Raw genomic sequence first — 57,671 nt, forward strand, 5'->3', positions numbered from 1 at the left:
CAGACTCGCCGACGAATCATCACCGCGGCGATGCGCTGCGTGGGCGAGGTCGGCTATTCGCAAGCGACGATCCGCGAAATCGCCCGCGCGGCCGACATGACCAGCGGCAGCCTGTATCACTACTTTCCCAACAAGTCGGAACTGATCAAGGCAACGATCTCGGCCCGGGCCGACGCGTCCATGCCCCGCCTGCGGCAGGCCGCGCAACGCCCGGGCAATGTCATCGACCGAATCGAAGCGGTGCTCGACGAGTGCGGACAACTGATGCGCGAGTACCCGGACCTCGCCGCGTTCGAATGGGCGATCCGGGCGGAAAACGTCATGGCTTCGGGTGAGCGGGAAGCGCAAAATACCGGCTTCGAGACGTTCCGCGAGATTATCCGGGGCATGGTCGACGAGGCAGACCGGCGCGGCGAGCTCGCCGACAGCCCCGACCCGCGAGCCACCGTCGAGGCGATTTATGCGCTCGTCTACGGACTGACGGAGCTGGCCGCCACCCTTTCGGCCGAGGAGTACCAGGCCGCCCTGAGTTCGGCCAAGGTGCTGGTCAGGGGCGCGCTGTTTGGTCGGTCGTAGCGATCTGCTTGATATGATCAAGCGATTGATTATAGAGTCGGGCTCACCTAGAGCGGAGCCGAGACCTTGACCGAGACCGTGGGGTGCGCGTTCGACGTCGATGCCCTGCGGCAGAAATACGCCGCGGAGCGGGCCCGGCGGCTCCGGCCCGACGGGATTGCCCAGTATGTGGAGATCGCCGGCGAGTTCGCCCGGTTCGGCGACGACCCCTGGGTGGACGGCACGTTCGCGCGCGAGCCGCTGCGCGACCAGGTGGATGTGGCGATCATCGGTGCGGGTTTCGGAGGGCTGCTGACCGGCGTGCGGCTGCGTCAACTCGGCGTGCAAAGTATCCGGTTGATCGACAGGGCGGCCGACGTGGGCGGCACCTGGTATTGGAACCGCTATCCGGGCATCGCCTGCGACGTCGAGTCCTACGTGTACATGCCGCTGCTGGAGGAGCTCGGCTACGTCCCCACCGAAAAATACGCCAAGGGGCCCGAGATCTTCGCGCACTGCCAGCGCATCGCCGAGCGCTACGACCTGTACCGCGATGCCTGCCTACAGACGGATGTGCACGAGATCCGTTGGGACGCAGCAAGTTCGCGGTGGATCATCCGCACCGACCGGGGCGACGAGATGCGGGCCCGGTTCGTATCGATGGCCAACGGGTATCAGGCGAAACCCAAGCTGCCCGGCATCCCGGGGATCGGCGCCTTCAACGGGAAGGCGTTTCACACCAGCAGGTGGGACTACGACTACACCGGCGCGAAGCTGGAGAACCTGGCCGGTAAGCGTGTCGGGATCATCGGTACGGGCGCGACGGCGATCCAGTGTGTGCCGCACTTGGCCGCGGCCGCGCAGCGGCTCTACGTCTTCCAGCGCACACCCTCGTCGGTGGACGTGCGGGCCAACCGGCCCACGGATCCGCAGTGGGCCAGCACATTACAGCCGGGCTGGCAGCGCGAGCGGATTCAGAACTTCCAGATCCTGACGGCCGGCGGGCAGGCACCTGAAGACCTCGTCGCCGATGCCTGGACGAGCATCACCCGCAAACTTCCGGTAATGCGCCATGACGGCAGTGACCTGCAAGGGGCGGCCGACCCCGAACAGCGGACCCGTGACATCGAGATCGCCGACTTCGCCAAGATGGAGGAGATCCGGGCGCGCGTCGATGACATCGTCGTCGACCGCGTCACCGCTGAGTCGCTCAAACCTTGGTACGGGTACTTCTGCAAACGGCCCTGCTTTCACGACGAATATCTGCAAGCGTTCAACCGCGACAACGTCGCATTGGTGGACACCCGGGGCCGCGGAGTGGAACGCATCACCGAGTCCGGCGTCGTCGTCGACGGGGTTTCGTACGACCTCGACTGTCTCATCTTCGCAACGGGTTTCGAGGTGGGCACCGACTACTGCCGCCGCACCGGGTTCGAGCTAATCGGCCGCGACGGCGTCACGCTGACCCAACGGTGGGACGACGGCGTCCGCACGTTTCAGGGGCTGTGCGCCAACGGTTTTCCGAACTGCTTCATCGAAAGCATCGCCCAGGCGGGCCTCACGGTGAACTTTCCCTACCTGCTCGACGTGCAGGCGACCCACGTTGCATGGATCATCGCGTGGGCCCTGGAACACGATGCCATCGAAGTCGAGGCGTCACCCGGCGCCGAGGCCGCCTGGGTGGACACGGTCGTCGCCCGGTCGGTCGCAAGCGCCGAGCGCGCCAGGACGTGCACGCCCGGCTACTACAACCGCGAGGGAAAAGCGGACGCCAAGACCCGGCAGGGCAGCTTCTTCTTCGGCGCACCCACGGAGTACGCCGACATCTTGGAGAAGTGGCGCGCCGCAGGGGATTTGGACGGCCTCGAGATTCGCGGTCCGGGGGACGCGCGGTGACGCGTCGCAGACGCTACGTCGTCGGGCGGATCAGAGCGGCGACTCGGCGTCGACGCTCTCCGAAGGTCGCGATCATCGGCGCGGGTTTCGGCGGCCTCGCCACGGCGGTGGCATTGCGCCGTGCCGGCATCGACGACCTGGTGATCATCGAGGCCGACGACGGCATCGGTGGGACCTGGCGCCGTAACACCTACCCCGGCGCCGCCTGCGATATCCAGAGCCACTTGTATTCTTTTTCGTTCGCGCCCAACAAATCCTGGAGCCGCACCTACGCCCGGCAGCCGGAGATTCTGGCCTACCTGGAGTCGGTCGCCGACGACTTCGACCTCCGGCGCCACCTGATGCTCGGCACCAGGGTGCGCACCGTGCGCTGGAATGCCGACACCTGGCGGTGGGACTGCCAGGTGAACCGCGCCGGGCAGACCGCAACTCTGTCGGCCGACGCCGTGGTTTGCGCGGTCGGCCTGTTCGGCTGCATCAAGCTTCCCGACATCGAAGGCGTCGCCGACTTCAACGGTGCGCTCATGCACACCGCACGATGGGATCACGGCGTCGAGTTGGCGGGCAAGCAGGTCGCGGTGATCGGCACCGGCGCCAGCGGAGTGCAGGTCGTTCCCGAACTGGCCAAGATCGCCGACCGCCTCGTCGTGTTTCAGCGCACGCCGCCGTGGATGGTGCCCAAGGACGACCGTCCCTACAGCGCAAGCGAATTGGCGCGATTTCGGCGCAACCCGGTGGCGATGCGTCGCACCCGGTGGCAGATCTGGAAATTCCAGCACGACAACACCGCCACGTTTGCCGACGACCCGATCGTGGCGGCCCGCTCACACGTCGCGACATCGTTCCTGGAGCGCACCGTGGACGACGTGCGCTTGCGCCGCGCGCTGACACCGGATTATCCCTTCCGCTGTAAGCGGGTCCTGTTGGGCGACGACTATTACCGCGCGTTGCAGCAGCCCAACGTCGAGCTCGTCACCGACCCCATCGAGCGCATCACCGAGACGTCGGTGCTCACCGCGGCCGGAGACGCCGTCGACGTCGATGCGATCGTGCTGGCCACCGGGTTCGAGACGTCGAGTTACCTCGCGGGCATCGACGTGATCGGGGTCGGCGGGCAGAGTCTGCACGAACGGTGGGGACCCGACCCCAGCGCCTACTTGGGTGTGGCCGTCGGTGGATTCCCGAACTTCTTCATGCTCTATGGCCCCAACACCAACCAGGGCGGCAACTCGATCGTCTACATCCTGGAGGCGGCAGCGCGCCTAGTGGCGAGCGCGGTGAGCAGGGTGGCGCGCCGAGGCGGATACGTCGATGTGCACCCGGAGGCCGAAAAGCGCTACAACGACCGGCTTTCCGCGGACCTCGAGCGCACCATCTGGACGCAGTGCGACAGCTACTTTCGTTCGCCCACGGGACGCATCGTCACCCAATGGCCGTACACCGAGCTGGAGTACGCCCGGCGCACCTGGCGGCTGCGGCCGCGGGACTGGGTGCACCGCACCGGGCCGGCCCCGGGTCGCCGGCCGCAGGCGGACGCGGGACAGCGCGCGTTTGCCGGCGCGGCCGACTGAGATCGGTGACTTCCTAGCTGGCGCTGCCCGCTTTGATTGCGGCGATGACCCCGCCGTCGACGAGCAGGTCGGTGCCGGTGATGAACGAGGCGTCCGGCCCCAGCAAAAATGCGGTGGCGGCGGCGATGTCCTCCGGAGTTCCCAGGCGACCGGTCGCTGACATGGCCACCATCGCTCGCATGCCGTCACCGACGGGAGAGGCCAGCTCCTGCTGGCCCATGGGTGTGGAAATGACGCCGGGACTGATCGAGTTGATGCGGGCGCCCCGCCGTCCCCAGTGGGCGCTGGCGGCGCGGACGCGAATGTGGTTGGCCTGCTTGGCTATTGGATAAGCAAGGTTCGGGTCCGTGATGCCGCTGATGAAGTCCAGCTGCAGCAACTCGCTGGGCGGGTTGTGGGCGAGCGCACGCTCTTGGTCGGCGCCCATCGGCGGGAACATGTGGCCGGCCATGCTGGCGATCACGACGCCCGCGCCGCCCGGTGCGATGACTTCACCGAACTCGTCGAGAACCAGCGCGACGCCGAGCAGGTCGACGGCCAGGATCGCTTCGGCGGGGGCCTGCGACGGGGACAGCCCGGCGGTGTGAGCCACTTGCGTGACGCTGCCGAGCGACGCCGCGTACTCGGCGAGCCCGTGCACGGATTGCGCCGACGCGACATCGACGCTGCGGCTTTCGACGTGATGGCCGTCCGCGGTCAGCGATTCGGCCACCGCCACCAGCGTTTCGTCGCTGTAGTCGGCGAGCAGCACGGTCTTGCCGGCACCCAGGCGCCGTGCAATCGCTTGGCCCATGCCGCCCACGCCGATGACGGTCAACACTTCTCGAGCCACGGCCGCTCCATCCGAGTCGTTGCTAGTCAGGCGCGATGGTATCCAAGAGATCGCGCCTCCTAGGTCGCGGCTCCGGAACCCTCCAACGAAGGGTGACCGCCGTGGCGGATGGCCTTCCCGATGAACGGCGCCCGAATGGTGGCGGCCAGGTGGTGGCGATTGATGATCAGCCCCGCGATGGCCACCACCGTGTAGACAACGCAAAGCAACAACCGGCCCTGGGTCGAGGCGATCGGGAACTGGACGGCGAACAACCCCAGCAGCGCCCAGGCCGCCGCCCGGTGGAAGCGCAGCGCCAGGATGAGGGCGACGCCCATCAGGGTTTGGGTGGCGGTGAGGAGCACCTCTTCGATCTGGCGGGAGTCGAGCTCCAGGGAGAATCCGCCGCCCCCCAGCAGGTGCGACACCGGCAAGGATCCAATCAACAGCGTCCATTGGTTGACCTTGGACGAGATCAGCGTGGCGATGGCCGCCGTGCCCTTGCCGCGGGCGGCGAAGATGGTCGCGATGATGAACTCGGGCGCTTCGGAGGCCAAGGGGGCGAGCCACTGAACCAGCAGGAATCGGTCGACGCCCAACTCTGTGCCCGCCGCGACGAGATTGTCGGCGAATGGTTTGGCGCACAGCAGAATTACCGCGCCGGACGCCGCGAAGAGGCCGACGACGGTGATCCGCCGACGGCGGTCGGGCAGCCCACCGAGCGCGGCGGCGGTACCGATCAGGTCCGGCTCTTCCACCTCGCCGTGGCTGACTTTGTAGAGGTAGAAGCCGAACCAGGCCAACAGCGCCAGCCCGAGAGCCAGGTGGATTTGGCCGATCGCGGGTATCGCGAATGCGATCACACCCGCAATCAGCAGGAAGCCGAGTTCGACGCGATTGGCCGGTGCCAGCCGCAAGGCGGCAGCCTTGGCGACGCCGGCTTTGCGTGCCACCGCAATGCTGACCAGCACCACGACCGGCCAGCCCAGGCCCATCAGCAGCCGGTTGGATCCCGTCATGTTGGCCGCCGCGTACTGGGTGTAGTCCGGATTGTGGCCGGAGACGTACGCGTAGTAGAGGTCGACGGCGTACTCGGGCAGCACCGCGATCAACGCCAGGATCGCGATCGCAAGCCCGCCGGAAACATCGATCTGCGCGGCTTCGGCCGCCCACGCCAGGACGAAACTGGCCGCCACCACCGCGGCCCCGAAAATCAGCAGGGCGGCGACGGGGTCCGGATGCAGGCCGACGATTCGCACCACTACCGCCGGCACGATGAACACCGTGGTGAGGACAGCCGAGCGGGTCAGCGTGCGGCGCGGCGAGCGTGCCGCCGTCGCGGCGCGGGCAGGCGGCCTGCCTGTTGCGAGCATGTCATCCTTCGGTCCGGAGGTGCCGATCACTGGTCTTACTTCGGCTCGCGGGCCGGGCGAACTGCTTTCCAAAACTACCCGACGGTGTCCGCGCCAGCAACGTCGCGGACGAGTGAGGCAACGCGCCGCATCGACAGTCTTTGCTGGCCAGTCGGGTAAATAAAAAGTTCGGACACGCTGATCCGTAATTTTGGCAAACCTGCGCGGGGTGTGTGTGGTGCGGTTTTGCACCACCGATGGTTCGCTATCCGGGTCCCATCGCCGCGGCGGCGGCCTGGGTGAAGAGATCGACGAGCTGGTTGCGGGTCAGCGAGGCCATCATCTGCTGGGCGGCGCGCATGTCTTCGCCCACGATCCAGGTGGGCCCGTTGGTGAGGTTGTCGAACGCCTCGGCGATGACGTCCTGCACGGCGGCCGCGCCGGGCGGGAGTGCGTCGGGTGAGTCGATCTGGCCGCGGCTGTATTCGAGTTGCCGCAATGCCGGCGTGTTGGTCTTGCCCAGGATCAGGCCCAGGACGTCGACACCCTTGTCGTGCAGTTCGGCCCAGAGCGCTTCGGCGAAGACCATGTCGAACGCCTTGGAGGCGCCGTAGACAACCATGTTCGGTCCGCCGGCGAATCCGGCGCCGGACCCGAAGATCACGATTCCGCCGCCGCCTCGCTCGACCATGGCGGGTGCGAAGTGGTGGCAGAGCCGCATCGGCATCATGCAGTTGCGATGCACCATCGCCTCGGCGGCCTCGATCGGATTAGCAAGGAACGGTTGGAAATTCGGGTCGCCACCCGCGCAGTACACGAGGAAGCCGATCTCCAGGTCGGAGGTGGCGGCCGCGATCGCCGCTGCCGCGTCGGGTTCCGCAAGATCGACCGCAAGGGTTCGGGTTTGGACGGATGTTCGCGAGCTGATCTCGGCCGCGACCTGCTCGAGCACCGCCTGGCGTCGCGCCAGCAGCACGACGTTGACGCCGCGCTCGGCAAGGCCCGCGGCGAACGCCGCGCCGACGCCGTCGGAGGCACCGGCGACGAGTGCCCACGGCCCGTACTTGGTTGCGAATGTCATCTAGTTGCTCCCCACCGCGGCGACACGTACGGAGGTGAAGCGGCGCCGCGCGATGCGCCACCCTTCGGCGGTCCGGACGATCTCGTCATCGTAGAAACCCCACGCGTTGACGCCGGATTGGTTGTCGCCGAACATGATTACCGCATCGACGTAGGTGCGGGCCGAGGCCTTGTCGCCGTCGACCGCGATGACCTGGTTCGTCAGGCGATGAAGGGTATGACCCGCCATCGCGTGAGTCGTGTCCATGAACTCCGTGACGGCGTCGACTCCGTTCCATCTGCCGATCTCGCCGTAGTCGAGTTCGCAGTCGTCGGTGAACACGGTACGAAAGAGCGGCCAGTCACGACGGTCGATCCCGGTGGCGTAGCGCACCAGCAGATCCGAAATGTCTTGGCGGTCCTCACGTTCGGTCATGTGATGTCTCCGTTCGGGTGGACCACGATGCGCGGTGGGCCGTCGGACTTGCGGGCCAGGTCGAGCGCGGCCGGCACGTCGTCGAGGCCGATGATCTTGCCGATGCTGGGCATCGGGTCCAGCCGGCCGGACGCGATGGCATCCAGCGTTCCGTACCAGTCCTGCGGGTGGGGGCCGCCGCCGAATTGAATGGTGACGCCCTGACGGGTCGCGGTGGTGATGTCCAGCGTGTCACCGGTGTACCAGCCGCCCGCGCAATAGATGCGGGTCGCCATCTCTGCGGACTCGACGATCGTCTGGATGAGCCCGGCCGCGCCGACGCATTCGAACACGACCGCCGGTCCGGGCAAGCCGTGTTCGGCGCGAACGTCCCTGAACGCGTCGAATGGTGACTTCTCGGCGGGATCGACGACGACGTGCGCACCGAAGCGGTCGCGGGCGAGTTCGCGGCGGTCGGCTTTGTAGTCGGCCACGATGATCGGTGCGATACCGCGACTGGCCAATGCGGCGACGGCCGAGAGCCCGATCGCTCCGGCGCCGATGACGATGGGGACCTCGCCCTCGCGCAGCTGCGCGGACCTGACGTAGAACTCGCCGACGGCGAACGCATCGGTCAGCGCGACGGCATCGCTGGAGACGTCGCCGGTGACCGGCTTGGCTGCCACCTCCGAAACCACCAGCAGCTCACCGAAACTGCCTTGCGCCTCGGGATGCTGGCCGATGATCCGCATGCCGCCGGCCCCGCCGTCCACCAGTCGGACCGGCATCGCCGTCACCCGCGAGCCGACCTCGAACTGGTCGGTGCAGCCGGCCCCGTGCCCGATCACCTCGCCGACGAATTCGTGGCCCAGCACGATATCGCGGTCCGTGTCATACAGCGAGCGGCCAGTCGGGTCGTCGATGGCGAGTTCCGGATGGTCCATGAAATGGACGTCCGACGCGCAGATCGCGGTGCTCAGCGTCCGCAGCAGTAGCTCGCCCGGCCCGGGCCGCGGGTCCGGCGTCTCGCGGACCTCCAATCGCCCGTCTCTGAGCACCGCAGCGCGCAAGGCGAACCCCTCACATTTCTCGAATAATCGATATATAATCTCGAATGTTCGCTACAACTGTAGGAATCCCGTCGCGAAGGAGTCAAGACATTCGCGGGTCGTCGTCGGCACCGACCGCCCGGGTGCTCGACGTTGTCGAGCTCCTGGCCCGGTCCGGCAACGCGCGGCTGCGATTCTCCGACGTCGTGCGCGAGCTCGATCTCACCCAGGCGACGGCACACGCGATCCTCAAGACGCTGTGTGATCGTGGGTGGGCCAGCCGCGATCCGGTCGCAAAGACCTTCACGCTGGGACCCGCGCTGGCGGTGGTGAGCGCGCGGATGGACGCCGCCCGGCCCCTCGCCCATGCCGCGCGTTCCGCGGCGCTACGACTCTCCCGCGAGGTCGGCTACGCCGGCTCCGTGGTCGAACGGTTCGGCGATTCGCTGGTGGTCACGGCCTTCGAGGGGGACCCCGCCACCCAGCCGTCGGGCATACCCGGTGATCGCATCCCGTATGCCCCGCCGTTCGGCGTGGCGCTCGCGGCCTGGGACACCGACGAGGAACAGCGCGCATGGATCCGCCGGGGCGCCGGCAGCAACGCCGATCGCACGCGGCGACTGGAACGCGTGCTGGAGCACACCCGCGACCGCGGATTCGACGTCGACTGGACAACGCCGGCGCTAGCACAGGCCGTCCAGGTGGTGGGCACGTTGGACAGCAACGAAATGCCGATGCCGGTGCGACACATCCTGGATCAGTTGCTCGTGGAGTTCACCACCATCGGCTTTCTCTCCGACGACAACCCCGGCCGCCGCAAACAGCCCGTGGTAACCGTCGCCGCACCGGTTTTCGACCATCGCGGGCGCGCCGCCCTCATGGTGGCCGTGCATCCGTTGTGCCCCCTCACGGCGCGGCAGATCGAAGCGATCGGGAAAAAGCTCACCGCTGAAACGTCGGCCATCAGCGAATCCCAACGGCAGGAGGCAGCGGCAACTCGCGCCGTCTAGCGTAGGGAGGTACCGACGCGCGGAAGGCGAAAGGTCGTGGCACATAACTACGTTCTGGATGACCTTGCCGGCTTTGTCGTCAGCGCCGAGCAGGCGGACCTGAGCGCGCGGCCGCGGGCGCTGCTGAAACAGGGGCCGCGCAGTCGTGCCCGCTTCTGACGCCGCGTGCCCCCTTGCGTGGCTCGCCACCCGCGTTGAATGATCGGCCATGCGCAAAGATCGCGGCATCAATCGGTGGGAGTTGGTTACCTGTGCGCTCGCGGGCCACGTCACGTACGCGCCGGACGAGGAGGACCTCGCCGCCCGGCTGAGCGGTACCACCGGGCTGGGCGAGGTGTGGCGCTGCCTGCGTTGCGGTGAATTCACCGTCGGCGAGCCACACGCACGTGGCCACGCCGAAGATGCGCCGATGATCATGCGCGGCAAGGCTTTACGCCAGGCCATCATCATTCGCACCCTCGCGGTGGAACGCTTGTTCCGCGCGGTCGTGATTGCGTTGGCGGCGTACGCGGTGTGGAAGTTTCGTGGGGCGCGCGGCGCAATCCAGGCCACCCTCGATCGCGACCTGCCCATTTTCCGCGCCGCGGGATTCAAGGTCGATCAGATGACCATCGTGCACGAACTGGAAAAGGCGTTGGCCGCCAAGCCGTCCACCCTGGCCCTACTGACGTTGATGCTGACCGCCTACGCGCTGATCGAGGTCATCGAAGGCGTCGGCCTGTGGTTGCTGAAGCGCTGGGGTGAATACTTCGCGGTGATAGCCACCTCGGTCTTTCTGCCGCTGGAGATCCACGATCTGGCCAAGGGCATCACGATGACTCGCGTGGTGACCTTTACCATCAACATCCTCGCGGTGATCTATCTGCTGATCTCGAAACGGCTGTTCGGTCTGCGGGGTGGGCGCAAAGCCTATGACGAGGAGCGACGCGGTGAACAGCTACTCGACGTCGAACGCGCCGCCATGACGAGCTGACGAGGGCGGTTGCATGGGTACCTACGCGATCACCGGGTCCGCCTCCGGCATGGGCCGCGAGACCGCACACCGGCTTCGGGGCGACGGCCACACGGTGATCGGCGTCGACATCAAAGACGCCGACGTCACCGCGGACCTGTCCACGCCGCACGGGCGGCACGAGGCCGCGCAGGCCGTCCTGGACGCTTCTGCCAGCAGGCTCGACGGTGCGGTGCTGGCCGCCGGCCTGGGCCCCGGCCCGAGCCCGGATCGTCCGCGTCAGATTGCCCAAGTCAACTACCTCGGCGTGATCGAGCTGCTCGCCGCCTGGCGACCGGCGCTGGCCGCCGCGGAACGCGCCAAGGCCGTCGTCGTGGCCAGCAACTCCACGACGACGGTCCCGGCGGTTCCCCGCCGAGCCGTGCGGGCGTTGCTTGCGCACGATGCCGACAAGGCCGTGCGTTCGGTGAAACTGTTCGGCAAGGCCGCGCCCACCATGATGTATGCCGCCTCGAAAATTGCTGTCAGCCGTTGGGTTCGGCGGCATGCGGTATTGCCGGAGTGGGCGGGCTCGGGCGTGCGACTGAACGCCCTTGCGCCCGGGGCCATCATGACGCCGCTGCTGGCCGAGCAGCTGTCGAATCCCACCGAGGCCAAAGCGGTCCGGTCGTTCCCGATTCCGGTCGGCGGGTTCGGCGACGCCCGGCATATGGCCGACTGGATGTGCTTCATGTTGTCGGATGCCGCCGACTTCCTTTGCGGCAGCGTTGTTTTCGTGGACGGCGGCTCGGACGCCTATTTCCGGGCCGACGACTGGCCGAAACCTGTGCCGGCGTATCGACTGTTGGGCTTTCTCCGACGCTTCAGAAGCGGCAACGGCACGCGCGACATGTGACAGACCACGCGCGCTGCTTCGGTTGTGCCCGACACCACAACGATGCTTCTCGTGACGTTTACCGGCGCGCGGCACATTGGTAAAAGAGCCGCGGTCAAATTCGATTAGTCGGCTCACCGGCCGAACAAACAAAGGATCGAGATTGTGGCAACCATGCAGGGCCGGATCGACCGGAGCCCTACCAACCTCGACGTCGTCACCCCCATCAAAGCGCGCGCCTGCGATGCGCTTCAGGCCGTGCTGGGAAGCAGGTCACGCCGGGCGGGCGGCGAGCTGAGGGTGATGCGCAGAGGCGCTGAGCGCTGCTGATCGCCCGTCACCTTTAGCCAACTTTCCCGCGAGCGTGCGGCGAGCCTCACGTTCGACACCGAACGTGCGGCCAGACGCACGTTCGGCGCGAAACCGGGCCGGCCCCCACGTGCGCGCGCAAAGTGTTTGGATTGCCCCATGGCCGACACCGAACCCGAAACCATCGTCAAAGCCACCCGCGCAATCTCCGCCAGCGCGGAGCGAATTTTCGAACTGATCGCCGAGCCGTCCAGCCAGCCGAGCTGGGACGGCAACAACAACTTGGCCTCCTCGGCTCCGGGGCAGCGCGTCCACGGGGTCGGCGACGTGTTCAAGACGACGTTGACCAACGGCGCGGTGCGGGAGAACCACGTCGTTGAATTCATCGAAGGCAGCAAGATCGCCTGGTGCCCAGCGGAACCCGGAAAGCAACCGCCCGGCCATCTGTGGCGCTGGGAACTCGACCAGATCAACGCCACGCTGACCAACGTCACCCACACCTACGACTGGACCGCGCTGACCGACCCGACCCGGCTGGAGAAGGCCCGCTCGACGACACCCGAAATGCTGCGCGAATCGATGGACAAGCTCGCCGCGCTCGCCCAGGCCGGGCAATAATGGCTCTTCCATCGCCGGCCGACGGCCGCGCCGCCATCGTGACCGGCGCCTCCTCGGGCATCGGCGAGCACTTCGCGGAGATCCTTTCGCGGCGCGGCCACCACGTTGTGCTTGTCGCCCGCAGCGCCGGCCGTCTGGAAGAGCTAGCCGGACGCTTGGGCCCGCACGCGCACCCGCTGCCCGCCGACCTGTCCGAGCGCTCCGCACGCGCCGCGCTGCCCGACCGGGTCGCGGCGCTCGGCCTGACGCCGGACATCCTGATCAACAACGCGGGCTTCTCCACGCTCGGGCTGGTCGCGAAATCCGTTCCGGAGCAAGAAGTCAACCTCGTCGAGGTCGACGTGGCCGCCGTGGTCGATCTCTGCAGCCGGTTCCTGCCCGGCATGGTCGAACGCCGCCGGGGCGCCGTGCTGAATGTGGCGTCGATCGCCGGGCTTGGTCCGCTGCCCGGTCAAGCGGCATACGGGGCCGCCAAGGCGTTCGTGTTGTCCTATACCCACAGCCTGCGCGGTGAGCTGCGCGGGACCGGCGTTGGCGCGACCGCGCTGTGCCCGGGACCGGTGGACACCGGGTTCGGTGAGGCGGCCGGTTTCTCCAAAGAAGAAGCCGAAGCGGCGCTGCCCCGGATCATGTGGATTCCCGCCGAGAAGGTGGCGCAGGCCGGCATCGACGGGCTGGCGGCGGGCAAGGCCGTCGTCGTACCCGGTCGCGTCAACCGGGTCGCGTCGGCCGTTTTCCGGGTCACACCGCCCGAGTGGTTGCTGCCGTTGCTCTCCCGCGGTCACCCGGCCATGAAACGCGACTGAGCCTCATCCGTTCTTGCCGCGCACCCACTGCAGCGTGCCGACGGTGTTGACCCGCACGCTGGCGAATCCGTTGTCTTCCAGGATGTCTGCGATTTCGTCATCGTCGAACGCGTGCGCCCCGACGTTGGGCAGCAGCTGCCACAGACGCGCGGCGCGACCCGCGGTGGGGACCATGATGGCCAACCGGCCGCCCGGTCGCAGCACCCGTGCGATCTCGGCGAGGGCGGCCGCCGGGTTCGGAATGAGTTGCAGCACGGCCAGCGAGACCACCGCGTCAACGGTGTTGTCCCGCAAGGGAAGTCGCTGCGCGTCGGCCCGAATGAACCCGACCTGTGGGCCCGCTTCATTGTGGACGGCGCGGGTCAGCATCGGTTCGGAGATGTCGACGCCCAGGGCCAGCCCGTCCGGCCCGGCGGCCGCCGCGAGCGACGAGGTGATGTTGCCGGGGCCGGAGCCCACATCGAGCGCGGTGCCGCCCGACGGGATGTTCAGCCACTCGACCGGGTGCTGCCACGCGCTGATCAGCCGGCGCGCCAGGGCCTGGGCGTTGTCGTAGAGCGCCGACCCGAGCGGTGATGCCCACGCCGCCTGGATCGGACCCGTATTTTTGGGAACGGCCCCGTCGGTGCTCAGTAGATCGAGATAACCCTTGCTCACGTCGGGATCCGCCGGGGGATCGGCAAGTAGATCAAGCGCTCGGCGCAACGCGGGAGGCAGCGAGACGTGCACGTCGGTCATGTGTCTTCCTTCGTTCAAATACCAAGCCGGACACCGAAATCGAGCCGGGAGCCGTCGGCACTTCGAATTTGGCGCAGCCCCTGACTCGCAGCCTACGCCGAGCGGCCGGGTGCTTCGACCCGCTCAAAATGTGACCTTCGTTAACGGTTGACGACGGCGCGCTCGCGCACCAACGCGCACAACTGCCAGTGGCCCGGCACGCCCTTGAGCGCGCTTTCGCCACGGTCGGCGAACCGGTAGCGCGATCCGGTGACGATGTCGCGCACCGTCGAGGACACCAGTACCTCGCTGGCCCCGGCCAGCGCCCCCACCCGCGCCGCGATGTGCACGGCCATGCCGGCGATGTCGTTCTTCAGCGCGCCGCGCACCTCGACCTCGCCGGCGTGCACGCCCACCCGGACCTCGACGCCGAGCACTTGGATGGCGTCGACGATTTCGTCCGCGCAGGCGAGAGCGGCGCTGGGGCTGCTGAAGGTCGCGACGAATCCGTCCCCGGCGGTGTTGACCTCGCGCCCGCCGAACCGCTGAAGTTCGTGACGGATGATGGTGTCGTGGTTGTCCAGCAGGTCGCGCCACCGGTTGTCGCCCAGCTCCGCGGCGCGCTCGGTGGAGCCGACGATGTCGGTGAACACGATCGTGGTGAGCAGGCGCTCGGCGTCCGAGCCGCCGCGCATGCCGGTGATGAACTCCTCGATCTCGTCCAGCATCGGCCCGGTGTTGCCGACCCAGTAGAGGGTGTCTTCGCCCGGTAGCTCGACGAAGCGCGATCCGGCGATGTGTTCGGCCAGATACTGACCGTGCGTGATCGGGGTGAAGTCGGAGTCGCGGCGATGCAGGATCAGCGTCGGCGCGGTGATGCGCGGGAGCGTGTCGCGCACGTCGGAGTGCCGGATGGTGGTGATCATCGCGCGGGCCATGCTCGGCGAGGCGGCGCGGTTGCCGGCCGTGTCCCACCAGGAGCGAAACGCGTCGTCGTCGGCGACGCTCGGCGCGATGATGCGCAGCATGTCGAAGCCCTGCTCGACGGCGTCGGGGTCGGTGAGGATCGTCGTGTAGGGATCGAGGGTGTCGAGTTCTTGGCCCATCGGGTAGTCGGGCGCGTACAAGGTGCGGGCCCCGCCGTTGATGATCACCAGGCTGCTGACCCGGTCGGGGTAATCGGCGGCCAGCACGAGGCCGGTCATCGCGGTGAAGCCCGGCGCCACGACCGTGGCACGCTCGCATCCCACGGCGTTCATCACCGAGACCACGTCTTTCGCCCAGAATTTCGGCCCGATCATGTCGATCGAGGGCACCCGGGACGAGAGCCCGATCCCACGCTGATCGAGCCGGATCACCCGGGCGAAGGACGCCAACCGGCGGTGGAAGCGGTACATCGACGGCTCGGCGTCGACCGAGTCGATCGGAATCGACGGCCCCGGCAGCAGCACCAGGTCGATCGGCCCATCGCCGAACATCTGGTAGGCGATGTCCGTGTCGCCGCAACTGGCGTATCGGGTTCGTGGTGTCCCAGAAAACCCAGGCACGGATACCAGGCTAATTCAGCACACCGACAAGTCGAAGAGCCGTCAGCGGCCGATGATCGGGACCAGGTAGCGGGCGGCGTAGGCGCGGACGGCCGAGTCGTCGGAGATGTCGAGCCGGTCGGTGGGGAAGACGATGATGCCCAGCGCGACGCGCAGCAGGATGTCGCCGATGTCGGCCAGGTCGAGCTCGGGCATCTCGGCCCCGCATCGGCGCAGGGTATGTGCGATCCCGTCGGCGAACTGGCGGATCGGAAACGCGTGCGATCGGGAGAACATGCCGAGCAGTTCCGGTTCGCTGTCGACGATCCGGGAATACAGCGGCGAGTCCTGGACCAGACGCACACCGAGCGCGAACGCCTCGATCACGGCCTGTTGCGGATCGCAGCCGGCGGTGGCGCGGTCCAGGGTGGCGAAGAACAGTTCGGCCTCGCGCCGTACCACCTGTTCCAGCAGGTCGTCCTTGGTGGGAAAGCGCCGATATATGGTGCTGCGGCTGACCCCGGCGCGGGCGGCGACGTCTTCGATGTTCGCGCGACGCACGCCGTAGGTCTCGAAGACCGCTCGCGCGGTATCCAGGATGGTGCGCTCGAGGTCGGTCCTTTCACCGAGGTCAAGGCTGCGCTGCAATCAGGACCCCCAGGGCAGTCTCGGCGCGACGATGCTATCGTGACACAAAAATACTACTTTGTTTCTCTGTATCACAACGGGGAGGAGGTTGTGATGACCGCCGGACAGGATTTCGACTGCGGGGTGCGCGAAGCGGTGGCGATGCCCGTCGAGGATGAAATCGCCGACGCGCTGCCGCGGCTGGGGCCCGATTCCTTGATCTGGAAGTTCTACGGCGATCACCGCACCCAATTCTTCGGGTTCCAGCGCACGGCCGGCGTCGAGAACTGCATCGAGCAGCTCGCCCAGGGAGTGCTCGATCACTCGGTGGTTTTCAGCGACACGCTGGGCCGGGCCAAGCGGACCGCACCTCCGCTGATGAAGACCGTCTACTCCGACGCGCCCCATGAGTGGGGCCGCAGGGTGCGGGATTTCCACAAGCCGATCAAAGGCACCATCAGCGACGGTTCGAGGTACCACGCGCTCAACCCCGAGTTGTTCTACTGGGCCCACGCGACGTTCGTCGACCAGGTCATCTACAACACCGACACCTTCATTCGCCGGCTGTCGCGGGCGGAGAAGGAGCGGATCTTCAACGAGGGCAAGGTCTGGTACGGCCTCTACGGGGTGAGTGCCCGCAACCAGCCGCAGACCTATGACGAGTTCGTCGCCTATTGGGACGACATGCTCGAGCGGTTCGTGCCCCACAAAACCGTGCTGTACGGCACCGGCTACATCCGCAAGGGGATACCGGGGCCACGCTGGATTCCCAAGCCGGTCTGGAAGGCCTTGTCCGCGCCGCTCAACGCCTACACCCGTCTTGTTCTGGTCGGAACCATGCCGCCACAAATGCGCGAGGTGTGCGAACTGGAATGGGATGCCAAGAAGGAGAGGCGATTTCAGCGGTTTGCGGCGTTCGTGCGTGCGCTGAATCCGGTCGTCAACCGGCTGCCGCTCTGGTTCGTCTACACGCCCTGGGCGGCCGCGGCGTGGCGCCGCGCCGGTGTCGACCCGCGCCGGTTGCACAACCGCCCCGCCGCTTAACCGATCCGCAGCAGGCTTTCGGCGTTGCCGTGCAGTTTGACGCTGTCTGGCACCCGCGCCTCGGCGGGGCAGAAACTTGATGGTTAGACGGCGTCGCATTGGGGCATTCGGCAACGTCGGTCGGGTGAGCGGACCGTGACGAAACCCGAAGGAGGAGACCGCGATGCAGATGACGGGCAATACCGTCCTGGTCACCGGCGGGGGCAGTGGGATCGGCCGCGGCCTGGCCGAATCGTTCCACCGGCTGGGCAACCAGGTCATCATTGCGGCTCGGCGCCGCGAGCTGCTGGAGACCGTCGCGCAGGCCAACCCCGGCATGCAGAGTTGGTCGCTGGACCAAAGCGACCCCGCCGGCATCCGGCGATTCGCCATCGAGCTGACCGACCGCTACCCCGACCTGAACGTCGTCATCAACAACGCCGGGATTCAGCGGGTAGAGGACCTCATCAACGGCGAGGTGGGCACCGCCGAGCGGACCATCGCCATCAACCTGTTGGGCCCCATCCGGCTGACCTCGGCCCTGATGCCCTCGCTGCTGAGGAGACCGCACGCCGCGATAGTCAACATCACCTCGGGTCTTGCGTTTGTGCCCAGCGCCCTCACGCCGACGTACTGCGCCACCAAGGCGGCGCTGCACTCCTACACCCAGTCGCTGCGTTTCCAACTGCGCGATACCTCCGTGCAGGTGATCGAAGTCATTCCGCCGCAAGTGCAGACCGCGCTGCAGGGAGAGCGCGGATTCGACCCGAACGCGATGCCGCTGGACGAATACATCACCGAGACGATGTCGCTCCTGCAATCCCAGCCACAGGCCGACGAGATCGTCGTGGAGCGTGTCAAGGAGTTCCGGTTCGCCGAACGCAGCGGGGCTTACGACGACATCTATCCCGCTTTCAACGAGGCCGTCGCGTCCGAACTCGGACGCACCGGCGGTTGAGGAAGGGCATCGGCCGCGCGCCGAAAACCCGCTAGTCGCTTGGATTTTGCCGCGGCGTGGGACAACGTTCAGGGTCCGTATGCCCGGCGGGTAGGACGAGCGTGGCGGGCCGGCCGGTGATGGGACAGGATCGATGCCATGGTCCCGGTTGACCTTTCGCTCTTGGACGTCCCCCGATCGGTGCCCGTGCCGGACCCCGAGGCCTACCTGCGGGCGGCGATCGGCTGGCACTTCGGAAAGGACACCGGTTCACGGTTCTGGTTGCGGGTAGCCCCGACGCTGGACTTCGACCCCCTGACCGACGTCAAGACCTTTGCGGACCTGCGGCTGTTTCCCAACCTCGTCAACGAGCTGCGCAGCGTGCCGGTCGAGGACCTCATCCCGCGCGGCTATGGACGCCAGGTGCCGGTGCCGCAGATATTCGAATCCGGCGGCACCACCGGCGCCCCGAAACGGACTGTGCAGCTGCCGGATTGGATCGCCCAAGTTGTGCAGTGGCAAACCGAGGACTTCGCTTCGGGGGGCTTTCTGGCGGGCCGCGGCTTCCTGTGCCTGATGCCGAGCGGCCCCCACGGTGTGGGTTACTTCTCCCGGCTGGTCTCCGAGCGCCTCGGGTCGGTGTTCCACCCGGTCGACATCGATCCCCGCTGGGTCAAAAAGCTCGCCGCGCGCAATGCGGGCGCCGAGGTCGCGGCCTACATCGACCACGTCATCGAGCAGGCCGTCGACATCCTGCGGACACAGAACGTCGCAAATCTGCACACCACTCCGCCGCTGCTGGAGGCGCTTGCCCGCGACGATCAGGTGGTGGACTTGGTGAACGCCAAGGTCCGCTACCTGTTGCTCAGCGGCGCCCATGTCGACGCCGACACCCTCGATCTGCTGCGCGAGATCTTCCCGGAGACGACGATCACGATGGCCTTCGGCAGCACCATGGTCCTGTCGCAGGCCGTCACCCGCACCGACGGAGATTCGTTCGTCTTCGATCCGCGCACGCCCTACGTGGTGTTCTGGGTGGTCGATCCTGACACCGGAGAACGGGTGCCGTATGGCGGGCTCGGCCAGGTCGTGATGAACCACATCAGCAAGGGAATGTTCATACCCAACAACGTGGAACGCGATATGGCGATTCGGATGCCCGGGCCCGCGGCGGAAATCAGCGATTCGGTCAGCGCCGTGCGCCCCGTCACGACCTTCGAGGGCGAGCCCGTCATCGAGGGCGTCTACTGATGGCCGGCGAAATAACCGGTGTCACAGCCGATTTAGTGCAAATCGACGCGCTCGGACCCAGCGGGGAGTATCGAACCCGCAACCGTGAGGTCGTCACTACCACGGCCGGAGCGCCGGCTGTCGAGCTCAGTATCGTGCCACCGCTTTATGTTTCGCGCACCATCAGCGCGCAACGCAGGGTCCGGCCGCTGCCGCCTGCCCGGCGCGAAGCGGCTCTGGCCGCTGCGGCCGAAATCTTTTCCACCGCCGTCATCGCCGGATTGGACTTCGAGGCGTATGTCGGGCTGGCCAGCCGGATTTCGGGGCTGCCGATCGCGGTCACCCGTTCCGGGGCGCACGGGGTGGCCGCAGCAGTCGCCTCGGCATTCGACGCGGTGCGGCCGAGCCGGCCCCTCGGTGCCGCCATCGACTGGCGCGACGAGCTGGCCCGCAGCGGGGGCGCGGTGTGGGCGCGGCGCGGCGAAGTTTTCGCGGTCCACGCCGCCGGCAACGGCCCGGGCGTGCACGGCCTGTGGCCACAGGCGCTCGCGCTGGGCTACCGGGTCGCGGTGCGTCCGTCGCGTCGCGAGCCACTGACCGCGCACCGGCTGGTGAATGCCCTGCGCCAGGCGGGATTTCGCCCCGCAGACGCGGTGTATCTGCCCACCGACCACGGCGGGGCGGACGAGATCGTCCGGGCGGCCGACCTGGCCATGGTTTACGGGGGCCAAGACGTGGCGGACAAACACGCAAACGATCCGACCGTCATGGTCAACGGGCCGGGTCGGGCCAAGATTCTGATCACGGCCGATCGCGACTGGCGCGAGCACATCGACCTGGTCGTCGACTCGATCGCCGCTCTGGGCGGGATGGCGTGCGTCAACACCACCGCGGTGCTCTACGAGGGCGATCCCGGCCCCCTGGCCCGGCAGATCGCCACGCGGTTGGCGGCGATCGAGCCGCTGCCCAATGACGACGAACGCGCTGTTCTGCCCACCCAACCGATCGACAAGGCGCGGGCCATCGCGGGCTATCTGGCGGCGAAGGCGGCGGGCGCGACGCCGGTGCTCGGCGCCGATCAGGTGGTGGCTGCCCTCGGTGACGGCGCCGCCGCGCTGCGTCCGGCCGTGCATGTGTTGGCCGAGCCCGGCTCGGGAAAGCTAGCTGACACGCTCAATGTCGAGCTGCCCTTCCCCTGTGTCTGGGTATCGCCGTGGTCACGCGGTGCCGGCGTGGAGCCGCTGCGGCATTCGCTGGTGGTCACCGCCATCACGGGCGACGACGAGCTGATCGACGACCTACTCGCCGAACCCACGGTCGCCAACGTGTACCGCGGCCGTTACCCGACCTTCCACTCGGCGCCCGAAATCCCGCACGACGGCTTTTTGGCTGACGTCCTGATGCGCAACAAGGGCTTCATCGGCGACTAAGGCGGTCTGGTAGCTGTAGTTACGAGTCGAGTAACGTGGGGACGACAGCGCGCCACCAGGACTAGTCAGCCATTTCGGTGAATGCGGTGAGGGTGAACGTAATAGCAGAGGCCGTCAAGAGGGCTACCGACCGACTGGCCAATCCGGCGCGGATATCGGATCCCGACAAGCTGCGCGCGGCTGTTTGCGGCAAGACCGTGATGGTGACCGGCGCCTCCTACGGAATCGGCGAGGCGACGGCCCGCAGGCTGGCCGCGGCGGGCGCGACCGTGCTGGTGGTAGCCCGATCCGCGGAACGGCTCGACGACCTCGCGGCCTCGATCAACGCCGGCGGCGGTAAGGCGGTCGCTTACCCAACAGACCTCACCGACGAGGCTGCCGTCAGCGCGCTGACCAAACAGGTGACCGAGGACTACGGGGCGCTCGACATCGTGGTCAGCAACGCCGGTAAGTCGCTGCGCCGCTCCCTGCACCACCAGTACGACCGGCCGCACGACTTCCAGCGCACGATCGACATCAACTACCTCGGGCCGATCTGGCTGCTGCTCGGCCTGCTACCGGCCATGCGCGAAAACGGCGCCGGGCACATCGTGAACGTGTCCAGCGTCGCCGCGCGCGTCGTACCCGGGCCGCAATGGGGCGCCTACCAGGCGTCCAAGGGGGCATTCGATCGCTGGCTGCGCAGCGTGGCGCCGGAACTGCACGCCGACGGCGTGAACGTCACGTCGGTCTACTTCGCGCTGGTCCGCACGCGGATGATCGCGCCCACGCCGATCCTGGGCCGGCTTCCGGGTCTGTCTCCCGATGAGGCCGCCGACGCTATCGCCAAAACCATCATCGAGCGGCCCCGCAGCAACGAACCGCCTTGGCTCTGGCCGGCCGAGCTGGCCTCCGTGCTGCTGGCCGGGCCCGCCGAGCGCGCCGCCCGGCTGTGGCACCGCCGGTTCTTCGCCAACACCGGCGGCAAGGATCGGGCATGACCGACAGTGTGGTCGGCACGACGGCGCGGGCACTGCTGTCATCCGGACTGCTGAGCCCGCCCGCGCCGATCGGGGTGTTCCGCCTGGCCCGCGAGGTATATCGAGGCGGCACGAACCTCTACACCCTGCTGGCCGTCGCGACGGCGCGCTGGCCGGCGCGCACCGCGATGATCGACGACGACGGCGCCATCAGCTACCGCGAGCTCCAGGAAAAGACCGAATCGCTGGCGCGCGGGCTTGCCCTCGACGGTGTCGGGCCGGGCCAGGCGGTGGGGATCATGTGCCGCAATGGACGCAACTTCGCCGCGTCGGCCTTCGCCGCCGCCCTGGTCGGCGCCGACGTCGTGCTGGTGAACACCGAGTTTCGCGTCAACGCGCTGGCCGGCGCGTTGAGCGCACACGAGATTGCAACGGTGTTCTGCGACAACGAATTTGCCGATCAAGTACGCGGCGCGGGCGAATCCATCAGGGTGATCGACCCGGCGACCGTCGAGCCTGCGCCTGGTGAAGCGCGGCCCAAAGTCGCCGAATCGGGCCGGCTCGTTCTACTCACCTCGGGCACCACCGGGGTGCCTCGGGGCGTCCCGCGCGTACCGCGGATGAGTTCGGGAATCGGTGTGGGCATGACAATTCTCGAGCGCACCGGGCTGCGTGTCGGGTCGCGAATCGCGGTGGCGGTGCCGATGTTTCACGGCCTGGGGCTCGGCATGCTGATGCTGACGGTAAGCCTGGGCGGCACCGTGCTGACCCATCGGCGCTTCGACGCCGAGGCCACCGTGGCGCGGGCCTCGCTGCAGCGTGCGGATGCGTTGAGCGTGGTCCCGATCATGCTGGCGCGCATCCTCGACCTGCCCCAACGGGTGCGGGCGCGAAACCCGTTGTCGTCCTTGCGGGTAGTGATATCCAGCGGCGACCGGCTCGATCCCGGCCTGGCCCGTCGATTCATGGATGCCTACGGCGACATCCTCTACAACGGCTACGGTTCCACCGAGGTCGGCATCGGAGCCCTGGCCACACCGATCGAACTGCGACACGCCCCGGAAACGGTGGGTCGACCCGTCGCGGGATGCCCGGTGCGGATTTTCGATCGGAACGGAAGGCCGGTCGGGCCGCGCGTCACCGGTCGCATCTTCGTGGGCGGTGAACTGGGCGCGGAAGGCTACACCGGGGGCGGCGCCAAGGACATCATCGACCGGATGACCAGCACCGGCGACATGGGCTACCTCGACAACTCGGGCCGGCTCTACATCGTCGGCCGCGAAGACGACATGATCGTCTCGGGCGGCGAGAATGTCTATCCGCGCGCACTGGAAAACGCGCTGGCCGACCATCCCGACGTCGCCGAGACCGCGGTCATCGGCGTCCCCGACGAGCAGTTCGGCCGGCGCCTGGCGGCGTTCATCGTCGCGCGGCGCGACATCGACGAGGCGGGGTTGCGGGAGTACTTGAAGGGCAAGGTCTCTCGCTTCGAGCAGCCCCGGGACATCCAGGTCGTGAGCAGCATTCCACGCAATCCCGCCGGCAAGGTCATCCGAAGCAAACTGCTCGAGACATAGCGAGGCTGCGCCGGCGGCGAGTAGCGCAACGTTAGTGCCGGCCATTTGTGGGTAGCCGACATCGCAAGACTTCTGTGCACGTGTGGAGGTGTGCGATGCCGGTTACGGCGGGGCACGTTCCCGGGTTGACGTCGGGGTTGCGTCGGGTTCGCACGGACCCGAAGCGTTTCCGCAACGGGCGCTGGTACCTGTTGGCCGAGGGCGTGCTGGTGAGCGCGTTCGGCATTGCCGGGCTGGTCTCGGCGGCCCTGCATCCGCATGCCGGGCCCACCGGCGCCCCGGTTCTCGGCCTGGCGACGGCTCCGGCGCACAGCGCGATCCTGCTGGCGTTCGGGGTGGCGGCGATTGCGGCGGTCAGCCATCGCCGCGCCGCGGTGGCGGTGACCGCGCTGAGTGCGGTGGCCTACATGGTGTTGTTGTTTTTCAGCGCCGTCGCCACGTCGCGCGACATGCCGACGGCGGTGGGGTTCCACGCCGCGGACGTCGTGCTGCATGGTGTCCTGGCGGTGGTCAACCTCGGGCTGCTGATGTGGTTGATTCCCGACGAGTTGGGGGATGAGGCCTGGGTGCGCCGGCGCGGGCGCCGCCGCGATCCGCGACAGCCTCCGGCTGCGGCAGTGCCCGCGCGGGAGTCGGACGCGCCTGGCAGCACAAGCCAGCCCAGCTCAACCAACCCGCCCAGCTCAACCAACCCGCCCAGGTCAACCAGCCCGCCCGAGTCGACGAAGCCGCCCGAGTCGACGAAGCCGCCGGTCGAGGTGCACCCCACGCGTCGCCGCAGTCCCGACCCACCGGGGACCGCGCGGGCGCCCGAGCCGGTGCGGTTACGCGCCACCGTCGTGCCGGTGGCCCTGGCGGTCCTGGCGGCCGTCGTCGTCATCGTGGTCTGGATCCGCCACCACTGACACCGCCGGATCGTCAACGCTGGAACGGTTGCCAGCCGTCTTCCGGCTGGGCGAGACGGTCGGCGATGACGGACAGCGTTTCCAGGTTGTGGCCGTATCCCAGATGGCTGCAGTGGACCTCAACGTTTTCCGTACGCGGCGCCGGGAGGCTGGTGCAGCACTGCCAGGCGACGATCCCGTCCGTCTTGCTGTAGATACAGGTGGTGGGCGTGGTGAGCGGTTGCTCGCGGCGGCTCCGGGCCGATTCCGCGACGGCGTCGGTGGCGTCGGTGCCGCGATTGAGCAGCCGCCATACCCTCCAGGCGGTGCTGGCCCGATGGTTACCACGGAACGGGGAGCCCAGGGTGATCACCGATCGGACCTCATCGGGGAACGCGCGCGCCAGCTCGCGGGCATAGATTCCGCCGGCGCTCCAGCCGATAATGCTGACCCGGCGCCCGCCCGTCCTTTCGCGGATGTGGCGCAGCCGTTCCGGCAGCGTCTCCTTCATGCTGGCGCGGTAGCCGACGTTGTACCCGAGGCCCCAGTCGTAGACACGATATCCCAAGCGGCGCAAGACATTTCGTAGCAGATCCGTCGAGAGGGGCCCGGCCAGAAACCCGGGGATCACCAGCACGGGATGCCCGTCGCCGCGCGGCCAATCGGCGATGTGCCGCCGCAGTCCGCGGCGGGTGGCCAGGTACTCGAGCCCGGTGCGCCATTCCAGCGCACGCAGCAGAGGTCCCGGTGCGCGCGCTTCAGCGGCATCGGGGACGCCCGCCGGGTCGTGCCGGGGAAAGTGGGCCGGGTCGCTCACGCCTGGCCCTCGTCATCGTCGACCTCGTCATCCAGACCGACGGTTCTGGCCAACCACTTGGGCGCCAGCGCCGAGATCGCGGTGGCGCCGCCGGTCGCACCCAGCACGCCCGTCCAGGCCACGGGTCCCAGCGGCGTGCATCCGAAGAACTGGCTGATGACCGGGGTCTGCACGATGCCGACCAGCACCCCCGCGCTGCCCAGCGCGGTCGCCACCACGAGGGGGCTGTGTCGGCGCGTGAGCAGGGTCTGCGCCAGCTGGGTCGTCACCAGTGCGGTCAATCCCATTGTCGCCGTGCGGCGTTCGCTGCCGGGCGTCCAGCGGCCGATGGCCCAGGCGGCCGTCGCCCCGGCGGCCGTGACGGCGCCCCGGGTGACGATCTGGCGCATCAGCGGAGCGTCCAGGGACGGTGTAGGCCCGGTCAGCACCGCGCGCTGGTGTTCGCGCCGCGCCTCTTCGGCCTCCTCTGCGGTGCCGTAATCGGCTTCGACGGGTTCGACGTATTGCGAGGTGACGGCGACCGCGAGCGCGGGGAACATGTCGGTGAGCAGATTGACCAACAGCAGCTGACGGGTCCCCACCGGAGCCCGGCCGGTGCCCAGGGCCGTTCCGATGATCGTGAACAGCACTTCGCCCACGTTGCCGCCGACCAGGATCGTGACCGCGTCACGAACGCCGGACCACATGCTGCGGCCCTCGACCAGCGCGTCGAGCAGCACGCCCAGATCGTCGTCGGTCAAGACGATGTCCGCGGCGCCGCGGGCGGCCGAGGAACCGCGACCGCTCACCCCGATGCCCACGTCGGCCATCCGGATGGCGGCCGCGTCGTTGGCGCCGTCGCCGACCATCGCGGTCACTCGACCGCAACGCTGCAGCGCGCCGACAATCTGTACTTTCTGTTCCGGGCTGACGCGGGCGAACACCTGAACGTCGGCGACCAGTTTGGCGCACGCGTCCTCGTCCAGGCCGGCGAGCTCGGCACCCGTCACCACCCGTGCGTCCTCGGACATGCCCAGCTGACGGGCGATCGCGCGTGCCGTGACGGGGTGATCGCCGGTGATCAGGACTACGTTGCGGTCAGCGGCGACCAGCTCTTCGATCAGCGGGCGCGAGGACGCCCGCGCGGTGTCCGCCAAACCCACATAGCCGATCAACTCCAGGTCCTGGGCGGCGGCGTCGACGGCGTCGGCGTCGGTCTCCTCGTCGTCGGTGGTGCCGTTTTCCCAGTCGCGTTGCGCCACCGCCAGCACGCGCAAGCCCTGTTCGGCAAGGCTGCGCACCAGCGACTCCGCGTGCTCGTGGTCGGTGTCCGGGTCGGCGAACCGGCACCGCGGCAACACCACCTCGGGGGCGCCCTTGAGCATCAGGAGCGGCGCCGACCCGTTGGTGCTCAGCGTGCCGATCGCGGCGGCGAAACCGCGGCTGGACTCGAACGGCACCTCGGCGAGCATCGCCCACTCCGAATCACCTTGATCGGCAAGCGAATCCGCCGCGGTGACGATGGCTTCGTCGGTGGCGTGCGCATGTCCTTGACCCTCTTGGGGTTTCGTCGACGCCCACGCCGCTGCCCGGAGCACGGCCGCGAACTGCGGATCGGTGGTGGCCGGAAACGGATCCCGCGCGTCGGCCGCCGCCGGTACCGCGCACACGACGCGCAGCCGGTTTTCGGTGAGAGTGCCGGTCTTGTCGAAACAGATGGTGTCGACCCGGCCCAGCGCCTCGATGGTGCGGGGGGCCCGAACCAGTGCCCCGCGCGCCGTCAGCCGCTGGGCGGCGGCGAGCTGGGACAGGGTGGCCACCAGTGGCAGACCCTCGGGGACCGCGGCCACCGCGATGGCGACGCCGTCGGCGACGGCCTGGCGCAGCGACGCGCGCCGTAGCAATGCCAAAGCGCTGACCGCGGCGCCGCCGGTGAGCGTCAGCGGAAGAACCTTGCTGGTGAGCTCCCGCAGCCGGGCCTGCACACCGGCCGACGTTTCGACGTCGGCGACCGCCGAGATCGCGCGGTGCGCGGCGGTGCCGACGCCGGTGGCGACGACGATCGCCCTAGCGTGCCCGGCGACGATCGTGCTGCCCTCGAATAGCATGCTGGCCCGGTCCGGGTCGTTGACGGCGACCGGATCCACCTGCTTGTCCACCGGCAGCGACTCGCCGGTGAGTAGCGACTCGTCGACCTCCAGATCCTCGGCCACCAACAGTCGCGCGTCCGCCGGCACCACTTCCGGTGCGGCCAGGTCGATGACGTCACCGGGGCGCAGCGAATTGGCGGACACCGTGGCCGTGCGCGTGGCGCGCTGGGCCGCCTCCAGCCGGCGTCGCGTGGTCGCGACGGCCGGGACGACCACCCGGCGCACCAGCTGGTCCTGCTCGGCGAACAGTTCGGCGGCGGCAGCCTCGGCCCGTAACCGTTGTACCCCACCGGTTATCGCGTTGACGGTCATCACGCCCGCGACGAGAAGCGCGTCGATATTGCTGCCGACGATCGCGGACGCGGCCGCCCCGACGGCCAGGATCGGGGTCAGCGGATCGGCCAGCTCGGCCCGGGTGGTCGACGCCAGCCGCACCAAGCTGGTCATCGGTCCGCGCAGCGGTGCCAGCGCCGGGGTGTAGGACAGGTCGTCGAGACGGCGTCGCCACGACGGCGTGCCCGGCTCGACGGCCAATGGCCGCGCGCCACCGGCCAGCCGCGAATACACGATCTCCGGGTCCAGCGCGTGCCAGGCGGTCAGCGGCTGCGGGGTGGGATCGGGTAGCCGCAGCACCCTGGTGGCCGAGAACGTTCCCGCCACCAACGCGGTGGCCGCCGCCGCGTTGACGGGATTGAGCCAGCGGCGGAAGCTGACCGGGTTGGTGGTTCGGTCCTGCTCACCGGTGACCAGCAGCAGCCCCGCCAGCGTCGTCCCGCCCTGGGCGAGGTGCACGGCCGATTCGCTGGCCGAACGGGCCACCGGGATCGCCGAAAGGATCCGCACCGCGTCGGCCAGGTCGGTGCCCGTGATGATGTCCGCGGTCCACGCCGTCGCCGCGCGTGGATCATCAAGGGCCACACCGACATCGGCGATCGCCAGGGCTGCCAGCGTGTCGGTGGACGCGAAATCGCGGTGCAGCGCCGTGATCAGCAATACGGGTCCGCGATCCACGCGCAGCTCACGCACCAGGTTCAACAAAGGCGTGCCCGGCGGATGCGTCGCCCCGACGCTCGCGGTCAGCTCCTCGGTGCCGGCGACATGGCGCAAGACCACCCGGGCCCCGGTCCGGTGCGCAGTTTGGAACAACGGAATCGCATAGGGATCGACCTCCCAGCCAACATCGACGCTGCCCACGCATTCGCCGTCGACCACGAGGTCGGCGCTTTCGCGGCCCTGGGCCGGCGTGTCCGACGGGCCTTGCACCGGAAGCCATCTCAACCGCGCGCCGGTGGCGGGCAACTCGTCGGGATCGGGCTCGGGCGCCTCCTCGCCGTGCAGCAGGGCATCGGCGACCTCATATACCCGGTCGTCGTCCCAGCCGGGCGCATCGCCGCGCGAACGCAGCACGGCGCGGTGATCGCCGCGCAGCGCGGCGCCGTCGATCACGACGACCTTGACCCGATCCAGGCGCCGCAGCGCACCCGGATCGAGGACCAACTGTCCGGCGTTGGCCAGGCCGCGACCCAGCACCGCCGCGAACGCCTGCCGGCCCATGTGCGCCGCTCTCGGCACCCCGGCCTCGATCGCCCCGGCCGCGTCCTCGGTACCACCCCCGGCGACCAACGCGCTCGCGGCCGCGATGAGCGATCCGTTCGCAGCCGAGTCGACATAGCTCTCGACCGGGCCCGCCATCGATCCCTTCGCGGTGTCGATCGCCGCGTCGATGGATCCGCCGACCACGACGTGCGAAGCCTCACCCGCCGCCGCGGCCGGCCAGCTGTGCCGCGGCGCGTGCGATGTGGCCCCGGCCGACGAGATGACCGGCACCACCGGGGCCTGCGGCCGTTCGGGCGAGGCCAGCTGGGGCTCCCGGTCGCGCCACACGCGACGGTGAGCCGTCGCCTCGGAGATTTGCAGGGTGCGTTGCGTGAAATCGAGCAGCGGCGTGCCGACCGCTTGGGTCAGCCCATGAGCCGCGGCCGTCGTCGCCGCAAGCGCGACATCGGTGCCCACTCGACCCAGCCGCGACTCCAGCAGTGAAACCATGCGCGGCTGATGATTGATGAGGGCGGCCGCGGCCCGGGTGGTCTTCGGTGCGGCGGGCAGGCGGGTGACCCACCCGGTCACGGCGGCGCTCACGGCAATGAGGTCCATTGCGGCGGCGGTCAGCGGTACCAGAACCGCCAACGGGTTGCCCGGGTCGGCGAATGGCGCGGACAGGGGCGCCGATCCCGGTCCCGACGACGCGACGTCGTCGGCGATCGAAGCCACCGTTTCCCGCACTTCGTCCAGGACGACGTCGTAGTCGGCGTCCTCGGAGAGTTCGATCACCAAACGGCCCAGGGAGCCCTCGACATGGGCCTTGGCCACGCCCGCAATCCGGCGAACCGGTTCCTCCACCACCGCCGCGTACTCATGCCAGCGCGGAAACGGCAGCAGCGGATCCAGGTCCAGGTGCACCCGGTGCCCGCTCTGCCAGCGCACCGGGGCCGCGACGCCATTACGGGAACCGTTGGGGGAGCCGTTCATCCCGAACGCTCGGCCCGTCGAATTGGCTACCGAATGCGCCACGGGCCCGGCAAGCTCCACCACCGGGCTGACCAACATCTGCACTGTGCCCGCGGCGCCGGCCGCGGTGGACACGCCGGCTCGCACTACTTGGGCCGCTCCGCCGGTGACGCCAGCGACGACGCTGGCAACACCCGGAATCTTCATGTGGCCACCCTTCGATTACCGCTACCGTGCCTATCCTCCTGGCGTCTTTAGCGCCTGTCCACATAGGGCCTGGACGGTAGGGCTTCGTGATGACAGGTGGCTTACCTACTTTGCGGTAATCCAAACGCGCTGAACAAAGCCGGGTCGAGGAAAACGGTGATCGCGGCGATCCCGGCGGTGCCGGCTTCGTGACCTGCGGTGAGGACGTGGATGGAATGGGCGCGCAGAACGCCGTCGGCGCTGCGGCGGTACTCGGCCACTGCGGGTTGTGCGTTCGCGGCCGTCCGGACCATCACGATGTCGCCGGCCTTGGTGAAGGCACGGACGGCCAGGAACCGCATCACCGTGTCGCGGCCGGTGAACCACATAGGCAGAGGCGGCATTTCGAGTTTGACGTCGGCTTGCAGTAACTCGGTGAGCGCGGCCATGTCCGCGTTTTCGAATGCGGCGCAATAGCGGTCGAGCAATTCACGCAGTTGCGCGTCGTCGGGCTCGACGGCGTCGTCTTCGGTGGGCGAGATCTCCGCGAGGCGCGCCCGCGCCCGCTGCAGGGAGCTGTTGACCGCGGTCGGTGTGGTTTCCAGGAGTTCGGCGACCTCAGCGGCACTGAACTGCACGACATCGCGCAAGATCAGCACGGCTCGCTGCCTCGCGGGAAGCTCCTGCAGCGCCGTCATCACGGCCAGGCGCACACTTTGCCGTGCCGTGACGGCGCCCTCCGGAGTGCCCGACATCAGGGCATCGGGAATCGGCTCCAGCCACTGATGGGCGCCCGTGTATTCGTCCAGGCTGGCGTCGGGGTCGATCGAGCTGTCGCCCAGCCCGGCCGGCAGCACCCGCCGCGCGCGGTTCTCGAGCGCACGCAGGCACGCCGTCGTCGCGATCCGGTACAGCCAGGTCCGCAACGCCGCCCGTTCCTCGAAGGCCTGATAACCCCGCCAGCCCCGCAGATAGGTTTCCTGGACCAGATCTTCGGCGTCGTGCACCGAACCGAGCATGCGGTAACAGTGCGCGATCAACTCGGCACGAAACGGTGCCGCCCTTTCGATGAAGTCCTCCTGAGCCGGCATGGGCATCTCCCATCTAGGCCTCCGGTCCGGACTGGGCCGAAACGCTACTCCAGTACAGAGACACCCGGACGCCGGAATTCATCGTGCGGCGATGAATCGGTGCGCCTCGCCGTATCGGAATTAGTGCGGACATCGCGCCGCCCCGGCGATGCGCCCGCACCGTCGGGCAGATCAACGAGGAGATCGTCATCATGGTGAGAATCGCCGACACCACAGTTCTGATTACCGGGGGCAATCGCGGCATCGGGCGGGCCTTGGTCGAAGAAGCGTTGAGCAGAGGCGCCAAGCGCGTATACGCCGGTACCCGAGCGCAATTGACCCACCGGGATCACCGCGTCACGCCCCTCACACTGGACGTAACCAACCCGGCGCACATCCAGGCAGCGGTCGATGAAGTCGAATCGCTCGACGTCCTCGTCAACAATGCCGGCCTGGCGCTCTACGACGACTTGAGCGAGCGTGCCGCGCTCGAACGCCATCTCGGCGTCAACCTCTTTGGCACCTACGCGATGATCCAGGCCTTCCTGCCGTTGCTGACTCGTTCCGGCGGAGCCATCGTCAACAACCTGTCGGTGAACGCAATTGCGCCCTTGCCGCTCATTCCCGCGTACTCGATCTCGAAGGCCGCCGCGCTCAACCTCACGCAATCGCTGCGCGCCCTGCTGGCCGGACGGGGCGTCAGCGTTCACGCCGTACTTACCGGGCCCGTCGACACCGAAATGACGCGGGGACTCGAGATACCGAAAAGCTCCCCAGAATCGGTCGCGCGCGCCATCTTCGACGGAGTCGCGAACGGCGAAGACGACATCTTCCCCGATGCCATGTCGAAGTCCGTGGCCGAGAGCTGGAGTACCGGCGCGGCGAAGGCCCTCGAGCGCCAGTACGCGGCGCTGCTGGCGGACGGCACCGATTAATCGCGGCGACGGAACGTATCTGAACTAGGGAGAACCCAAAACACCGGAAGCGAGCACGATCATGACCAACACAATCACCGACCTCGCCGGCACGACGGCGATCGTGACGGGCGCCAGCCGCGGATTCGGCCGCGCCATCGCCACCGCCTTGTCGGCCGCCGGCGCCGATGTCGTCGGCGTCGCGCGCAACCGCGCACTGCTGGACGAGGTCCGCGACCAGCTGGGCGACACCTTCACCCCCGTTGCCGCCGACGCCGCGGATCCGGCCACGGCCGGCCGGCTCATCGACGAATATGGGCCGCGCACACTGGTGCTGTGTGCCGGGGCGGCTCCGCGGATGGGCCCGTTGCAGGATCAGACCTGGGAGACCTTCAGTGAAAACTGGAACGTGGACGTGGCTCAGGCATTTCATTGGACCCGGCACGCGCTGCGGCGTCCCCTTGCTCCGGGCAGCTCGGTGATCGTGATGTCCAGCGGCGCCGCGCTCAACGGGTCGCCGCTGTCCGGCGGCTACGCGGGCGCGAAGTCGACCGTCCGGTTCATCACCAGCTACGCCGCCGCCGAGTCGCAGCGGGCCGGGCTGGGGATCAGCTTCGTGTCCGTGCTGCCGCGCTTGACCCCGGCCACCGATCTGGGCGCCAAGGCCGTCGCCGCCTACGCCGAGCGCCAAGGCGTCGACGTCGACACGTTCGTACAGGCCGCCGGTCCCGCGCTCACCGCGGACCAAGCCGGCCGGTCGGTATTGGAGATCGCCGTCGGCGGCCTACGCGACGGCGATGCCTACCTCCTCACCTCCGCGGGCCTGTCCTCGCTGGCCTGAAGTCACTCAACCGAAAGGCGGACAACCTCATGAACATGAACACCCCCCCGATCGTGTCGGCCCAGGAGTGGGCGGCGGCCCATCAGCGACTGCTGGTCAAGGAGAAGGAGGTGACCCGGGCCCGGGACGCGCTCGCGGCGATGCGCCGGCGGATGCCGTGGACACCCGTCGACAAGCAGTACGAGTTCGAGGGACCGGGCGGCAAGGTCGACCTGCTCGGCCTGTTCGAGGGCAGGCGTCAGCTGATCGTCTACCGCGCGTTCTACGGGCCCGACATCGACGGCTGGCCCGATCACGGCTGCCGGGGCTGCTCGATGATCGCCGACCACATCGGGCACCTCGCCCACCTCAACGCCCGCGACACCACGCTCGTCTTCGCCTCGCGCGCACCGCAACCCGACATCGAGCGCCTCAAGGATCGGATGGGCTGGAAGATGCCGTGGTACACCATCACCGACAGCTTCGACGCCGACTTCGGTGTCGACGAATGGCACGGCACCAACGCTTTCATTCACGACGGCGAGCGCGTGTTCCGCACCTATTTCATCAACAACCGCGGCGACGAGGCGCTGGGCAACACCTGGAGCTTCCTCGACATGACAGCCCTTGGGCGCCAAGAAAACTGGGAGGATTCCCCGGAGGGCTACCCGCAGACCGCGCCCTACGAGTGGTGGGACTGGCACGACGCCTACGGACAGCACGAGCCGTCGCGATGGTTCGGCGAGCCGGACCCCAACGATCCCAACGATCAACGGCCGCCGCGCGCATGACGCGGCGCCGGGGTGTAGTCGCAATCGCCGCCCAGAAAACACAAATGCGCGGTAGCCGTCGACCGGCTACTCGCGCATTGTCGGACGCTGGTCTAGAGAATTCGGTGGTTGGCCCTGCCAACCTGGTACCCGGCCGGGAACGACTTCTCGATGACCTGCAACTGATGGTCCACTCTGGATTCGAGTTCGAGAACGACGCAGCTGTCGCCGACGGCTTTCGATTCGAGAACTATGTACCGCTGACCACAATCGGTGATCGGGTCGCCCGAGTGCAATTTCTCGACCGCCACCGACTCCGGTGTTCCGTCTGCCTCCATCCATGACACGTTAGGTCAATTCAGCGGATGAGGGAATAGTTCACCGGCCGGCCATCAACGCGTGTCGGCCCCAGGCTGCTTGAAGAACACGCTGACGCGAACGATCAGACCGTCGTCTCCCTGCTCGAACAGGATGCATTCCGGCCACGTCGTGGCAACGCCGTCGATCTCGAACGTCTCGGTCAGCTCCGCGAACGACAGCCTGCGGTCCACATGCGACACCCGCTGGACCTGCAACCGATGGCCCGCGATATTGGTGCACACCTTTCGCAGGTAGGCAACGTAGTGCGCCTTCCCGTCGACCCGATCGCAGAACGGCCCCTCCCGGGTCAAACCTTCGTCGGCAATGGTGTCGGCCAGTCCGTCCCAGTCGTGTGCGGCCAGGCACTCCAGGTACCGCTCGACCGCTTGGTCTTCAATCGCGTTGCCCATGTCGCCTCCGCTCACTTGTCGCGAGCGTAACGCCACGGCGAAATATCGCGCCAGAATTCGCCGTGGCGTTACGTACGCGGGTTGCCGCCCGGCCGCCGCGGCGGGCTAGGTTGTCTGCCATGAGCTGGTGGACCGCCCGGGCCGAGCGGACGATGACAGAAGACGTGCCCGCGCCGCCCGACGCGGTTCGCGATTTCTACGTCGACCTGGACAACATCAAGCTGGTGCATCCGCTGATCGTGTCCGTGGAAACGCTGGCCCGCACCGAAGCGCCGGACGGCTACCGCCAGAGCTACCGTGTGGTCGACCGAATTCCGCTGGGGCCGTTCACCATCCGAACGGCCTACCGGGCTCTGCTGCACGTGCCCGAGACCGGCGACGTGCTGACCGAGGCCGACCAGGCCCCCGGTGTGCGCCTGCGCGGAACGGTGAGCTTCCAGCCCGCGGCCGGCGGCACCCGGGTCACCGAGCGAATCACGATCAGGGCGCCCCGTGTGTTGGCCGCGGTGACCATCCGCGAGGCGGTGAAGGCGCATATCGAGATGCTGGCCGGCATACGTCGCCACTTCGAATCCGCTTGATCAGCGGGCTTTCCACTCCGAGGTGAGGGCGAGGTCCGAGAGGTATCTGGTGGAGCTCCAGCCGCCGTCGACGACGATCGTCTGGCCGTTGATGAAGGTACCGCCGGGAGAACACAGGAACGCCACGGTGCTCGCGACGTCCTCGACGGTCCCCAACCGCTGATGCGGAGTCAGCTCGGTGTTGATCCGCCGGAACCGCTCGTCCTGCAGGCGATGCTCGGTCATCGGCGTCTGAATGACCCCGGGAGCCACTGCGTTGCAGCGGATTCCCTGTGCCCCGTATTGGCAGGCGATGTGTGTGGTCAGTGCGGTGAGCCCGCCCTTGGCCGCCGAGTACGCCCCGCCGCGAAGGCCACCGACGACGGCGAAGGTCGAGGTGATGTTGATGATCGCCGAACCGGGCCGCATGTGCGGCAGGACTTCGCGAATGAGGCGAAATGGTGCGCGCAGCATCAAACCGAGGAAACGGTCCAATGTTTCGTCGTCGGTCTCGTGGACTGGCTTGGGACTGCCAATCCCGGCGATATTGATCAGGAAGTCGATGTGCCCCCAGCGCGCAACGGCGAGGTCCGCGAGGCGGCGGGGCGCGTCATCCTCGGTGAGGTCGGTGGCGTGGGTGGCCACCCGATCCGGGTCGTCGGTGATCCTGGCCAGGCCGCGCGACAACTCGGCGAGCTTGTCCTCGTTCCGGCCCGTCGCCAGCACGGCCATGCCCATCCCGGCGAGTTTCGTTGCGCAACCGGAACCGAGCCCACCGCTCGCCCCGGTGACGATCGCTACCTGCATGTCACTGGTCCGCTTTCATCAGTGCCGCCTTGATCTGGTGCTTCAATATTTTTCCCGCGTCGTTTTTCGGCAGGACATCCCAAATAACCACTTGCTCAGGCGCTTTGAACCGCGCCACGCCTTCCTCCTCGAGAAAGGCACCCAAGCCGGCGACGTTTAATCCGGGGTCCGGGCCCGGTGTGGACGCCGGCACCACGACCGCGCACGCGCGCTCTCCGGTGCGGTCGTCGGGAAGGCCGACGACGGCGACCTCGGCGATGCCGGGATGGTTTGTCAAGACGTCCTCGACTTCCTTGGGCGAGATGTTCTCGCCGTTGCGGATGATGATGTCTTTGGCCCGGCCGGTGACGACGAGGTACTCGTCGTCGACCCAGCGCGCAAGGTCCCCGGTGCGGAAGTATCCCTCCGTGTCGAACGATTCGGCTTCGTCTTCGGGGTGCTGGTAGCCCACCAGCATCTGCGGCCCGCGCACGCAGATCTCACCGGCGGTGAGTTTGACGTCGGCGAATCCGACGCGCCCGTCGGTGTCGGCGGCGTGGCCGCGGTGCCGCGGGGCTCCCACCGTCGTGACCGGCACTTCCGTCGAGCCGTACACGCGGGTGACCGCCGTTGAATCGAAATACGCTGCGGCCCTCCGGATCAGTGAGGGGGATGCGGAAGCGCCGCCGCAGACGAACAGCTTCAAGTCGGGCAGGTGCGTGCCCGCCCGCTGCGCGGCGGCCAGCAGCTGCTCCAGGAATGGGGTCGCACCGGCCATGTGAGTGCACCGCTCGGTTTGCATGAGCCGGACCGCCTCGTCACCGTTCCAGCGATCCATCAGCACGGCGGCGGTGCCCAGCAGCAGTGGGCATTCGAACGCGTAGATGGAACCGCCGATATGGGCGATGGGAGATGCCACCAGGAAGCCGTCGCCCGGCTCGACGAGCCAGTGGTCGCCGATCTGGCGGATCAGCGCATGAATCGAATTATGGGTGTGCAGCACACCTTTCGGGCGACCGGTGGTTCCGGAGGTATAGAGGATCATGCGCACCGCGTCGGGGTTCAGCGTGGGCAGGTTCCTCGCGACGGTCTGCGGGGTGAGCAAGGACTCGAACGGGATTTGGTCGTCACCGGGATCCCCACGCACCACCACGACCTCCGGCGGCGATTCCATCTGGGACGTCACCCTGCGCAGCATCGCGGGGTAGTCGTGACGCCCGAATTTCGATGGCGCGAAGAGCATGCGGCTGTCGGCGTCTTCGAGGATGAAACGCAGCTCGCGGTCCCGCATCGACGGCAGGATCGGATTCGCGACCATCCCCGCCAGCGTCGCGGCGAGATAAACCACCGCCGCCTCATGCCAGTTGGGCAGCATGAACGACACGACGCTGCCCGGGGGGATGCGGGCGTGCAACGCCTGCGCCAGCGTCGTCGCCTGCTCATGGAGGCTGCGGCAGTCCACCCGCCGGTCGCCGTCGACAAGCGCCACTCGCTGCGGCGTCCGCTCTGCGGCATCGCGCAGCGCGTCGGCCAGCGTGGCGCGAACCCACCAGCCGCGCGCGTAGGCGTCGGCGGCACGCGCGTCGTCCCATCGAACCCAGCGGTCGCCGATGAGTTTTCGGTCGTGATGCGTGGCGGTGATGCCAGCTAGCCTTTCATGCGCCGCATCGTCATCGAGTGACGGAACCGGGACGCCGGGTGGGTGTTGATGGTGACCTGGGCGACCTGTCCGTCGGAGGTCGTGTAGGTGCGCCGCACCTGCAGCGCCGGGGTTCCGGGCTCGACGTCGAGTCCACCCGCCAGTTCGGCGGGGATGAGTTCTGCCGCGATTTCCTGATGAACCTCGACGATACTCAGGCCGAAGAGGTCTTCGATCAGCGGGAAGATGGGGCCGTCATGGCGCTGCAACAGCCTGCCGACCGCGGCGAACGCGCGGTTGATGTAGTACTCGGCGCGGCACAGCGCGGACTCTGAAGACCCGGCCGGTTCGCCGCCGTCGGCCAGCCGGTAACCGCGAACGGTCAGCCACTGCTCACCGGCGGTCAGCCCGGTCCGCGGCGCCAGCTCGTCGTCGATCGTGACCATGGCGACCGATTCGATCGCGAAATGCGTACCGGCCGCGAAGGCCAGCAGGTCGTTGATCGACATGACGTGCTGAACGTAGGAATCCGACGACGGTCGCGGCACCACGAGGGTTCCGGTTCGCGGCCGTGACGACACCAGGTTGTCTTCGCGCAGTCGCCGCAGCGCCTCGCGAATGGTGTAGCGGCTGACCGCAAACCGCTCGCACAGCTCGTGTTCGGTGGGCAATTGCGACCCGACCGGATACACGCCGTCCACGATCTCCTTGCGCAGGGTTCGCGCGACCTGAAGGTAGCGGTGATCGACGACTTTGGCGTCCGGCACCTCAGCCTCCCGCGTCTCGCAGCGCCAGCACGCTGCCCTCGGCGTCCGCCGAAACGTACAACGTGCCGTCGGGCCCCGCGGCGATGCCGGCGAAGGGGCCCTGCGGCCCGGAGAAGGGCGGCAGCCCGAGTAGCGGCTTGGGGCTCACCCCCGGCGGCGCCCCGACCGGCAAGCCCGACGCGATGGTGCGCCGCGTCCCGGTCGCCGGGTCGAAACTGATCAGCTCCTTGGCGCCGGCGTCGACGACGTAGACCTGCCTGTCGCGCACGAGGATGCCCTGCGGCCGCCGCAAGCCGTCCACCAGGGTGCCGGTGCCGTCCAGCTTGACGACCCGCCCCGCTCCCGCTTCACAGACCAGGCACACCCCGTCGGGGGCGATGGCCACGCCCACCGGCTCGCTCAGCCCGGAGGCGAGCACCTCGACGCGGCCGGCCCTTATGGATACCACGCGCCCGGCACCGAGCTCGGCGGCCACGACGGTGCCGTCGGGAGCGACCGCCACGCCGTAGAGCTGGTCGAAACCCTCTGCCAGCACAGCACTTTCGTTGCTGGCCGGTCGATACCGCGAAACCTGGCCGTTGGACGTGGTGACCACGAACTCGCCCACTGCCGTCGCGGCGACGCCGCGCACGAAGCCGGGGTATCCGGGGCTGAACAACATGCCGGCCGTCCGCAGCGAACGGGACCTGATGGGCGACGACCCGCTTCGCCCGGCTTCGCCGCGCTCGCGATCGTCGCCGTCGGCACCCATGACGTAGAAATACGTGCCGTCGGCGACGTAGAGATTGCCGTCCGCGCCGACCGCCAGATCCAGCGGCCAGTTCAACCCACCCGGCAGCACCGGGCGAGACTCTCCGCCACCGAGGATTTCGGTGATCTCCCCGGTGAAGTTGGACACGAACAACCGCTCGTCCACGAAGGTGAGGTTGTCCAGCCCGGGGTTCAGCGCTGCCAGCACGGTGCGCTCGCCGCTGCGGGGGTCGATGCGCAGCACCTCTCCGGTCTGCACCTGGGTGGACACGATGCGGCCGGTGGAATCGAACTTCACCGCGTCGGGGACGCCGAGGTCACCCGCAACCCGTTCGGGGACACCGCCTTCGGGATCGATGCGCCAGATCTCGTTGGCCCCCATCAGCGGGAAGTACAACAAGCCGTCGGGTCCGACCTCCATCGCGTTGGGCATAGGCGCGTTCTCCAGGAGCACCCGCGGCGCGCCGCCGGTGAGGTCGAGTTCGAGCAGCCGCCCGCCCTCGCGGCACTCACCGATGAACAGCCGGCCGCGGTGAAATGTGATGCCGTTGGCCGACGGGACATCGTCGCGCAGCACCCGCGTGCGCCCGGCGGCGTCGCGTACGCTCACCCGGCCGTCCATCACTTCGGTGGCGTAGAGGTTGCCGTTCGGGTCGAAGGCCACGTCGTCGGGCGCGACGATGTCGCCACCCTTGGCGCTGACCGTGTCCAGCCGACCGGTCGCCGGGTCGAGCGCACTGATCTGGCTGCCGGTCACCTGTGCGATGTAGATACGGCCGTCCGGCCCGGTGCGCAGGCCGTTGGCCCCGAACAGCCGGCTGGGCGGCGTGAGTCGCTGCAGGGTCCAGCCTTCGGCGAGGGTGGGCTGACGCGCGGCCGAGTAGCGGCTCGCGTCCTGCGACAATCCGGTTCCGGCTATCACCGCTCGCACCATAGCAATCGGTCAATAGTCCAGACAATAGCCGAGGCGAAGCCATAATGGGGCCTTGACGTGCTGGCCGTAGTAGGAGAATCATGCTCTCTAATGAGTGCACGTCATTATCTTGTCCGGACAATTACCTGATCCTGCATGGGACACGATCTGTTAGGCCTTGAGGGGCGCGTCGTCGTGGTCGCCGGCGCAGCGGGCGGCGGCATCGGTACCACCATCACGCGCATGGTCGCTCAGGCGGGCGCGACCGTCGTCGCGGTGAGCCGCGATCAGGACAACCTCGACCGGCACGTCGGCCCTCTGCAAGCAGAGGGGCTGCCCGTGGTGCCGCTAGCCGCCGACGCCTCCACCGACGACGGCGTGAGTGCCACGTTGGCGGCGGTGCGGCGCGTCGATGGCGAATTCCACGGGTTGGTCAACGTCGCGGGTGGTGCCGACCCGTCGACGTGGATGCCGTCGACCCGGGTGACGCGCGCCGACTGGCGGGAGTTGTTCGCCCGCAACCTGGAGACGATGTTCTTCATGAGCCAGGCCGTGGCGGCGGAACTGAAGCGGCGCAAGAGCCCGGGCTCGATCGTCTCGATCTCGTCGATCAGCGGGATGAACACCGCGCCCTTCCATATCGCTTACGGCACAGCCAAAGCCGCGATCGTGGCGGTCACCCGAACCATGGCGCTGGAGCTGGCGGCCGGCGAGAACGGCGCCGCGATCCGGGTCAACGCCGTGGCGCCCGGGGTCACCGAGACGCCGGCGTCGACCACGTATGTGGACGCCGACGCCGAACGCGACCGTCGCGCCATTGCGATGGGACGCCGCGGCCGCCCGGAGGAGGTGGCCGGCGCGGTCCTTTTCCTGCTGTCGGACCTGTCCAGCTACATCACCGGGCAGACGTTGCTGGTCGACGGCGGCCTGAACCTCAAATGGGGGCACCTGGCCGCCGACAACACCTCCTTGTTCCTCAAGGACGAAGACTTCCGCGCGTCGATCACACGCTGGGACTAGGGAGAAAGGGAAAAGCGATGACCGATGACGGCGCGGCCGCGGCCGACCAGCTGACCGGGCCGGTCACGATCCCGGTGGAAGCGTATGTCTCCGAGGAATACGTGCGTGCCGAGCGCGACAAGTTGTGGCGAAAGGTGTGGCAGCAAGTCGGGCGCGTCGAGGATCTGCCCAAGGTGGGCAGCTACCTGACCTATGACATCCTCGACGACTCCATAGTCGTGGTGCGTACCGGGCCCGACACCCTGGCTGCGCACCACAACGTGTGCATGCACCGCGGCCGCCGCCTGGTGGACGTCCCGCCCGGGGCGAAAAGCGCTTGCGGCCAAAAGAAGTCGTTCGTGTGCGGATTTCACGGCTGGACCTACGACCGGGACGGCACCTGCATCCACATCCCCGAACGGCAGGACTGGCAGGGGGCGCTGACGCCCGAGAACACGCACCTGGCCAAGGTCAACGTCGATACCTGGGGTGGCTGGATCTGGATCAACATGGATCCCGAGTGCGAGCCGCTGCGCGACTATCTCGAGCCGGCCGCCACCATGCTGGACCCCTTCGGGTTGCAGGACATGCGCTGCAAATGGCGCAAGTGGCTGTATTTCGAATGCAACTGGAAGGTCGCGATGGAGGCCTTCAACGAGACCTACCACGTGGCGACCACGCATCCGCAGTTCAACAAATTCGGCAACTTTCGCGGCTGGGCCATGGCGCAGGGAAAGCACAGCAACATCGGCTACGACGCGCCCGCGGAGCTGGAAGAGACCAAATCGAAGATCCGGCTCGGCACCGGTGCGGACCCGCGCGTCTCGACCGCCGAGATGCAGATCTACACCTTGGAGGAAACCAACGCCACTACCACCAGAACATTGGTGGAGGCGGCCCGCCGGCTGGTCGACGAGCTGCCGGAGGACGCGCCCGCCGGCACGGTGCTCGAGCACTGGCTGTCCTCGGCGCGGCGCGACGATGCCGCGCGCGGCGTGGTCTGGCCGACCATCGATCCCGAGCACCTGGCCCGCAGCGGCACCGCGTGGCAGATCTTTCCGAACTTCCAGATCGGGCAGGGCCTGACCACCGCGCTGTGCTACAGCGCCCGCCCGCACGGCTACGACCCGGACCACTGCATCTTCGAAGCCTCGTGCTACGAGCTGTATCCGAAAGGCGAAGAGCCACAGACGGAATGGGTATACGCGCCACCCGACGACCCGAACTGGCGCAGCGTCCTGCCGCAGGACTTCTCCAACATGGCCGCCGTCCAGCAGGGCATGAAATCGCTCGGCTTCCGCGGCCCCAAGCCCAACCCCTACATGGAGCGCAGCACCGCGAACCTGCACCGCAACCTCGCCGAGTACATGGGCACCGGCGCGCCCCGCAAACTCGCCCCGCAACCAGAAAGAGAGATGGATCGGTGAAAGTCAACCTTGGGTTCGGATCGCACAACTCCCATGACTGGGACCGCGTGCTGGCCGGGAATTTCGGCGAACCGCCCGCGACCCCCGACTGGGAGTGCGTGCAGGCCACGCTCGCGATTGCCGACCTCGCCGAACCGCTCGGCTTCGACGGCATCTGGATGCCGGAGCACTGCGGGACCCCGTATGGCATGACGCCCAACCCGATTCAGGCCCTGAGCTATTTCGCCGGGCGTACCGAACGCGTCAGCCTCGGCACCTTCGTCGTCGTCGCGCCGTGGTGGCACCCGGTGCGGCTCGCGCACCAAATCGCCTACCTCGACATCCTCTCCAACGGCCGGTACACGACTATCGGAATCGGTCGCGGTGTCTCCAAGGGCGAGTTCGACGCCGTCGGCGTGCCCCGCGAGGAAAGCCGGCAACGGTTCAACGAGACGCTCGACATCCTGCAGCTCGCCCTGTCCGGGGAGCGGTTCTCCTATGACGGGGAAATCTTCACCGTGCCGGAGATGTCGCTTCGGCCCGAACCCCAAAGCGGCGACCTGTTTTCGCGCATCTACAGCTCGTCGTCGACCGCCGAATCGCTGGAGATCCTGGCGCGTCGCGGCATGGTGCCACTGTTCGTGGGCAACAAGCCGATCGAGGACGCCGGACGGGAAGTGCAGAAGGTGAACACGTTCCGTAAGGAGGAAGGCCTGGGGCCGTGCCAGCCGAAAAACGTGATGTTCATGTACTGCACGACCGACGACCCTGGCAAATCCGAAGAATGGATCTGGACCGCCAACCGCGACGTCACCGTGCACTACGGGTTCGCCGATGCCTCGAACTTCAAGGGCGTCAAGGGTTATGAAGCCTATGCGGCCCGGGAGGCCAGCGCCACCGCGGTCCTCGCCTCGTCGGTCACGGGCGCCGAGACCGGCGCAGCCAAAGGCCCGTCGAAGACGCCCGGCTACCACGCTTCCAATCTGCTGATCGGCACGCCGGAAGAGATCTTCAACCGGATCCAGGCCGCGCAGCGGGCCTGCTCGTTCTGCGAGCTGACGATCGTTCCGCAGTTCGGCACCATGCCCTACGCCGAGGCGATGGCGAGCACGGAGTTGTTCGCCAAAGAGGTGCTGCCGGCCGTCCAGAAGATGGAGGCCCCGCTGCACCCCGCCGCGCTCCCGGAGAATGCGCTGGCATGACGAACCCGGATTGCCCACCGACGCCGACGCCGGAGGACATCGACGTCGCGGCGTTGCGCGAAAAGTATCGTCAGGAGCGCGAAAAGCGGCTGCGCCCGGAGGGTTCCAAGCAGTACATCGAACTCGTCGACGACTTCGCGGGATTTTACGAGACCGACCCGCACTCGCCGCCGCTGGTCCGCGACGCGATCGCGGAGGACGTCGACGTCGCCGTGCTCGGCGGCGGCTTCGGGGGCCTGCTGTGTGCCGCGTACCTGAAAAAGGCCGGCGTCGATGACGTCCGGATCATCGAGTTGGGCGGCGACTTCGGTGGCGTCTGGTACTGGAACCGGTTTCCCGGGCTGCAGTGCGACAACGAATCGTACTGCTACATACCATTATTGGAAGAGCTCAACTACATACCGAGCAAGAAGTTCGCCGACGGTACCGAGATCTACGAGCATTGCCGACGCATCGGAAAGCATTTCGGCCTCTACGACTCCGCGATCTTCTCTACCCAGGTCCGGGCGCTGCACTGGGACGAGGAGATCAAGCGCTGGCGGGTCAGCACCAATCGCGACGACGACATCCGGGCCCGGTTCGTGGTCATGGCGTCGGGCCCCTTTCACCGGCCCAAGCTGCCCGGCATTCCGGGCATCAACGACTTCAAGGGGCACAGCTTTCACTCGTCACGATGGGACTACGAATACACCGGCGGGGATAGCAACGGCGGGCTGCACAAGCTCGCCGACAAACGCGTCGCGGTGGTGGGTACCGGGGCGACCGCCGTCCAAATCGTGCCGTTCCTGGGCCGGGATGCCAAGCATCTGTACGTGTTTCAGCGCACGCCGTCGTCGGTGGGCGCGCGCAACAACACGCCGACCGATCCCGAGTGGGTGAAATCGCTGCGGCCGGGCTGGCAGAAGGAGCGGCAGCGCAACTTCCACGCCTGGACGTTCGAGGGAATGGCGCTGGGCCAACCCGACTACGTGTGCGACTTCTGGACCGAACTCGGCCGCAACACCGCCGCGCGCGTTCTCACACTCGAAGACCCGGCGTCGATGACCCCCGAGCAGTTCATGGCCATCCGCGAAGAAGAAGACTACAAAGTGATGGAGCGACTGCGCCGCAGGGTCGAGAGCATCGTCGACGACCCCGGCACCGCCGAAGCGCTCAAGCCCTACTACCGGTTTCTGTGCAAGAGGCCATGCACCAACGACGACTACCTCCCAACCTTCAACCGTCCCAACGTAACGCTGGTCGACGTGTCGTCGACGAAAGGCGTGGAGCGGGCGACGGAAAAGGGTTTGATCGCGAATGGCGTCGAGTACGAAGTCGACTGCATCATCTACGCCAGTGGGTTCGAGATCACGACGGAGATCAGCCGCCGCTACTCCATCGACACCATCGCCGGCCGAGGTGGGTTGTCGCTTTTCGACCACTGGCGTAACGGCTACAAGACATTTCACGGGATGACCAGCCGCGAGTTTCCCAACCAGTTCTTCACCGGGTTCACCCAGGTCGGTATCTCGGCGAACATCGCCGCCAACTATGAACTGCAGGGCGAGCACATCGCCTACATCATCGCCGAAGCGCTGGCCCGCGGCGCGGCTACGGTCGAACCCACCCAAGAGGCGCAGGATGAATGGTGCAAAACCATCCGAGACACCGCGATCGACAACAGCCAGTTCGACCTGGAGTGCACGCCGGGCTACTACAACAACGAAGGCGGCGGCATGGGAACCGCGAAGGGCGAAGGGATCCGGTCCCATCTGGGCGAGCCCTACGGGCCCGGCTTTTACGCCTTCGGCGACCTGCTGGCCGAGTGGCGCGCCACCGGTGAGCTGGATGGCCTCGTGTTGGGATCTTGATGGCTGAACTCAGGTTCGACGATCGGGTGGCCGTTGTGACGGGCGCCGGCAGGGGACTGGGCCGCGAGTACGCGCTGCTGCTGGCTTCCAGGGGAGCCAAGGTCGTCGTCAACGACACGGGCGGCGCCCTGACCGGATCCGGCACCGACGAGGGGCCCGCCCGGCAAGTGGTCGCCGACATCACGGCGGCGGGCGGCGAAGCGGTGGCATCAGTCGACTCGGTGGCGACGCCCGAGGGGGGCCAGGCCATCATCCAAGCCGCACTTGAGAACTACGGACGGATCGACATCCTCGTCCACAACGCCGGCAACGTGCGGCGCGCATCGCTGAAGGAGATGAGCTACCAGGACTTCGATGCCGTCATCGACGTCCACCTGCGCGGCGCCTTCCACGTGGTGCGGCCCGCATTCCCGCTCATGTGCGCCGCGCACTACGGCCGTGTCGTCTTGACCTCGTCGATCGGCGGCGTGTACGGCAACCACGCCGTCGCGAACTACGCCGCCGCCAAGGCGGGCCTGATCGGGCTGTCCAACGTCGTCGCGCTCGAAGGTGCCGCCGACGGCGTGCTCTGCAATGTCATCGTCCCGTCGGCGGTCACCAGAATGGCTGAGGGCCTGGACATTTCGGCATATCCACCGATGGGCGCGGAATTGGTGGCGCCGGTGGTCGGCCTGTTGGCACACGAAACCTGCCCGGTCACCGGCGAGATGCTGATCGCCATCGCGGGCCGGGTGGCCAAAGCGGTCGTCGCGGAGACCCCCGGCGTGCACCGTCCATCGTGGTCGATCGAGGACGTTGCCGAACAGATCGACGCCATCCGTTATCTCGCTGCGCCGCTGGTCTTTCCCGTCGTACCCGACGGTCATGCCGGCCACATCCGCTACAGCTTCGACACCGCCGCGCGGGCGACCAGGGAAGGCGCCAGCCATGGCTGACAACGGGGCCGGACCGCTGGCCGGGGTACGCGTCGTCGATCTCACGGCGATGGTGATGGGTCCCTACTGCACCCAGATCATGGCCGACATGGGCGCAGACGTGATCAAGGTCGAACCGCCGCAAGGAGACGACACCCGCTACATCTCGGTCGGTCCGGTACGGGGCATGGGCGGCGTCTTCGTCAACGTCAACCGGGGCAAGCGCGGCGTCACCCTCGACCTGCAGTCCGACTCCGGCAAGATCGCGCTGCGGGCGCTCATTGAACAGGCCGACGTGTTCATCCACTCGATGCGGTCAAAGGCGGTCGCCCGGCTCGGCTTCAGCTACGACGAGGTGGCCGCGATCAATCCCGCCATCGTCTACACCAATTGTTACGGGTACGGCCGGCGTGGGCCGAAGGGGGACTTGCCCGCCTACGACGACACCATCCAGGCCGCGTGCGGGCTGCCCTACGTGCAGGAACAGCTGACCGGCGAACCCAATTACGTGGGAACCATATTGGCCGACAAAGTCGCGGGCCTCACCGCGCTCTACGCCACCATGATGGCGTTGTTCCACCGCGAGCGCACCGGCGAGGGGCAAGAGGTCGAAGTCGGCATGTTCGAGACGATGGCCTCGTTCATGCTCGTCGAACACGCCAACGGCGCCATGTTCGATCCGCCGCTGGGCCCGGCGGTCTATCCCCGCACGGTCGCGCCCAACCGGCGGCCGTACCGCACCAGCGACGGCTACATTGCGGCGTTGATCTACAACGACAAGCACTGGGCCGCGTTCGTGGAAGCCGTGCGGCCACCGTGGGCCAGCGATCTGTACGGCACGCTCGAGCGGCGGGCGCGCCAGATCGACACCGTGTACGCGCTGCTGGCCGAAACGCTGGTGCAGCGAACGACCCAGGAATGGCTTGACCTCTTTCGCGAACTTCAGATACCCGCCGCGGCGCTGTCCAGCCCGGCGACCTTGTTCGACGACGACCACCTGAACGCCGTCGGTTTTTTCGAGACGCTGGACACGGTCCACGGCCCGGTGCGATTCCCCGGCGTGCCGACCTGGTTTTCCCGTACACCGGGCCGCGTCGCGGGGCCCGCTCCGGAGTTGGGCGCGGACACCGCGGCGGTGCTCGAAGAACTCGGACTGGCACCCGCGGACGCGAATCCGGTCGCGCCGGCATAACCCGGAAATGGGGCCGCCGCAACCGGAAACCGTTGCGTGTCTTCGCGTGTCTATCTCCTGAATCCGGTCGCGACGCCACTAGGCTGGCTGCGATCAAGAGGAGGGGCAGCGACGCATCGGCATGGGCCAGGGCGCGTTAACAGCGGACACTGAGCCGGGCGGGAGGCATCCCGCACCGGCGCGTTCTGCTCGGCGCCCTCGGTGGGTTGCTCCGGTGCGACGGGTCGGTCGGCTGGCGATCTGGGATCAACCGGAACGGCGCAGCGGCATTCCCGCGCTGGACGGGCTTCGCGCGATAGCGGTCGCGCTGGTGTTGGTCGGGCATGGCGGCATCCCCGGGGTGAGCGGCGGGTTCATCGGCGTCGACATCTTCTTCGTGCTCAGCGGCTTCCTGATCACCTCGCTGCTGCTCGACGAGCTGAGGCGCAGCGGCCGTATTGAGCTGACCGGCTTCTGGATTCGCCGTGCGCGCCGGCTGCTGCCCGCGCTGGTGTTGATGGTGATCACCGTGGGCGCGGCCCGCGAACTCCTTCCCTACCAGGCCCTGAACGGACTGCGGGACGACGCTGTCGCGGCGTTCCTATGGATGGCGAATTGGCGGTTCGTGGCCCAGAAGACCGACTACTTCACGCAGGGCGCCCCGCCCTCACCGCTGCAGCACACCTGGTCGCTTGGGGTGGAGGAGCAGTACTACTTTGTCTGGCCGGTGCTGCTGATCGCGGTGACCCTGCTGTTGGCGGCACGAGCCAGGCGTTACTTCATGCGGGCGACGGTCGGCGGGGTCCGCTTCGCCATCTTCGTGATCGCCACGTTGGGGGCGCTGGCTTCGGCGGCGGCGGCCATCGTGTTCGTCTCCGAGGGCACGCGTGACCGAATCTATTTCGGCACCGACACCCGCGCGCAGGCGTTGCTGGTCGGCTCCGCGGCGGCGGCTCTGCTGGTTCGGGATTGGCCGTCGCTGAACCGGGGCTGGTGCATGATCCGGACTCGGTGGGGGCGGCGCGTCGCCCGGGTCCTGCCGTTTGTCGGTGTGGCGGGGCTGGCGGCCGCCACACACTACGCGACGGGCAATGTCGGTGAGTTCCGCCACGGTCTGCTGATCGCGGTCGCGATCGCGGCCGTGTTGGTGGTCGCGCCGGTGGCCATGGAACAGCGCGGCCTCGTCGCCCGCCTCCTGGCCATGCCGCCGTTGGTGTGGCTGGGCACCATCTCCTACGGTGTGTATCTGTGGCACTGGCCAATCTTCTTGGCGCTCAACGGGGAACGCACCGGCTGGACAGGACTGCCACTGTTCGCCGCCCGGTGCGCCGCCACGGTGGCCGTGGCCGCCGCATCGTGGTGGCTGATCGAGCAACCGATCCGGCGCTGGCGACCGGAGCGGGTGCCGCTGTTGCCGCTGGCGGCTGCCACCGTGGCGAGCGCCGCCGCGATCACCTTGTTTCTGGTTCCGGTGGGAACCGGGCCCGCGCTACGGGAAACCGGTTTGCCGCCGGGGGTTTCCTCCGTCGCGGCGGTGTCGCCGTCGCCGCCCCGTGTGGTTCGCCCGCGGCCTCGAGATCCCAACCGCCCGTTCACCGTTTCGGTGTTCGGCGACTCGATCGGCTGGACCTGGATGCACTACCTGCCGCCGACGCCCGGATTCGCCTTCCTCGACCACACCGTCATCGGTTGCAGCCTGGTGCGCGGCACGCCGTACCGCTATATCGGCCAAACGCTGGAGCAAAGACCGGAATGCGACACCTGGCCGACCCGATGGTCGACGCAGGTCGGTCAGGACCAGCCCGACGTCGCCCTGCTCATCATCGGCCGCTGGGAGACCGTCGACCGGGTCAACGAGGGGCAGTGGACGCACATCGGCGATCCGACCTTCGACGCGTACCTCAACGGTGAGCTCGAGCGGGCGCTGAACATCGTGAGTGTGCCCGGGGTTCGAGTGGTGGTGGCGACCGTCCCCTACAGCCGCGGCGGCGAAAAGCCGGATGGCCGCCTGTATCCGGAGGACCAGCCGGACCGGGTCAACCAGTGGAACACGATGCTGCGCAACACGGTTAGCCGCCACAAGGGCGTCCAGATCCTCGACCTGAACAAGAAGCTGTGTCCGGACGGTGTTTATAGCGCCAAGGTCGACGGAATCAAGGTGCGCAGCGACGGCGTGCACCTCACCCCGGAAGGCGTGAAGTGGCTGACGCCGTGGCTCGAGGAATCCCTGAGATAGGCGTTAATCGTTTGTGCGACAACTGATTTCCATGCTGTCGCTTTCGCGGACCTGGAAATTGAAGCTGGTGTAGCCGTTGTCGGGATTGCGCACGCGCTCGAGGTAGGGCCCGGTGTCCGCCGCGCTGGTGTTGTCGGCGACGATCAACGCACCCGTGGGCAGGCGCGGTTCGAGCAGCTCGATCACCGGCAGATACAGATCTTTCCAACCGTCGAGCAGTACGAACTCGACCGGCCCGTCCAGGCCCTGCAACGTGGTGAGCGCATCGCCTTCGAGAATGGTGATGACCTCGTCCAGGCCGGTCTCGGCGAACGTTTTCTTCGCGGCGGCGATCTTGGTTTCGCTGAGCTCGGTGGTGACCACTCGTCCGGTGCCGTTGTCGCGCACCGCGGCGGCCAGATGAAGGGCCGAGATGCCGAACGACATCCCGAATTCGACCACCGTGGTCGGACGCGTCGCGCGCACCAACGCGTACAGCAGGCGGCCGGCTTCGGGGGTCACCGGGATGTAGAACTCGCTCATCGCCTCGGCGCGTTCCGCGGTGGTCATCGGCCGGGCGAACTGATCGCGCCGCTCACGCAAGAGCGACATCTGGCTTTTCGATTCGGCGTACATCCGGTCGAGCACGGTCGCGACCCGAGGGTTCTGCAAAGTTGTGGCCATGCCCACGAGGGTAGGCCGTAAAAGTGTCCGGTTCGGTGCGCGGGTTTGACGGGCGGCGGGTCGCGATGTCAGCATGGACGGGCAAGCACCTCGGTAGGTGAGGCGTCTGCACGGACACAGGCCACTGACCCCGAACGTCGAGAGACGCCCCGGGTCAGGACAGCTCTTCCCGGACCCAAGGGTTGAGCCCAAGTGGCTTCCGGTGATGTTCCGGATACGCCGTGCAGTGCCAAAGCTCCGACGAGAGGGGTGCGATCGGTGTTCTCGGCGCCGGTCACTACCTCTTCCGATCAGGTGAATGTGATGACACCCGCGTGTGTCCCGGCCGTGAGGAGGTGAGGGCGAGATGAGTCCCGACGATAGTCCCTATCCGAAATACCTCTTGCCCCGACCCGGTTCCGGCAATGCTTTCTTCGTCTGAGCCATGAGCCGATCGGGCATCCAGAAGGAGAAAAATCATGGCTTTCGTTGTTACGCACCGTGTTACCGCTCGGTCCCGCGGGCACGGGCGGGCGTTCCTGCGGTCGGCTCGGCTGCTGGCTGACAAGCTGCGCACGCGCAGCGCGCTGACTCCCCAGGAGCGGGCCAACCTGTACGTGTCACGGATGCCGATCGCGGTGGTCACGGCGTCGTTGGGCGGCCACCCCCCGGTCGACGATCGGCGGTAGTTCGTTCGACTACCGCGAATCATTCGGCAGCAGAACGATTTTGCCGTGCGTGTGCCGCTGCTCGAGCTCCTCGAAGGCGTCGGCGACCCGGTCCAGCGGGTAGGTCGCGGCGATGTCGAATTCAAGGGCACCGGTGGCGACAAGGTGGGCGATTTCGGCGAGCACTTCCGGGGTCGACGCCTCCTGGCTGCCCTCGGTCTTGGCGCCGACTTCGCCCGCCTTTTGAAACGAGATGATGGTATCGATCCGCTCGGGCGCCACGCCGAGATCGACCGCGAGCTGGACGTAGTCCGGGCCGAACAAGTCGATGAACGCGTCGATTCCGTTCGGGGCCGCCGCTCGCAGTCGGTCGGCCAGGCCTTCCCCATAGGTGACCGGGACGACGCCGTGTGCGCGCAGCCAGTCGGCGTTGCCAGGTCCCGCGATGCCGAGCACCCGCGCCTGACGCAGGACCAGCAGTTGCACGACAAGGCTGCCGACCCCGCCCGCCGCAGCCGACACGGCCACCGTCTCGCCCGGTTGGGGCGCGACGGCGCGGACGGCGGCATACGCCGTCACACCCACCACGTACAGCGAACCCGCGACCTCCCAACTCAATTCGGAAGGTTTGCGGATCAATTGATTGACGGGAACCGCGGTGTGGGTGGCATGGCTGGATCGCCGGAAACTGAAACCCAGCACCTCGTCGCCAACCTCGAATTCGGTGACTCCCGGCGCTACGGCGGTCACGACGCCGGCAAGGTCGCTGCCCTCGCCGGACGGAAATGTGGCGGGGAACATCTCGTGCATCGCCCCGACCCGGATGCCAGCCTCGCCGGGATTGATGCCGGCCGCGCGAACTTCCACCACCACCTCGCCCGGGCCCGGCTCCGGCATGTCGATGTCCGCCACATACAACTCGTCACGACCCCCGTAACGGTCGAACCGTACGGCGCGCGCCGTCGCAGCCGTCATCTCGGCCTCCTTCGCCCAAACGCTTGCCCACGCCAGCATAGGCCGCCGACTCTCCGGCCCCTCCGGCGAAATTTGCGCGTATGTTCGTATGCGCTGGTGTTGTGCCGTCAGCGGATTGGCAGGGAAGGAATGTCCATGGAGCTCGCCCGGACTACCGTCGCCGGCTTGAGCGTCGCCGTCCTTGCGGTCGGCACCGCGATCACCGGCTGCGGCAACAACAAGACCCCGGCGACGTCGTCGAGCGCGTCGTCCACCGCGTCGACCGGCGTGACTGGCCCGTCACCCGGACAGACCACGGATTACAGTGGGCTGCTGATCAAGCCGAGCGACATCGGCCCGGACCTCACCACACCCCAACCGCCCGTGCTGAACCCCAACAATGCGCCGGGGGTTGCGCAGCTGTTCGCCAACGCCGACAACAGCCGCCGAATCGGGGACACCATCTTGATCGTCGCCGACCCCCAGACCGCGGCGGCCGGCATCGAGAACACCAAGGCGAACTACGCGGGCAAGGTGAGCGGCACGTGGCAGCCGGTCGACGTGGGATCCAACGGGGCAATGATCTCCGGGACATCGCCGGACAACTCCCAGGCGGTGACGGTGCTGTTGTTCAGTGAGGGCAAGGCGCTGGTCAACCTGGAATTCGACAGTGCGCCCAACGATCCCATCGATCCGGGCATGGCGACCGACATCGGCCGCAAGCAAGACGCCGCGATCAAGAGCGGGTTGCCGCCCAGCTGAGGTAGGTGGCCAGACGCCGCGATCGCGCGGAATGTCTTCACCCGCAGCGATGTTGGGGCAGCTAGGCGATGACCTCGACGGGATCGCCGACGTTCACCTGGTTGAAGTACCACGCGGCGTTGTCCGGGCTCAGGTTGATGCATCCGTGACTGACGTTCGCATGGCCTTGCGAGTCAACCGACCACGGGGCCGAGTGCACGTAGACGCCGCTGTTCGTGATGCGGACCGCGTACGACGCGATGATGTTGTATCCCTCGGGCGAACTCAGCGGGATACCGATGGTCCGCGAGTCCATCCGCACGGTGCGCTCCTTGGACAGCGCGGTGAAGTTGCCGATCGGTGTCGGGCGGGAGGGCTTCCCCATGGATGCCGGCATCGTGCGAAGCACCTCGCCGTTTCGGCTGACGGTGAACGTGTGCTCGGACACGCTGGCAACACCGAGTAGCGCGTCACCGGTGTCAAAACCGGTCGTCAGGGCCTGCACACCCACCGAGACGTGGCTGTGTGCGGGCCAATAGCGGTTCGGAACCCACTGCACGACATTGTTGTCGACCCACTCGAAGTGTCCCGGCACGTTGCTCGGCGAGCTGACGTGGATGGTCCGCTCGGCGCCAACGCGATCGGTGACGGGCGCAGTGAACGTCACCACTACCGGGTGCGCCACGCCCACCACGGCACCATCGGCCGGCAAAACGGTCGCGACTGTGGGAATCGGTTGGGGTAGCGGGACGGCGGCCACGCCGCGGGCGGCGCTGCCCAGCAGGCCCATGCCGGCGATCGCTACCATAACGAATAGATAACGAACCGTACGACGCATGGCGTCCGCCCTTCGAGATGGTGCGATCAACACAACGTTATTGTACTGACTGTCTACCCTTTACGGGTTTTAGCAAACATACACATCGCCGCCGGGTACGTGGCGATAACGACCCGATTACCCGTTGAGTTCGATCCGATCACCGGGCTGCGGACCTCCGGCAAACGATTGGGTGCACGCTTCCGAGGGCACGCTCGGCGGCGCGCCCGCAGTCCGAGACATGCGCACGAAAGAGGGCTCCGCACACCGGCTTTCGCTGGACGCAACGTCCTGACCTGCGCCCGAACGTCGATCTATGCCATGCCATCGGCGGCACAGATGCGAAATCTGGCCGATATCGCGTTGGCTGCCTACTGGCGAGGCGTTAGCCTCTGCGATAGCGGTGCGGTGAAGGCCGAGGAGGTGCCCGTGCTCTTCCGTCAGCTGGAGTACTTTGTCGCGGTCGCCCAGGAACGCCACTTCGCCCGGGCCGCCGAGAAATGCTATGTGTCGCAACCCGCGCTGTCGGCCGCGATCGCCAAGCTGGAACGCGAGCTGAACGTGACCCTGATCAACCGCGGGCACAGCTTCGAGGGCCTCACGCCCGAAGGTGAGCGATTGGTCGTGTGGGCCAAGCGGATTCTCGCCGAGCACGATGCCTTCAAGGCCGAGGTGGACGCCGTGCGGTCCGGGATCACCGGCACGCTTCGGCTGGGTACGGTTCCCACCGCCTCGACGACGGCGTCGCTGGTGCTCTCGGCGTTCTGTTCGGCACATCCGTTGGCGAAGGTGCACATCAATTCCCGGCTGTCCGCCGCCGAGCTGTACCGGCGGCTGCGCGAGTTCGAGCTGGACGCTGCCATCGTGCACCCCGCGCCCGGAGACGCTCACGACGTGGACCTGGTGCCGCTCTACCAGGAGTGTTACGTGCTGCTGTCGTCGGCGGAGATGTTGCCCTCCGGCGCAGCGACACTGACGTGGCCGGACGCCGCCCAGTTGCCGCTCGCCTTGCTCACCCCCGACATGCGGGATCGCCAGATCATCGACGAAGCCTTCGCCGGCCACGGCCTCACGGTCACACCGCAAGTCGAGACCGACTCCGTCGCATCGTTATTCGCCCAAGTCGCCAGTGGCAACTGGGCGTGCATCGTCCCGCACACGTGGTTGTGGACCTCGCCGCTGGCGGCGGAGATTCGCGCGGTCGAAATGGTCGACCCGGTGCTTAAGGCCGAGATCGCCTTGGCCACCAACTCCGCCGGGCCCGGATCACCCGTCGCCCGCGCGCTCATCGCGTCCGCGCAACAACTGGCGCTTGACGAGTTTTTCGACACGCAGCTGCTCGGAATCACGCGCCGGCGCTGACCGCGGCGCTGGTCGGATTGAGGCTTGCGAGATGACCGCTTTCCACCCCCGCTGCCGGGTCGAGTTCGCAGTCGATGATCGCGGGGCCGTTCGAGGCGAGCGCCTCGGTCAGCGCCGACCGCAGCTGCGGCGGCGTGGTGACGTGATATCCCTTGCCGCCGAACGCCTCTGCGATCAACTCGTGGCGGGCGGCGGCATTCAGCACGGTCGGCGCCGGGTCATTTCCCTTCGGCGCTTCGTCGCCGCGGTACACGCCGCCGTTGTTGAGGATGACGACCGTCACCGGCAGGCGATACCGGCAGATAGTCTCGACTTCCATCCCGGAGAAGCCGAAGGCGCTGTCGCCCTCGATCGCAACGACGGGCTTGCCGGTTTCGACCGCGGCGGCGATGGCGTAGCCCATGCCGATCCCCATCACGCCCCACGTTCCGGTGTCGAGCCGGTGTCGCGGCAGCTGCATGTCGATCAGGTTGCGGGCCAGGTCGAGCGCGTTGGCCCCCTCGTTGACCACGTAGACGTCCGGGTTTTGCTGCAGCACAGAGCGAATCGCGCCGAGCGCGTTGTAAAACCGCATCGGGTGCGGGTCTTCGGTCAGGCGCTGGCGCATCTTCTCGTCGTTGCGCCTTTTGCGAGCGGCTAGCTCGTCGGTCCATTCCACCGGAACCGCGATCCGATGGGCGCCCAGGCCGTCGCGCAGCGCCGACATCACCGAGCCGATGTCGCCGGCCAGCGGTGCCGCGATCGGCTGGTTGCTGTCGAACTCCGATGCCGCGATGTCGACTTGGATGAACGCGGCGGACCATTGCGGCGAGTCTCCGTGGCCGAGAAGCCAGTTGAGCCGCGCCCCGACCAGCAGCACCGTGTCCGCGCGGGCGATCGCCAGCGAGCGCGCAGCCGCGGCGGACTGCGGGTGGGAGTCCGGCAACAGGCCCTTAGCCATCGACATCGGCAGGAACGGGATTCCGGTGGTTTCGACAAATTCCCGAATGGCGCTGTCCGCCTGCGCATACGCCGCGCCCTTACCGAGCACGATCAGCGGTCGCTGCGCCCGCGCGAGCATGTCGAGGGCGCGATCGACCGCCTCCGGCGCCGGCAGCTGGCGCGGCGCGGGGTCGACGACCGGCCAGATCGTGTCCGCCGCGGCGGAAGCGTCCATGGCCTGGCCCAGAATCTCGCCGGGAATGTCGAGGTAGACGCCGCCCGGGCGGCCGGAGATCGCGGTCCGGATTGCGCGCGCGACGCCGCGGCCGATGTCCTCGATACGGCCGATTCGGTACGCCGCCTTCGCGAAAGGCCTTGCGGCATTGAGCTGATCGAGGTCCTGATAGTCACCGCGCTGCAAATCCACCGCCGCGCGATCGCTCGACCCGGAGATCTGGATCACGGGAAAGCAATTCGCCGTGGCGTTGGCCAGCGCGGGCAGGCCGTTGAGGAAGCCGGGCCCCGACGTCGTGAGGCAGACACCGGGTCGCTGGGTGAGAAACCCGGCGGCGGCGGCCGCGTTGCCCGCCGAGGCCTCCTGCCGAAAGCCGATGTAGCGGATGCCCGACGCCTGGGCGGTGCGGGCGAGGTCCGTGATCGGGATGCCGACTATTCCGTAGACGGTGTCGATGTCGTTGGCCTTGAGCGCGTCCACCACGAGGTGGAAGCCGTCGGTCAAGCTCGTCGAGTGCGGCCCTGCGCCCGGAGATCCCGAAACGGTACTCATGCTGGCGGCTCCTCTGCGTCGCGAATGCGTTGTCACCACTGTGGTCCGGAGCCCGTCCGGTGTCCAAGACCAAGCCGCTATGCGGCGATTCACGCCGCTTATCGACCCCGCCGGCGCCGATTCGATAGTTCACGATTATCGATCGTCAGCGGATCGGTATTGGACGAACGCGGTGCCGGCTGGGCATGGTGCCAATATGTCCGATGAATCCACCAGCCCGCGCATCGCCGACCTGGTCGAGGGCGCCGCGTCCCGGCGCCCGGACGCGCCCGCGCTGGTTGTCACCGCCGACCGGATACCGATCAGCTACCGCGAGCTGACGCGACTGGTCGATGACCTCGCCAAGCGGCTGCAGCACGCGGGCATCACGCAGGGCGACCGGATAGCGCTGCGCGCCGCCAGCAACACCGAATTCGTCGTCGGCTTGTTGGCCGCCTCGCGGGCGGACCTGGTCGCCGTCCCGTTGGACCCGGCGTTGCCCGTCGGTGAGCAGCGCGCCCGCTGCGCGGCCGCCGGCGCCGCTGTCGTCCTCGTCGACGACCCCGACGGTCAGGGCGACGGGGACGACTCTGAGTTGCGGTGGTGGCCGATCGCGGTGACCACACACGAGGGCACCGCTGCGGTGACCCTGGACGCCGCCGCCGCGCCGAACCGCGCCGTGCCCAAGCCCGAGGGGCTCCGGGACGACGACGCGATGATCATGTTCACGGGCGGCACCACCGGCGCGCCCAAGATGGTCCCCTGGACCCGCGGCAACATCGCCGCGTCGGTACGGGCCATCGTCGCCGGCTACCGGCTCGGCCCGCGGGACGCGACCGTCGCGGTGATGCCGCTCTACCACGGCCACGGGCTGCTGGCCGCGCTGCTGTCGACCCTGGCATCGGGGGGCACGGTGCTGCTGCCCGCCCGCGGGCGGTTCTCGGCCCACACGTTCTGGGACGACATCGACGCCGTCCAGGCCACGTGGTACACCGCGGTCCCGACGATTCACCAGATCCTGTTGGAGCGTGCCGCGACCGATCGGTCCGCCAGCAAGCGAGCCGCGTTGCGCTTCATCCGCAGCTGCAGCGCCCCGCTCACCCCGGAAACGGCGCAGGCGCTGCAAGCGGAGTTCTCGGCCCCCGTGGTGTGCGCTTTCGGTATGACCGAGGCCACCCACCAGGTGGCCACCACGAGCATCGACGACATCGAAAACCCAGCGGCGACAACGGGTCTCGTCGGCAGGTCCACCGGGCCCGAGATCCGGATCAGCGGGCCCGACGAAGGCGTGGGCGAGGTGTGGCTGCGCGGCCCCACGGTGGTGCGCGGCTACCTCGGCGACCCGGCCATCACCGCGGCCAACTTCACCGACGGATGGCTGCGCACCGGCGATCTCGGATCGGTTTCGGCAGCGGGCGATTTGATCATTCGTGGCC

The 57,671-nt window shown here is 67.7% G+C and carries 52 protein-coding genes and 1 riboswitch (1 of these 53 running past the window's edge); of the genes, 31 read left to right on the forward strand and 21 right to left on the reverse strand.

Going from position 1 to position 57,671, the window contains the following annotated elements; all coding sequences use genetic code 11:
• The 3 genes from A5736_RS00080 to A5736_RS00090 all read left to right on the forward strand — a co-directional run.
• Positions 1–576, forward strand: a 576-nt coding sequence (locus tag A5736_RS00080) for a TetR/AcrR family transcriptional regulator (RefSeq protein WP_076243850.1), incomplete at its 5' end; no start/stop codon positions are given.
• Positions 577–642: 66 nt separating this feature from the next.
• Entirely contained in the window at positions 643–2,451 is a 1,809-nt protein-coding gene (locus A5736_RS00085) for an NAD(P)/FAD-dependent oxidoreductase (RefSeq protein WP_076243851.1), read from the forward strand.
• Entirely contained in the window at positions 2,448–4,022 is a 1,575-nt protein-coding gene (locus A5736_RS00090) for an NAD(P)/FAD-dependent oxidoreductase (protein ID WP_083667083.1), read from the forward strand. Before A5736_RS00085 ends, A5736_RS00090 begins: the two co-directional genes overlap by 4 nt.
• A gap of 13 nt (positions 4,023–4,035) precedes the next feature.
• On the opposite strand, the gene A5736_RS00095 is transcribed toward A5736_RS00090, so the two are convergent.
• The 5 genes from A5736_RS00095 to A5736_RS00115 form a co-directional block, all read right to left on the reverse strand.
• Positions 4,036–4,854, reverse strand: coding sequence for an SDR family oxidoreductase (locus A5736_RS00095; protein ID WP_076243853.1), 819 nt, complete (start codon positions 4,852–4,854; stop codon positions 4,036–4,038).
• 59 nt (positions 4,855–4,913) lie between these two features.
• On the reverse strand, positions 4,914–6,206 hold the full coding sequence (locus A5736_RS00100; RefSeq protein WP_076243935.1) for a sodium:proton exchanger: 1,293 nt from the start codon (positions 6,204–6,206) through the stop codon (positions 4,914–4,916).
• A gap of 244 nt (positions 6,207–6,450) precedes the next feature.
• Positions 6,451–7,266, reverse strand: coding sequence for an SDR family NAD(P)-dependent oxidoreductase (locus A5736_RS00105; RefSeq protein ID WP_076243854.1), 816 nt, complete (start codon positions 7,264–7,266; stop codon positions 6,451–6,453).
• A complete protein-coding gene (locus A5736_RS00110) occupies positions 7,267–7,680 on the reverse strand; it encodes a nuclear transport factor 2 family protein (RefSeq protein ID WP_076121350.1) in 414 nt (137 codons plus the stop codon). It abuts the gene before it with no gap.
• A complete protein-coding gene (locus tag A5736_RS00115) occupies positions 7,677–8,729 on the reverse strand; it encodes a zinc-binding dehydrogenase (RefSeq protein ID WP_076243856.1) in 1,053 nt (350 codons plus the stop codon). The genes A5736_RS00110 and A5736_RS00115 overlap by 4 nt, the downstream gene beginning before the upstream one ends.
• Positions 8,730–8,851: 122 nt before the next feature.
• On the opposite strand from A5736_RS00115, the gene A5736_RS00120 reads away from it, so the two are divergent.
• The 6 genes from A5736_RS00120 (at position 8,852) to A5736_RS00140 (ending at position 13,277) form a co-directional block, all read left to right on the forward strand.
• Entirely contained in the window at positions 8,852–9,718 is an 867-nt protein-coding gene (locus tag A5736_RS00120) for a helix-turn-helix domain-containing protein (RefSeq protein WP_076243858.1), read from the forward strand.
• A 36-nt stretch (positions 9,719–9,754) separates the two neighbouring features.
• Complete coding sequence (locus A5736_RS27020) at positions 9,755–9,877, forward strand: hypothetical protein (protein ID WP_256386074.1); 123 nt, start codon at positions 9,755–9,757, stop codon at positions 9,875–9,877.
• A gap of 49 nt (positions 9,878–9,926) precedes the next feature.
• Entirely contained in the window at positions 9,927–10,691 is a 765-nt protein-coding gene (locus A5736_RS00125) for a DUF2127 domain-containing protein (RefSeq protein WP_076121356.1), read from the forward strand.
• A 13-nt stretch (positions 10,692–10,704) separates the two neighbouring features.
• Entirely contained in the window at positions 10,705–11,565 is an 861-nt protein-coding gene (locus A5736_RS00130; RefSeq protein ID WP_076121358.1) for an SDR family oxidoreductase, read from the forward strand.
• A gap of 447 nt (positions 11,566–12,012) precedes the next feature.
• Positions 12,013–12,471, forward strand: a complete 459-nt coding sequence (locus A5736_RS00135) for an SRPBCC family protein (protein WP_076121360.1) — start codon at positions 12,013–12,015, stop codon at positions 12,469–12,471.
• Complete coding sequence (locus tag A5736_RS00140) at positions 12,471–13,277, forward strand: SDR family oxidoreductase (protein ID WP_076243859.1); 807 nt, start codon at positions 12,471–12,473, stop codon at positions 13,275–13,277. The genes A5736_RS00135 and A5736_RS00140 overlap by 1 nt, the downstream gene beginning before the upstream one ends.
• A gap of 3 nt (positions 13,278–13,280) precedes the next feature.
• On the opposite strand, the gene A5736_RS00145 is transcribed toward A5736_RS00140, so the two are convergent.
• The 3 genes from A5736_RS00145 to A5736_RS00155 all read right to left on the reverse strand — a co-directional run bounded on the left by A5736_RS00145 (position 13,281) and on the right by A5736_RS00155 (position 16,168).
• Positions 13,281–14,015 (reverse strand): methyltransferase domain-containing protein, encoded by a 735-nt coding sequence (locus tag A5736_RS00145; protein ID WP_076243861.1) that lies wholly within the window; start codon positions 14,013–14,015, stop codon positions 13,281–13,283.
• A 140-nt stretch (positions 14,016–14,155) separates the two neighbouring features.
• Complete coding sequence (locus A5736_RS00150) at positions 14,156–15,472, reverse strand: adenylate/guanylate cyclase domain-containing protein (RefSeq protein ID WP_139333032.1); 1,317 nt, start codon at positions 15,470–15,472, stop codon at positions 14,156–14,158.
• A 111-nt stretch (positions 15,473–15,583) separates the two neighbouring features.
• Entirely contained in the window at positions 15,584–16,168 is a 585-nt protein-coding gene (locus A5736_RS00155) for a TetR/AcrR family transcriptional regulator (protein ID WP_076243862.1), read from the reverse strand.
• A 93-nt stretch (positions 16,169–16,261) separates the two neighbouring features.
• Here A5736_RS00155 and A5736_RS00160 point away from each other — a divergent pair, with 93 nt between their 5' ends.
• The 7 genes from A5736_RS00160 (at position 16,262) to A5736_RS00190 (ending at position 24,208) form a co-directional block, all read left to right on the forward strand.
• The gene (locus tag A5736_RS00160) at positions 16,262–17,191 is read left to right on the forward strand and encodes an oxygenase MpaB family protein (protein WP_076121369.1); all 930 of its coding nucleotides are present in this window, start codon (positions 16,262–16,264) and stop codon (positions 17,189–17,191) included.
• 163 nt (positions 17,192–17,354) lie between these two features.
• Complete coding sequence (locus A5736_RS00165) at positions 17,355–18,128, forward strand: SDR family oxidoreductase (protein ID WP_076243864.1); 774 nt, start codon at positions 17,355–17,357, stop codon at positions 18,126–18,128.
• A gap of 138 nt (positions 18,129–18,266) precedes the next feature.
• Complete coding sequence (locus tag A5736_RS00170; protein ID WP_076243866.1) at positions 18,267–19,358, forward strand: AMP-binding protein; 1,092 nt, start codon at positions 18,267–18,269, stop codon at positions 19,356–19,358.
• Positions 19,358–20,767, forward strand: a complete 1,410-nt coding sequence (locus A5736_RS00175; RefSeq protein WP_076243867.1) for an aldehyde dehydrogenase family protein — start codon at positions 19,358–19,360, stop codon at positions 20,765–20,767. The genes A5736_RS00170 and A5736_RS00175 overlap by 1 nt, the downstream gene beginning before the upstream one ends.
• Before the next feature lie 92 nt (positions 20,768–20,859).
• The gene (locus tag A5736_RS00180) at positions 20,860–21,747 is read left to right on the forward strand and encodes an SDR family NAD(P)-dependent oxidoreductase (RefSeq protein ID WP_175611148.1); all 888 of its coding nucleotides are present in this window, start codon (positions 20,860–20,862) and stop codon (positions 21,745–21,747) included.
• Positions 21,744–23,303, forward strand: a complete 1,560-nt coding sequence (locus A5736_RS00185) for an AMP-binding protein (protein ID WP_076243870.1) — start codon at positions 21,744–21,746, stop codon at positions 23,301–23,303. The genes A5736_RS00180 and A5736_RS00185 overlap by 4 nt, the downstream gene beginning before the upstream one ends.
• Positions 23,304–23,398: 95 nt before the next feature.
• Complete coding sequence (locus A5736_RS00190; protein WP_076243872.1) at positions 23,399–24,208, forward strand: DUF4383 domain-containing protein; 810 nt, start codon at positions 23,399–23,401, stop codon at positions 24,206–24,208.
• 13 nt (positions 24,209–24,221) lie between these two features.
• Here A5736_RS00190 and A5736_RS00195 read toward each other — a convergent pair whose 3' ends face one another.
• From A5736_RS00195 to A5736_RS00205, 3 genes are all read right to left on the reverse strand, one after another.
• Complete coding sequence (locus A5736_RS00195; protein ID WP_076243874.1) at positions 24,222–25,004, reverse strand: triacylglycerol lipase; 783 nt, start codon at positions 25,002–25,004, stop codon at positions 24,222–24,224.
• Positions 25,001–29,848 carry a cation-translocating P-type ATPase gene (locus A5736_RS00200; RefSeq protein ID WP_076243875.1) on the reverse strand — a complete coding sequence of 1,616 codons (4,848 nt, stop codon included), beginning with the start codon at positions 29,846–29,848 and terminating at the stop codon, positions 25,001–25,003. Before A5736_RS00200 ends, A5736_RS00195 begins: the two co-directional genes overlap by 4 nt.
• Before the next feature lie 101 nt (positions 29,849–29,949).
• Entirely contained in the window at positions 29,950–30,918 is a 969-nt protein-coding gene (locus A5736_RS00205) for a sigma-70 family RNA polymerase sigma factor (protein WP_076243937.1), read from the reverse strand.
• A 191-nt stretch (positions 30,919–31,109) separates the two neighbouring features.
• Here A5736_RS00205 and A5736_RS00210 point away from each other — a divergent pair, with 191 nt between their 5' ends.
• From A5736_RS00210 to A5736_RS00220, 3 genes are all read left to right on the forward strand, one after another.
• The gene (locus tag A5736_RS00210) at positions 31,110–31,832 is read left to right on the forward strand and encodes an SDR family NAD(P)-dependent oxidoreductase (protein ID WP_083667084.1); all 723 of its coding nucleotides are present in this window, start codon (positions 31,110–31,112) and stop codon (positions 31,830–31,832) included.
• A gap of 61 nt (positions 31,833–31,893) precedes the next feature.
• Positions 31,894–32,652: an SDR family oxidoreductase gene (locus tag A5736_RS00215; RefSeq protein ID WP_076121387.1), complete on the forward strand. Its 759-nt coding sequence runs from the start codon at positions 31,894–31,896 to the stop codon at positions 32,650–32,652.
• A 35-nt stretch (positions 32,653–32,687) separates the two neighbouring features.
• Positions 32,688–33,422 (forward strand): DUF899 domain-containing protein, encoded by a 735-nt coding sequence (locus A5736_RS00220; RefSeq protein ID WP_076121617.1) that lies wholly within the window; start codon positions 32,688–32,690, stop codon positions 33,420–33,422.
• Between the two features lie 92 nt (positions 33,423–33,514).
• On the opposite strand, the gene A5736_RS00225 is transcribed toward A5736_RS00220, so the two are convergent.
• Both A5736_RS00225 and A5736_RS00230 read right to left on the reverse strand, forming a co-directional pair.
• Complete coding sequence (locus A5736_RS00225; protein ID WP_076061380.1) at positions 33,515–33,739, reverse strand: hypothetical protein; 225 nt, start codon at positions 33,737–33,739, stop codon at positions 33,515–33,517.
• A 54-nt stretch (positions 33,740–33,793) separates the two neighbouring features.
• On the reverse strand, positions 33,794–34,171 hold the full coding sequence (locus tag A5736_RS00230; RefSeq protein ID WP_076243940.1) for a nuclear transport factor 2 family protein: 378 nt from the start codon (positions 34,169–34,171) through the stop codon (positions 33,794–33,796).
• Positions 34,172–34,290: 119 nt separating this feature from the next.
• On the opposite strand from A5736_RS00230, the gene A5736_RS00235 reads away from it, so the two are divergent.
• Positions 34,291–34,752, forward strand: a complete 462-nt coding sequence (locus A5736_RS00235; protein ID WP_076121389.1) for an SRPBCC family protein — start codon at positions 34,291–34,293, stop codon at positions 34,750–34,752.
• Here the strand turns inward: A5736_RS00235 and A5736_RS00240 are convergent, their stop codons facing one another.
• Genes A5736_RS00240 through A5736_RS00255 form a run of 4 tightly spaced genes read right to left on the reverse strand, consistent with a single transcriptional unit; the run spans position 34,753 to position 39,607 of the window.
• On the reverse strand, positions 34,753–35,538 hold the full coding sequence (locus tag A5736_RS00240) for an SDR family NAD(P)-dependent oxidoreductase (protein ID WP_076243877.1): 786 nt from the start codon (positions 35,536–35,538) through the stop codon (positions 34,753–34,755). It lies immediately after the preceding gene.
• A gap of 1 nt (position 35,539) precedes the next feature.
• Positions 35,540–37,129 carry an AMP-binding protein gene (locus A5736_RS00245; protein ID WP_217695714.1) on the reverse strand — a complete coding sequence of 530 codons (1,590 nt, stop codon included), beginning with the start codon at positions 37,127–37,129 and terminating at the stop codon, positions 35,540–35,542.
• Positions 37,130–37,164: 35 nt separating this feature from the next.
• The gene (locus tag A5736_RS00250; protein ID WP_076243880.1) at positions 37,165–37,923 is read right to left on the reverse strand and encodes a GntR family transcriptional regulator; all 759 of its coding nucleotides are present in this window, start codon (positions 37,921–37,923) and stop codon (positions 37,165–37,167) included.
• A 1-nt stretch (position 37,924) separates the two neighbouring features.
• Positions 37,925–39,607 carry an SMP-30/gluconolactonase/LRE family protein gene (locus tag A5736_RS00255; RefSeq protein WP_076243881.1) on the reverse strand — a complete coding sequence of 561 codons (1,683 nt, stop codon included), beginning with the start codon at positions 39,605–39,607 and terminating at the stop codon, positions 37,925–37,927.
• Between the two features lie 135 nt (positions 39,608–39,742).
• Here A5736_RS00255 and A5736_RS00260 point away from each other — a divergent pair, with 135 nt between their 5' ends.
• From A5736_RS00260 to A5736_RS00290, 7 genes are all read left to right on the forward strand, one after another.
• Positions 39,743–40,606, forward strand: a complete 864-nt coding sequence (locus A5736_RS00260; RefSeq protein ID WP_076243883.1) for an SDR family NAD(P)-dependent oxidoreductase — start codon at positions 39,743–39,745, stop codon at positions 40,604–40,606.
• A gap of 17 nt (positions 40,607–40,623) precedes the next feature.
• Complete coding sequence (locus A5736_RS00265) at positions 40,624–42,012, forward strand: SRPBCC family protein (RefSeq protein WP_076243884.1); 1,389 nt, start codon at positions 40,624–40,626, stop codon at positions 42,010–42,012.
• Positions 42,009–43,193: an LLM class flavin-dependent oxidoreductase gene (locus A5736_RS00270; protein WP_076243886.1), complete on the forward strand. Its 1,185-nt coding sequence runs from the start codon at positions 42,009–42,011 to the stop codon at positions 43,191–43,193. The genes A5736_RS00265 and A5736_RS00270 overlap by 4 nt, the downstream gene beginning before the upstream one ends.
• On the forward strand, positions 43,190–45,043 hold the full coding sequence (locus A5736_RS00275) for an NAD(P)/FAD-dependent oxidoreductase (protein ID WP_076121407.1): 1,854 nt from the start codon (positions 43,190–43,192) through the stop codon (positions 45,041–45,043). Before A5736_RS00270 ends, A5736_RS00275 begins: the two co-directional genes overlap by 4 nt.
• A complete protein-coding gene (locus A5736_RS00280; RefSeq protein ID WP_076243888.1) occupies positions 45,043–45,978 on the forward strand; it encodes an SDR family NAD(P)-dependent oxidoreductase in 936 nt (311 codons plus the stop codon). The genes A5736_RS00275 and A5736_RS00280 overlap by 1 nt, the downstream gene beginning before the upstream one ends.
• Positions 45,971–47,149, forward strand: a complete 1,179-nt coding sequence (locus A5736_RS00285; RefSeq protein ID WP_076121412.1) for a CaiB/BaiF CoA-transferase family protein — start codon at positions 45,971–45,973, stop codon at positions 47,147–47,149. The genes A5736_RS00280 and A5736_RS00285 overlap by 8 nt, the downstream gene beginning before the upstream one ends.
• A 121-nt stretch (positions 47,150–47,270) precedes the next feature.
• Entirely contained in the window at positions 47,271–49,364 is a 2,094-nt protein-coding gene (locus A5736_RS00290) for an acyltransferase family protein (RefSeq protein WP_139333030.1), read from the forward strand.
• Positions 49,365–49,367: 3 nt separating this feature from the next.
• Here the strand turns inward: A5736_RS00290 and A5736_RS00295 are convergent, their stop codons facing one another.
• A complete protein-coding gene (locus tag A5736_RS00295) occupies positions 49,368–50,027 on the reverse strand; it encodes an O-methyltransferase (protein ID WP_076243891.1) in 660 nt (219 codons plus the stop codon).
• Positions 50,028–50,109: 82 nt separating this feature from the next.
• Positions 50,110–50,283, forward strand: a riboswitch (M-box (ykoK) riboswitch).
• A 202-nt stretch (positions 50,284–50,485) separates the two neighbouring features.
• Here A5736_RS00295 and A5736_RS00300 point away from each other — a divergent pair.
• A complete protein-coding gene (locus tag A5736_RS00300) occupies positions 50,486–50,695 on the forward strand; it encodes a hypothetical protein (RefSeq protein ID WP_076121419.1) in 210 nt (69 codons plus the stop codon).
• 9 nt (positions 50,696–50,704) lie between these two features.
• Here the strand turns inward: A5736_RS00300 and A5736_RS00305 are convergent, their stop codons facing one another.
• A complete protein-coding gene (locus A5736_RS00305; RefSeq protein ID WP_076243941.1) occupies positions 50,705–51,649 on the reverse strand; it encodes an NADP-dependent oxidoreductase in 945 nt (314 codons plus the stop codon).
• Between the two features lie 135 nt (positions 51,650–51,784).
• On the opposite strand from A5736_RS00305, the gene A5736_RS00310 reads away from it, so the two are divergent.
• The gene (locus tag A5736_RS00310; RefSeq protein ID WP_076121623.1) at positions 51,785–52,390 is read left to right on the forward strand and encodes a hypothetical protein; all 606 of its coding nucleotides are present in this window, start codon (positions 51,785–51,787) and stop codon (positions 52,388–52,390) included.
• A 61-nt stretch (positions 52,391–52,451) separates the two neighbouring features.
• Here the strand turns inward: A5736_RS00310 and A5736_RS00315 are convergent, their stop codons facing one another.
• Entirely contained in the window at positions 52,452–53,207 is a 756-nt protein-coding gene (locus tag A5736_RS00315) for a L,D-transpeptidase family protein (protein WP_076121422.1), read from the reverse strand.
• A gap of 408 nt (positions 53,208–53,615) precedes the next feature.
• Between A5736_RS00315 and A5736_RS00320 the strand changes: the two genes are divergently transcribed.
• The gene (locus A5736_RS00320) at positions 53,616–54,548 is read left to right on the forward strand and encodes a LysR family transcriptional regulator (RefSeq protein WP_076243943.1); all 933 of its coding nucleotides are present in this window, start codon (positions 53,616–53,618) and stop codon (positions 54,546–54,548) included.
• Here A5736_RS00320 and oxc read toward each other — a convergent pair.
• Positions 54,532–56,256, reverse strand: a complete 1,725-nt coding sequence (gene oxc, locus A5736_RS00325) for an oxalyl-CoA decarboxylase (RefSeq protein ID WP_076243893.1) — start codon at positions 56,254–56,256, stop codon at positions 54,532–54,534. The genes A5736_RS00320 and oxc overlap by 17 nt on opposite strands.
• A 196-nt stretch (positions 56,257–56,452) precedes the next feature.
• Here oxc and A5736_RS00330 point away from each other — a divergent pair, with 196 nt between their 5' ends.
• Positions 56,453–57,671, forward strand: partial view of a FadD7 family fatty acid--CoA ligase gene (locus tag A5736_RS00330; protein WP_076243894.1) — the 5' portion only. The gene runs 320 nt beyond the window's last position; only the first 1,219 of its 1,539 coding nucleotides appear in the window; its start codon is at positions 56,453–56,455; the stop codon falls past the right edge of the window.

This window comes from Mycobacterium sp. SP-6446, from assembly GCF_001954045.1.
Lineage (GTDB): Bacteria > Actinomycetota > Actinomycetes > Mycobacteriales > Mycobacteriaceae > Mycobacterium.

Excerpts from the sequence above, each read along its gene's own strand:
- A5736_RS00100 (WP_076243935.1), bottom strand. The coding sequence starts at position 6,206 with ATGCTCGCAACAGGCAGGCCGCCTGCCCGCGCCGCGACGGCGGCACGC.
- A5736_RS00105 (WP_076243854.1), bottom strand. The coding sequence starts at position 7,266 with ATGACATTCGCAACCAAGTACGGGCCGTGGGCACTCGTCGCCGGTGCC.
- A5736_RS00110 (WP_076121350.1), bottom strand. The coding sequence starts at position 7,680 with ATGACCGAACGTGAGGACCGCCAAGACATTTCGGATCTGCTGGTGCGC.
- A5736_RS00125 (WP_076121356.1), top strand. The coding sequence starts at position 9,927 with ATGCGCAAAGATCGCGGCATCAATCGGTGGGAGTTGGTTACCTGTGCG.
- A5736_RS00130 (WP_076121358.1), top strand. The coding sequence starts at position 10,705 with ATGGGTACCTACGCGATCACCGGGTCCGCCTCCGGCATGGGCCGCGAG.
- A5736_RS00135 (WP_076121360.1), top strand. The coding sequence starts at position 12,013 with ATGGCCGACACCGAACCCGAAACCATCGTCAAAGCCACCCGCGCAATC.
- A5736_RS00140 (WP_076243859.1), top strand. The coding sequence starts at position 12,471 with ATGGCTCTTCCATCGCCGGCCGACGGCCGCGCCGCCATCGTGACCGGC.
- A5736_RS00145 (WP_076243861.1), bottom strand. The coding sequence starts at position 14,015 with ATGACCGACGTGCACGTCTCGCTGCCTCCCGCGTTGCGCCGAGCGCTT.
- A5736_RS00150 (WP_139333032.1), bottom strand. The coding sequence starts at position 15,472 with ATGTTCGGCGATGGGCCGATCGACCTGGTGCTGCTGCCGGGGCCGTCG.
- A5736_RS00160 (WP_076121369.1), top strand. The coding sequence starts at position 16,262 with ATGACCGCCGGACAGGATTTCGACTGCGGGGTGCGCGAAGCGGTGGCG.
- A5736_RS00165 (WP_076243864.1), top strand. The coding sequence starts at position 17,355 with ATGCAGATGACGGGCAATACCGTCCTGGTCACCGGCGGGGGCAGTGGG.
- A5736_RS00170 (WP_076243866.1), top strand. The coding sequence starts at position 18,267 with ATGGTCCCGGTTGACCTTTCGCTCTTGGACGTCCCCCGATCGGTGCCC.
- A5736_RS00175 (WP_076243867.1), top strand. The coding sequence starts at position 19,358 with ATGGCCGGCGAAATAACCGGTGTCACAGCCGATTTAGTGCAAATCGAC.
- A5736_RS00185 (WP_076243870.1), top strand. The coding sequence starts at position 21,744 with ATGACCGACAGTGTGGTCGGCACGACGGCGCGGGCACTGCTGTCATCC.
- A5736_RS00190 (WP_076243872.1), top strand. The coding sequence starts at position 23,399 with ATGCCGGTTACGGCGGGGCACGTTCCCGGGTTGACGTCGGGGTTGCGT.
- A5736_RS00200 (WP_076243875.1), bottom strand. The coding sequence starts at position 29,848 with ATGAAGATTCCGGGTGTTGCCAGCGTCGTCGCTGGCGTCACCGGCGGA.
- A5736_RS00205 (WP_076243937.1), bottom strand. The coding sequence starts at position 30,918 with ATGCCGGCTCAGGAGGACTTCATCGAAAGGGCGGCACCGTTTCGTGCC.
- A5736_RS00210 (WP_083667084.1), top strand. The coding sequence starts at position 31,110 with ATGGTGAGAATCGCCGACACCACAGTTCTGATTACCGGGGGCAATCGC.
- A5736_RS00215 (WP_076121387.1), top strand. The coding sequence starts at position 31,894 with ATGACCAACACAATCACCGACCTCGCCGGCACGACGGCGATCGTGACG.
- A5736_RS00220 (WP_076121617.1), top strand. The coding sequence starts at position 32,688 with ATGAACACCCCCCCGATCGTGTCGGCCCAGGAGTGGGCGGCGGCCCAT.
- A5736_RS00225 (WP_076061380.1), bottom strand. The coding sequence starts at position 33,739 with ATGGAGGCAGACGGAACACCGGAGTCGGTGGCGGTCGAGAAATTGCAC.
- A5736_RS00230 (WP_076243940.1), bottom strand. The coding sequence starts at position 34,171 with ATGGGCAACGCGATTGAAGACCAAGCGGTCGAGCGGTACCTGGAGTGC.
- A5736_RS00235 (WP_076121389.1), top strand. The coding sequence starts at position 34,291 with ATGAGCTGGTGGACCGCCCGGGCCGAGCGGACGATGACAGAAGACGTG.
- A5736_RS00240 (WP_076243877.1), bottom strand. The coding sequence starts at position 35,538 with ATGCAGGTAGCGATCGTCACCGGGGCGAGCGGTGGGCTCGGTTCCGGT.
- A5736_RS00255 (WP_076243881.1), bottom strand. The coding sequence starts at position 39,607 with ATGGTGCGAGCGGTGATAGCCGGAACCGGATTGTCGCAGGACGCGAGC.
- A5736_RS00260 (WP_076243883.1), top strand. The coding sequence starts at position 39,743 with ATGGGACACGATCTGTTAGGCCTTGAGGGGCGCGTCGTCGTGGTCGCC.
- A5736_RS00265 (WP_076243884.1), top strand. The coding sequence starts at position 40,624 with ATGACCGATGACGGCGCGGCCGCGGCCGACCAGCTGACCGGGCCGGTC.
- A5736_RS00275 (WP_076121407.1), top strand. The coding sequence starts at position 43,190 with ATGACGAACCCGGATTGCCCACCGACGCCGACGCCGGAGGACATCGAC.
- A5736_RS00280 (WP_076243888.1), top strand. The coding sequence starts at position 45,043 with ATGGCTGAACTCAGGTTCGACGATCGGGTGGCCGTTGTGACGGGCGCC.
- A5736_RS00285 (WP_076121412.1), top strand. The coding sequence starts at position 45,971 with ATGGCTGACAACGGGGCCGGACCGCTGGCCGGGGTACGCGTCGTCGAT.
- A5736_RS00290 (WP_139333030.1), top strand. The coding sequence starts at position 47,271 with ATGGGCCAGGGCGCGTTAACAGCGGACACTGAGCCGGGCGGGAGGCAT.
- A5736_RS00295 (WP_076243891.1), bottom strand. The coding sequence starts at position 50,027 with ATGGCCACAACTTTGCAGAACCCTCGGGTCGCGACCGTGCTCGACCGG.
- A5736_RS00300 (WP_076121419.1), top strand. The coding sequence starts at position 50,486 with ATGGCTTTCGTTGTTACGCACCGTGTTACCGCTCGGTCCCGCGGGCAC.
- A5736_RS00305 (WP_076243941.1), bottom strand. The coding sequence starts at position 51,649 with ATGACGGCTGCGACGGCGCGCGCCGTACGGTTCGACCGTTACGGGGGT.
- A5736_RS00310 (WP_076121623.1), top strand. The coding sequence starts at position 51,785 with ATGGAGCTCGCCCGGACTACCGTCGCCGGCTTGAGCGTCGCCGTCCTT.
- A5736_RS00315 (WP_076121422.1), bottom strand. The coding sequence starts at position 53,207 with ATGCGTCGTACGGTTCGTTATCTATTCGTTATGGTAGCGATCGCCGGC.
- oxc (WP_076243893.1), bottom strand. The coding sequence starts at position 56,256 with ATGAGTACCGTTTCGGGATCTCCGGGCGCAGGGCCGCACTCGACGAGC.